Below are 45,258 nucleotides of genomic sequence, written 5' to 3' on the forward strand. Positions count from 1 at the left end.
TGGGGGGGTCGGGGGGGTTCGGGCCGGGGCCCCGGCGCGCGTCGGCGGTCTACGTGTGGGGGGTGTGGTCGTGGGGGGTGCCGCGGAAGACCGCCCCCGCCCCCCCACCACCGCCGTTCGGGGTCTCAGGAGTAGACCGGACCGGTGAACTTCTCGCCCGGCCCGGCACCCGGGGCGTCCGGGACGATCGAGGCCTCGCGGAAGGCCAGCTGCAGCGAGCGCAGGCCGTCGCGCAGCGGCGCGGCGTGGAAGTTGCTGACCTCCGGGGCGCCCGCGGTGACGAGTCCGGCCAGCGCGGTGATGAGCTTGCGGGCCTCGTCGAGGTCCTTGTCCTTCTCGCCGCCCTCGGCGAGGCCGCACTTCACGGCGGCCGCGCTCATCAGGTGCACCGCGACGGTGGTGATCACCTCGACGGCCGGGACCTCGGCGATGTCCCGGGTGAGGTCGTCGAAGCCGATCGCCTCGTCGTCCGCGGCGGGGTTCTGGGTGGTCTCGCTGCTCAAGGGGGGCTCGTTCCGTCGTGCCGGTGTCCGTACAGAGGGAGCGTACAAGCCGGGCCGCGCGGGGGCGGAATGGCGTTCGACCCCTCGGCGCTGTATGCTTCGAGACTGACCGGCCAGACGTCCTGACGGAGGTCCGGCCAGCAAGTGGAGGCTCCACCCAGGAGGCCCGAGAGGGCAACCGCGAAAGTCTCCCACCTGATCGGCCTCACGGTCGACGGGTCCGGTCCGCGACGGGCGCCCAGTGCGCCGACGGTCGCCGCAGCGCCCCTCACCGGGTGCCGCCCCCGGTTGTGTGGAGCCCCGCTTGTACCGAGCGGGGCTTTTTTCGTGTCGCGGTGTGAACGGCCGAACGGAGCCGGGCACAGCGCAGCACGAATGAAGCCCCGCCCAGTGGTCGAGTCCACTACGTGCGACCGCCGTCCGACGGCCGCATCGCAGAAGGTGCAACCGAGGAGGCCCCATCAGCACCGAGCCCCGCATCAACGACCGGATTCGCGTCCCCGAGGTGCGACTCGTCGGTCCCAGCGGCGAGCAGGTCGGCATCGTGCCGCTTGCCAAGGCGCTGGAGCTCGCACAGGAGTACGACCTCGACCTGGTCGAGGTCGCGGCGACCGCCCGGCCGCCGGTGTGCAAGCTCATGGACTACGGCAAGTTCAAGTACGAGTCGGCCATGAAGGCCCGTGAGGCGCGCAAGAACCAGGCGCACACGGTCATCAAGGAGATGAAGCTCCGGCCGAAGATCGACCCGCACGACTATGACACCAAGAAGGGTCACGTCGTCCGGTTCCTCAAGCAGGGCGACAAGGTCAAGATCACGATCATGTTCCGCGGTCGTGAGCAGTCCCGCCCCGAGCTGGGCTTCCGTCTGCTCCAGCGGCTCGCCGACGACGTCCAGGACCTGGGCTTCGTCGAGTCCTCGCCGAAGCAGGACGGCCGTAACATGATCATGGTTCTCGGCCCGCACAAGAAGAAGACCGAGGCGATGGCCGAGGCCCGTGCGGCCGCGGACGCCCGCAAGGCCGAGCGCCAGGGCCGCACCGCCGGCGCGGACGCCGACGCCGACGCCGACGTCGATGTCGACATCACCGAGACCGACCAGCCTGCCGAGGCCCAGGACGCCGCCGCCGAGGCCCAGGACGCCGCTGCCGAGGTGGAGGCCCCCGAGGCCGCCGCTCCGGTCGAGCAGCCGGCCGAGGCCTCCCAGGGCGCCTGACCTCCCCAGGTCAGGCCCGGGAGACCGGCCACAGGGTGACGGGGCGCCCCGCCCGGTCACCGCAGATCCATCCTTCACGCCCGCGCGGCGCACACCGCGCGGGCGTGGACGGACCGACGAGGAGATACGGCGAAATGCCGAAGCAGAAGACGCACAGTGGCGCCAGCAAGCGCTTCAAGATCAGTGGCTCTGGCAAGGTGCTGCGCGAGCGCGCCGGCCGCCGCCACCTCCTGGAGCACAAGCCCTCGACGCTGACCCGCAAGCTGGCCGGGACGGTCGAGCTGGCCCCCGCCGACGCCAAGAAGATCAAGAAGCTTCTCGGCAAGTGATCGCCCTCCCGCCCGGCGCGAGCCGCGTGCGGGGCAGCTGATCCTTCCCGACCCATTCGAATGACGGACCACGTGAAGTAGTCCGTGGTCCAACCCAAGGAGTAATCAAGTGGCACGCGTCAAGCGGGCAGTCAACGCCCACAAGAAGCGCCGGGTCATCCTGGAGCGCGCCAGCGGCTACCGCGGCCAGCGCTCGCGCCTGTACCGCAAGGCCAAGGAGCAGGTCACCCACTCGCTGGTCTACAACTTCAACGACCGCAAGAAGCGCAAGGGCGACTTCCGTCAGCTGTGGATCCAGCGCATCAACGCTGCGGCCCGTGCCAACGGCATCACCTACAACCGCTTCGTGCAGGGCCTGAAGGCCGCCAGCGTCGAGATCGACCGCAAGATGCTGGCCGACCTGGCCGTCAACGACCCGGGTGCGTTCGCCGCCCTGGTCGAGGTCGCCCAGAAGGCGCTGCCGGCCGACGTGAACGCCCCGAAGGCCGCCGCCGACGCCGCCTGATCCCCGGATCAGTCGAGTTGAGCTGACCGGACCCGCAGGCTCGATCCTGCGGGTCCGGTTTTGCGTTACCCCGGTCACCCCGGCCGGCCAGGACAGAGACGAGATCATGCCGAGCACCGACACCCCCCTGCTCACCTCCCTGCGCTCGCCCCGCGTGGTCGCGGCCCGGCGGCTCGCCAAGCGGAGCCAGCGCGGCAAGGAGCGCCGCTTCCTCGCCGAGGGCCCGCAGGCCGTGCGCGAGGCCATCGCGTTCGGGCGGCTGCCGGGCTCGGGGGAGCACGCCGTCGTCGAGGTGTACGCCACCGCCGAGGCCGCCGAGCGGCACGCCGCGATCGTCGAGGCCGCCCGCGCCGAGGGGCTGCCGGTGCTCACCGCCACCGACGAGGTCATCGCCGACATCTGCGACACGGTGACCCCGCAGGGCATCGTCGCGCTCTGCCGCTTCATCGACACGCCCTTCGCCGACGTCCTCGCCGCCCGCCCGCAGCTGGTCGCGGTGCTCGCGCACGTCCGCGACCCCGGCAACGCCGGGACCGTGCTGCGCACCGCCGACGCGGCCGGCGCGGACGCCGTGGTGCTCACCGACGCCTCCGTCGACCTGTACAACCCGAAGGCCGTCCGGGCCTCGGTCGGCAGCCTCTTCCACCTCCCGGTCGCCGTCGGCGTGCCGGTCGAGGAGGCGATCGGGCGGCTGCGCGAGGCCGGGGTGCGGGTGCTCGCCGCCGACGGCGCGGGGGAGCGCGACCTCGACCGGGAGCTCGACGAGGGCACCCTGGGCGCGCCCGGCGCATGGGTGTTCGGCAACGAGGCGTGGGGGCTCCCCGAGGAGACCCGCGCACTGACCGACGAGGTCGTGCGCGTGCCGATCCACGGGCACGCCGAGAGCCTCAACCTGGCCACCGCCGCCGCCGTCTGCCTCTACGCCTCGGCCCGCGCGCAGCGCTCGCCCGGCGGGTGCCGCGCCGAGCGGTGACCCGCGCGCCGACCCCGGCTCCGATCCGACGCGAATCGTCGGCCATGCCCTATTACGCGGGGCTGTGAGGCGCTAGGGTCTGCCTCGGTGGGGGGAAAGACACGGTGGGTAATCGGGGAGGACACCCATGGTCGGCAGCGGGCCAGAGCTCGACCCGGACGAGCTGCCGGACGGCCTGGTGGTCGCCGACGCCCTGGGCCGGGTGGTCTGCTTCAACCGCGCCGCCGTCCGGCTGACCGGCGTCGCCCCGCAGGCCGCGCTCGGCAGCGCGCTGGAGGACGTCCTGCCGCTGGAGGACCTGGACGGCCGCCGCTGGTGGCAGCTGACCGACCCCTACGGCGGCCTGGCCGTCCGCACCGGGCAGCCGGAGCGCAACCTGCTGCTGCCCGGCGGCCGCGAGGTGCTGGTCTCCGCCCGCTACGTGCGTGAGCGTCCCGGCGGCCCGCTGGAGCGGCTGGTGATCGCCCTGCGCGGCACCGAGGCGCGCCGCCGCACCGAGCGCAGCCACGCCGAGCTGATCGCCACCGTCGCGCACGAGCTGCGCTCGCCGCTCACCAGCGTCAAGGGGTTCACCGCGACCCTGCTCGCCAAGTGGGAGCGGTTCACCGACGGGCAGAAGCGGCTGATGCTGGAGACCGTGGACGCCGACGCCGACCGGGTCACCCGGCTGATCGCCGAGCTGCTCGACATCTCCCGGATCGACGCCGGCCGGCTGGAGCTGCGCAAGCAGGTCGTCGACCTGGCCGCCGCCGTGCGCCGGCACGTCGAGCGCAAGGTCGCCACTGGCATCCCCGAGGAGCGCTTCGACATCAGGGTCAGCGAGCCGCTCACCGTGCTGTGGGCCGACCCCGACAAGGTCGACCAGGTGCTCGCCAACCTGCTGGAAAATGCCGTGCGACACGGCGAGGGGACTGTCACCATCGAGGTGGCACCGGCCAAGGAGGTCGTCGAGGCCCCCGTCTGGGAGCGCCCCGGCACCCCGCCCCGCATCGTGGAAGGCACAGCGGTCACCGTGAGCGACGAAGGCAGCGGCATCCCCGAGGAGGCGGTGCCGCGCGTCTTCACCCGCTTCTGGCGCGGCTCCAAGCGCGGCGGCACCGGGCTCGGCCTCTACATCGTCAAGGGCATCGTGGAGGCCCACGGCGGCTCGATCCGCGTCGACCGCGCGCCCGGCGGCGGCGCCCGGTTCCGATTTATCCTGCCCTCCGGGGTGCCCGACTTCATGCTCTGAAGGAGCATGAACGGCAGGAGCGGCACGCTGTGGCCGGTTCCCCGGACGGGCTTGACGGCAGCCGCGCTACGCGCTGCGACTACACTCGACCTTTGGCGTTGTGGAACGCCCCGCGCGGCCGCGCCGCGGACACCCCGCCTCCCCGGTTCGGAGAACGGCTGCCCGTGCCCCGGCCACGCCGGGCGTGACGCGAAGGCACGAGCCCCTTACCTGAGCACGGACGAGCAGGAGCACGGGAAGATAGAGATGTCGGCACCCAACAAGTCGTACGACCCGGTCGAGGTCGAGGCCCTCAAGCCCGAGGTGGTGGAGGCGGCCCGGGACGAGGCCGTCGCCGCGTTCGCCGCCGCCACCAGCCTCGACGAGCTGAAGCAGGCCAAGGTCGCCCACACCGGCGACCGCTCCGCCCTGTCCCTCGCCAACCGCGAGATCGGCGCCCTCCCCCCGCACGCCAAGGCCGCGGCCGGCAAGCTGATCGGCCAGGCCCGGGGCGCCGTCAACCAGGCGCTCGCCAAGCGGCAGGCCGAACTGGAGGCCGAGCGCGACGCGCGCGTGCTGGTCGAGGAGGCGGTGGACGTCACGCTGCCCTACGACCGCACCCCGCGCGGCGCCCGCCACCCGCTGACCACGCTGGCCGAGCGCATCGAGGACACCTTCGTCGCGATGGGCTACCAGGTCGCCGAGGGCCCCGAGGTCGAGGCCGAGTGGCTCAACTTCGACGCCCTCAACCTGGGCCCGGACCACCCGGCCCGCTCCATGCAGGACACCTTCTTCGTACAGGCCCCGGACGGCTCCGCCGACTCCGGCGTGGTGCTGCGCACCCAGACCTCCCCGGTCCAGGCCCGCACCCTGCTCGACCGCGAGCCCCCCGTCTACGTGGTCTGCCCCGGCCGGGTCTACCGCACCGACGAGCTGGACGCCACCCACACCCCGGTCTTCCGCCAGGTCGAGGGCCTGGCGGTGGACGAGGGCATCACCTTCGCCGACCTCAAGGGCACCATCGAGCAGCTCGTCTCGACCCTGATCGGCGACGGCCTGGAGCTGCGCTGGCGGCCGTCCTACTTCCCGTTCACCGAGCCGAGCGCCGAGATCGACCTGCAGTGCTTCGTGTGCCGCGGCGCGTCGGTCGGCAACCCGGACCGCCCCTGCCGCACCTGCGGCTCCGAGGGCTGGATCGAGCTCGGCGGCTGCGGCGTGGTCAACCCGCGGGTGCTCGTCGCCTGCGGCGTGGACCCCAACCGCTACAGCGGCTTCGCCTTCGGCCTGGGCCTGGAGCGAATCCTGATGAACCGTCACAACGTCGCCGACATGCGCGACATGGTCGAGGGTGACGTGCGCTTCACCCTCCCGTTCGGGATGGAGATCTGATGCGCGTCCCGCTTTCCTGGCTGCGCGAGTACGTCGACCTGCCGGCCGGTGAGACCGGTCGCGACGTGGCCGAGCGGCTGGTCCGCGCCGGCCTGGAGGTCGAGACCGTCGAGCAGCTCGGCGGCGACCTCAAGGGCCCGCTGGTGGTCGGCGAGGTGCTCTCCATCGAGGAGCTGACCGGCTTCAAGAAGCCGATCCGGCACTGCTTCGTCAACGTCGGCAACGCCAACGGCACCGGCGAGCCGCAGGAGATCGTCTGCGGCGCCACCAACTTCGCCGTCGGCGACAAGGTCGTCGTGGTGCTCCCCGGCGCCGTGCTCCCCGGCCCGTTCCCGATCGCCGCCCGCAAGACCTACGGCCACACCTCGGCCGGCATGATCTGCTCGGCCCGCGAGCTCGGCATGGGCGACGACCACCACGGCATCATCGTGCTCCCGCCCGAGTTCGAGCCCGGCACCGACGCCATCGAGCTGCTCCAGCTCGTCGACGAGGTGCTCGACATCGCCGTCACCCCGGACCGCGGCTACTGCCTGTCGATGCGCGGCGTCGCCCGCGAGGCCGCCGCCGCCTACGGGCTGCCGCTGGCCGACCCGGCGCTGCTCGACGTGCCGCCGGCCAACTCCTTCGGCTACCTGGTGAAGGTCAACGACCCGGTCGGCTGCGACCGCTTCGTGGCCCGCACCGTCGTCGGCCTCGACCCGGCCGCCAAGTCCCCGATCTGGCTCCAGCGCCGACTGCAGAAGGCGGGCATCCGCCCGATCTCGCTCGCCGTCGACATCACCAACTACGTGATGCTGGAGGTCGGCCAGCCGCTGCACGCCTACGACAAGCAGCGCGTCGACGGCCCGATCACGGTCCGCCGGGCGGAGGAGGGCGAGAGCCTCACCACCCTCGACGGCGTCCGGCGCACGCTGTCCGCCGAGGACCTGCTGATCTGCGACAACAGCGGCCCGATCGGCCTGGCCGGGGTCATGGGCGGCGCCTCCACCGAGATCCTCGACCCGGCCGCCGGCCCGGGCACCACCGAGGTGATCATCGAGGCGGCGCACTTCGACGCGGTCGCCATCGCCCGCGGCGCCAAGCGGCACAAGCTGCCCTCCGAGGCGTCCAAGCGCTTCGAGCGCGGCGTCGACCCCGAGGCCGCCCGCGCCGCCGCGCAGCGCGCCGTCGACCTGCTGGTGCTGATCGCCGGCGGCACCGCCGAGGCCGGGGTCACCGACATCGCCGCCCCGCACCCGGTGCGCACCATCACCATCGCCGCCGACCTGCCCGACCGGGTCGCCGGCACCGCGTACGGCCGCGAGACCGTCACCCGGCGCCTGCAGGAGATCGGCTGCTCGGTCTCCGGCGCCGACGTCCTGGAGGTCACCCCGCCGACCTGGCGCCCCGACCTCACCGACCCGTACGACCTCGCCGAGGAGGTCATCCGGCTGGAGGGCTACGACAACGTCCCCGCCCGGATGCCCACCGTCCCGCCGGGCAAGGGCCTGACCGAGGCGCAGCGGATGCACCGCCGGGTCGGCGTCGCGCTGGCCGGCGCGGGCTACGTCGAGGTCAACAACTACCCGTTCGTCGGCGAGGCCTCCTTCGAGGCGCTCGGCCTGGAGCCGGAGGACCGGCGGCGGCGCACCGTCACCCTGGTCAACCCGCTCAACGACGAGGAGCCGGGGCTGCGCACCACGCTGCTGCCGGGCCTGCTCGGGGCGCTGCGCCGCAACGTCGGCCGCGGCAACACCGATCTGGCGATCTTCGAGACGGGCACGGTGTTCCTGCCGAAGGACGAGCTGTCGGTCGCCCCGCGTCCGGCCGTCGACCGCCGGCCCAGCGCCGAGGAGCTGGCGGCGCTGGACGCCGCGCTGCCGCACCAGCCGCGCCGGGTGGTCGTCGCGCTGGCCGGCGAGCGGCTGCCGTCCGGCTGGTGGGGCAAGGGCGCTCCGGCGACCTGGGCCGACGCGATCGAGGCCGCCCGTACGGTGGCCCGCGCCGCCGGCGTGGAGCTGGCCGTGCGCCCGGGCCGGCTGATGCCGTGGCACCCGGGCCGCTGCGCCGAGCTGGTGGTGGCCGGCACCGACCGCGTGGTCGGCCACGCCGGTGAGCTGCACCCGCGCGTCGTCAAGGCGATGGGCCTGCCCGAGCGCACCGGCGCGATGGAGCTCGACCTGGACCTGCTGGCCGCCGACGGCGCCGTGCGGGTCGACGGCCCGGCGGTCTCCGGCTTCCCGGTGGCCACCCAGGACGTCGCGCTGATCGTCGACGCCGGGGTGCACGCCGCCGACGTGGAGGCCGCGCTGTGCTCCGGGGCCGGCGAACTGCTGGAGGCGATCCGGCTGTTCGACGTCTTCACCGGCGAGCAGGTCGGCGCGGGCAAGAAGTCGCTGGCGTACGCGCTGCGGTTCCGCGCCGCGGACCGGACGCTGACCGCCGACGAGGCGAGCGCCGCCCGCGAGGCGGCCGTCGCCGAGGCCGTCGCCCGCACCGGCGCGGTGCTGCGCGGCGCCTGACGCCCGTCCCGAAGGGGCCCCGGCCGGACCACCGGCCGGGGCCCCTTCGCGTGCCCTTGCGGGCAACCCCCTTGCGCCGCGCCCGTCGTGAACGCTTCAATCAAGTTAGGAAACTTTCCTAACTCTCTCAGGAGTCCGGCCACCCCCATGTCCGGATCAGGGAAACGGAGCGTCAGATGCGTACTCACCACCGCACCGCCCGCCTCGCCCTCGCCGCCCTGCTCGTGGCCGCCCCGGCCACCGTCGCGGCCGCCGGCGCCGCGCACGCCGCGCCCGCCGCCGGCACCGTCCGGCTCGCCGCCGCGGGCCTGGACGACCCGCACAAGAAGGACATCGCCATGCAGCTGGTGTCCAGCGCCGAGAACTCCTCCCTCGACTGGAAGGCCCAGTACAAGTACATCGAGGACATCAAGGACGGCCGCGGCTACACCGCCGGCATCATCGGCTTCTGTTCCGGCACCGGTGACATGCTCGACCTGGTCGAGTACTACACCACCCTCAAGCCGGGCAACGTCCTCGCCAAGTACCTCCCGGCGCTGCGCAAGGTCAACGGCACCGACTCGCACTCCGGCCTCGGCTCCGCCTTCGAGCGGGACTGGGCGACCGCCGCCAAGGACACGGTCTTCCAGCAGGCCCAGAACGACGAGCGCGACCGCGTCTACTTCAACCCCTCGGTCAAGCAGGCCAAGGCCGACGGCCTGCGCGCGCTCGGCCAGTTCGTCTACTACGACGCCATCGTCATGCACGGCCCCGGCTCCGGCTCCGACAGCTTCGGCGGGATCCGCGCCGCCGCCCTGAAGAAGGCCAAGAGCCCCGCCCAGGGCGGCGACGAGGCCACCTACCTCAAGGCCTTCCTGGAGGCCCGCAAGGTCGTCATGAAGAAGGAGGAGGCGCACGCCGACACCAGCCGGGTCGACACCGAGCAGCTGGTCTTCCTCAACGCGAAGAACTTCGACCTCAACCCGCCGCTGAAGTGGAAGGTCTACGGCGACAGCTACGCCATCAACAGCTGACGCGCCGCCGTGCGGCGGCGGGAGGCGTCCGGCGCCCGGCCGGGCCTCCCGCCGCCGGCCTCCTTTAATCGCATGACGTCCGAACACCCGCGCTGGTAGCGTCCCCGACGTGGCAAAGCTGAACCAGATCATCGCCGTCGAAAAGGGCGTCAAGTCGAAGTCCTTCCAGGAGCTGACGCAGTCCCACCAGGACCTGCAGAAGCCCGCGTTGCTGGCCGGCATCTCCCGGACGTACCAGCCCAAGGACGAGGAGGGCGAGCAGCTTCCCCCCGAGTCCACCCGGGTCCAGGTCAAGGCCGAGGACGTGCTGCGGGCCACGGCCACCACCCTGACCCGGCTGTTCGACGTCACCGCGACCAAGGACTGGGCCAACACCGAGGCCCGCGCCGACGTCGTCGTCGACGGCCGCACGCTGGTCGCCGCGGTGCCGGTCACCTACCTGCTCTTCCTGGAGAAGCAGCTCACCGACCTGCGGACCTTCGTCCGCAAGCTGCCCGTCCTGGACGCCGCCGAGGCCTGGAGCCACGACCCGTCCACGGACTCCTGGAAGACCGAGGCGGTGCGCACCATCCGGACCAGGAAGGTGCCGCGCAACCACGTCAAGGCCGAGGCCACCGAGAAGCACCCGGCGCAGGTCGAGGTGTACTACGAGGACGTCGCGATCGGCTACTGGACGACCGTGAAGTTCTCCGGCGCCCTGCCCGCCCGGCGGGTCAACGAGCTCCTGGAGCGGGTCGAGAAGCTCCAGCAGGCCGTCCAGTTCGCCCGCGAGGAGGCCAACGGCGCCGAGATCGACGACCGGAGGGTCGGCGACGCGGTGTTCGGCTACCTGTTCGGGTAGCCCCACGAGCCCCCCGGGTGAGACCGGGGGTGGCGCGAAAAGCGCAAGCTGATACTGAAGTTGAAGCTGATACCGGGGAAACGGTGGGGGTTCGAGTCCCTCCTCCGGCACCACGTGCCGGAGTAGCCCAAGCGGCAGAGGCGCCCCGTCAGACTCAGACTCTCGCTCAAGTCTCAGCATTCGCCGCCGAGCGCCGGATCGACCGGGTGTGCGCAACAGTGTAGGTTGCGGGTTCGACTCCCGTCTGCGCCTCTCCGTGGCGCGGTAGCTTTAATGGCAGAGCGACACTGTAGAGACTGACCCACACCCTTAAACGTGCCGGTGCGCAGCAATTGGGTGGCACACCAGGGGCCCGGGAGCTGGATACCGCTCCCGGGCCCCGCCACGTCCGCGACGCCTCCGCGCCGCCCCGGTGTCAGGCGGTCGCGGTGTAGTCGTAGAAGCCGCGACCGGACTTGCGGCCCAGCAGGCCCGCGTCGACCATCCGGGACAGCAGCGGGGGAGCGGCGTACAGCGGCTCCTTGTACTCGTCGTACATCGACTCGGCGATCGAGACGATGGTGTCCAGGCCGATCAGGTCGCACAGCCGCAGCGGGCCCATCGGGTGGGCGCAGCCGGCCTCCATGCCCTTGTCGATGTCGGAGGCGGTCGCCACGCCCGACTCGAACATCCGCACCGCCGACAGCAGGTACGGCACCAGCAGCGCGTTGACCACGAAGCCGGCCCGGTCGCGGGCGCGGATCGGGGACTTCTCCAGCACCTCGGTGGCGAACGCCTCCACCCGGTCGGTGGTGGTGGCCGAGGTGGTCAGGGTCGGGATCACCTCGACCAGCTTCTGCACCGGCGCCGGGTTGAAGAAGTGCAGGCCGATCACCTGCTCCGGGCGGGAGGTGGCGGCGGCCAGCTTCACGATCGGGATCGAGGAGGTGTTCGAGGCGAGGATCGCGTCCCGCCGCTCGACCACCCGGTCCAGCGTCTCGAAGATCTTCACCTTGACGTCCGCGCGCTCGGCGACCGCCTCGACCACCAGGTCGCGGTCGGCGAAGTCCGCCAGGTCGACGGTGAACGCCAGCCGGGACAGCGCCTCGTCCCGCTGCTCCTGCGTCAGCTTGCCCCGCTTCACAGCGGTGTCCAGCGAGTTGGTCAGCCGGGCGCGCCCGAACTCCAGCGCCTCCCCACTGGCCTCGGCGACCAGGACGTCCAGCCCCGCCCGGGCGAAGACCTCCGCGATGCCCGACCCCATGAGTCCGCAGCCGATCACTCCGACGCGCGCGATGTCACTCACTCAGTTGCCCTTCGGTGGTGCTGGGGGTCTCCCAGCGACATGTGGCCCAGCAGCTGCTGTCCGGCGGTCCGGGATCACCGGTATGTGCGGACCGGCGTACCGCCCCGACGACGTTACTACTCCCTACCGGCCAGTAGGTCATCCCCTCCCCGGGGGACCCTCCGGCCGGCGCCTTCCCCCGAACGGGTGGGTCCGCCCGCGTCGCGGGTGCGCTCGCGGGCCGCCCCGGCCCGCCGGACGACAGAATGCGGGCCCGGACCGCGGGTGGTCACGGACGGACGGAGGGAGCACGGGCATGCCGACGGGATCGCTCACGGGACAGGTCGGCCTGGTCACCGGCGCCGGCCGCGGCATCGGCCGGGAGATCGCCGTCGGCCTCGCCGCCGAGGGCATGGCCGTCGGCCTCGTCGGCCGCACCCAGGAGACGCTCACCGACACCCTCAAGGAGTGCGTGCGGCACGGCTCGCGCGGCGTCGCCGTCGCCGCCGACGTCACCCGCCCCGGCTCGGTCCGCGAAGCCGTCCGCCTCGTCGAACGCGACCTCGGGCCCGTCGACCTGCTGGTCAACAACGCCGGCTCGATCGACCGCGCCGAGGTCCCGCTCTGGGAGACCGACGTCACCCAGTGGTGGCAGGTCGTCGAGGTCAACCTGCGCGGCCCCTACAACCTGCTGCGCTGCGTCCTGCCCGGCATGGTCCGCCGCCGCCGCGGCCGCGTCGTCAACCTCAACTCCGGCTTCGCGCTGCGCCCCGACGGCCACTACACCGCGTACGCCACCTCCAAGGCCGCGCTGCTGAAGCTCTCCGACAACCTCGCCGACTCGCTCGCCGAGCACCAGGTGGTGATCCTCGACATCAGCCCCGGCGCGGTCGCCACCGACATGACCGCCGGCATGCCGATGTTCCACGACACCACGGACTGGGGCTCCATCCCGTACATGGTCGCCGTCACCGTGGACGCCGCCCGCGGGCGCTTCGACGCGCTGCACGGGCGCTTCCTGCACGCCGGCCGGGACGACCTGGAGGAACTCGTCCGCCGGGCCGAGGAGATCCGCGCGGCGGACGCCCGCACGCTGCGGCTGCGCCCGTACGGGCCCGACGACCCGATGGGCTGAGCGTTCACAGCGCGCGGAGCGCCGCCAGCTCCGCCGCGGTGAGCGAGCCCGGGGCGCGGCCGGTGCGGGCGAACTCCCCGGCCAGCCGCTGCAGCGCCTCGTTGAGCGGCGCCGCCACCCCGTGCAGCCGGGCCAGCAGCACGATCTCGCCGTTCAGGTGGTCGGCCTCGATCGAGCCGGTGCCGCGCGCCAGGCTCTGCCAGGACGACGAGCCGGCCCACTCCTCGCCGTCCACCGGCGCCAGCCGCAGCACCGCGCCCACCTCGCGGGCCTGCTCGGCCCGGTCGGGGTGGGCGATGCCGGCCGCCGCCAGCACGGCCGCGCCCTCCGCGGCGGCCCGCTCGTGGAGCGCCCGCACCGCGTCGTCCCCGGTCCGGCCGGCCACCGCGTCCAGCGCGTTGCCGAGGTTGCCGAGCAGCTTGGTGTACTTCCAGCTCATCACGTCCGCCGCCACCGGGGCGCTGAAGCCGGAGGCGGCGAGGTCGGCGGCGATCGCGGCGGCCCGGGCGCCACCGGTGCCGGACGGGTAGCCGCCCAGCCGCAGCACCCCGCTCACCGGCGTGCCGCCGGCGTTGACCCGGCCCGGTGCCAGATGGGTGGACGGCATCCACACGCACATCGCCAGCACCTCGTGGAACAGCCGCAGCGCGAGCCGCTCGTTCTCCACCCCGTTCTGCGCGCACACCAGCGGCAGCCGCTCGGCGGCGGTGCCGCCCCCGGCCACCGGCCGCGGCGCCCACGCGGCCAGCGCGGCGGCGGTGTCCTGCGTCTTCACGGCGAGCACCAGCACGTCGTCGGCCCGCAGCTCCACCTCCCGGGGATCGCCGGCCGCCGGGATCCGCAGCGTCCGCACGCCCTCCGGGGTACCGAACCGCAGGCCCTGCGCCCGCAGCGCCTCCAGGTGCGCTCCGCGCGCGACCAGGAGCACCTCGTGCCCGCCCTCGTGCAGCCGGGCACCGATCGTGCCACCCACCGCACCCGCCCCGATGATGATGTACCGCATGTCCGCAGCATCCCACCGGGCCGGCGGCGGGCCCGCGGCGGGGTGGTCACGCGCAGAGGCGGCTCGCGGTCACCGGGGTGAGGCCGGCCCTGCCGAGGCCGTCGAGGATGCCGGGCAGCGCGTCGACCGTGCAGCGGTGGCCCAGGTGCAGGGCGACCACCGAGCCGCCGCGCACCGAGCCGAGCACCCGGCGCTGCAGTTCGGCGGCGTTGGGGTCGGCGTAGTCGCGCGGGTCCACGTCGAAGGAGAGCACGTGCTCGTACCCGACCGCCTTCGCCTGCTCCCGCACCATCGGCGTCGCGTACTGGGCGGCCGAGGGGCGGAACCAGCGGCCGATCGAGCCGGTGAGCCGCTGCAGCCGCTCCGCGCACTGGGCGATCTCGGCGCGCGCCCGGTCCGGCGCCATGGTGGAGATGTTCTGGTGGTTCTGGGTGTGGTTGCCCAGCTCGTGGCCGCCGTCCAGGATCCGCCGGGCCATCTGCGGCTGCTGGTCGAGCCAGCTGCCGACGACCATCACGGTGAGCCCGACCCCGCGCCGCTCGGCGATCTCCAGCAGGGCGGTGGCGAGCGCGGGGTCGCCGCTGCCGTGGAAGGTCAGGGCGACGTTGCGGCCGGTGCGCGGCCCGTACGCGACCTCGACGGGGGTGCCGGCTGCCAGCGGCGGCAGCACCGGCGGGGCGGGCGGCGGGGTGGTGGCGGCGGCGGGCGGGGGCGTCGCGGCCGCCGCGGCGGTTCCGGTCGCGGTCGCGGTCGCGGCGGGCTCGGGGGAGGCGGGCCCCTCGCCGCCGGCCCAGGCCGGATCCACGGTGCCCGACGGGTCCATGGTGCCCGGGCGCACCGCGAACGCGCCCGGGTCGGTCCGGCGGCGGCCGGTGTCGCCGCAGGCGGCGAGCAGGCCGCCGGCCGCGGTGAGGGCGGCCAGTTTGACGGTGGTGCGCAGGACGGTGCGCCGGTCGGCAGTCATCGGCAGCCAGCATAGAGACGGCACCACCCGGCGGCGACCGCCGGCCGCGGTCGCTCCGGGGATCCCCCGGGACCGGCTTTGACGTGCACACACACCATGGTTCGGATGCTGCGGAAACCTGAACTACCGCTGTTTCGGAGGCGTTTCGTCGGTTACGATCACGGCGCACCGTGCGGTGGGGGCCGCCATCGGCCGCCTGCCGGTCGCGGGGCACGGGGACGGGATCCGTCCGGCAGCGGAGACTCCGGACACGACGAGACCAGGGGGCGGCAGATGAGCGAGGACCGGACGGTGGAGCACGGCGTCACCGGCACCGACTGGGAGTGGGCGCGCGCCGAGGACTGGCAGCCGCCGACCGAGCTCGACACCGGGGTCCCGCACACCGCCCGGATGTACGACTACTACCTCGGCGGCAAGGACAACTTCGAGGCCGACCGCAAGGCGGCCGAGGCCGCCATCGCCGCCTACCCGGCGCTGCCGCTGCTGGCCCGCACCAACCGCGAGTTCCTCGGCCGCGCCGTCGAGTTCGCCGCCGGCCGGGGCATCCGGCAGTTCCTCGACATCGGCACCGGCATCCCCGCCGTCGGCTCCACCAGCGAGGTCGCCCGCCGGGCCGCCCCGGACGCCCGGGTGGTCTACGTCGACAACGACCCGATCGTGGCCACCCACGCGCGCGCCCTGCTGGCCGGCCACCCGGCCGGGCACACCTCGGTCATCGAGGCGGACCTGCGCGAGCCCGAGGCGATCCTCGGGCACCCCGCCCTGCGCGCCGCCGTCGACCTCGCCGAACCGGTCGCCCTGATGCTGGTCGCCGTCCTGCACTTCATCCGCGACGAGGACGGCGCGGAGCGGATCGTGCGCACCCTGCGCGACGCCCTCGCGCCCGGCAGCGCGCTGATCCTCTCGCACGGCAGCCCCGACTTCGCCTCCCGGGAGAGCGCCGCCGAGGGCACCCGGGTCTACCGCAGCGCCAGCGCGCCGCTGGTGCTGCGCCCCCGTGCGGCCGTCGAACCCTTCTTCGGCGACTTCGAGTTCGCCGGCCCCGGCCTGGTCCAGCTCCCGCTCTGGCGCCCCGAGGCCGGCCACATCCGCACCGCCGACCTCCCCGAGGGCTGGCAGGACGTCTCGGCCTACGCGGGCGTCGCGTTCAAGCGCGGATGACCGCCGGCGCCCCGCCGCTGCCCGCGGCGGCGGTCGCCCTGCTGGCGGCCGTCGACGCCCCGCCGCGGCTCACCGCCCACCTCGGGCTGGTCCACGAGGTCGCCGTGACGATCCTCGACGGGTGCGCCGGCTACGGGGTGCCGGTGGACCGGGAGGCGGTGCTGTTCGGCGCGGCCACCCACGACATCGGCAAGGCCGTCCACCGCGAGGAGCTCTCCGTCCCCGGCTCGCTGCACGAGCGGGCCGGGTACGAGCTGCTGCCGGCCCACGGCGTGCCGGAGCGCCTGGCCCGCTTCGCCGGCACCCACGGCAGCTGGGGCGCGCCCGGCGCCACCGTGGAGGACCTGCTGGTCAGCCTGGCCGACAAGGCGTGGAAGGACAGCCGGGTCCGCGACCTGGAGGACCGGGTGGTGGCCCGGTTGGCGCAGGCGTCCGGGCGCGAGCCCTGGGAGGTGTTCCTCGCCCTCGACGACCTGCTCGCCGGGATCGGCGCCGACGCCCCGCGGCGGCTCGCCGTCCAGGCCGCCCACCCGGTGGCCTGACCGGGCCCGACCAGGTCCGTCCGGGTCCGACCGGGCCGTCCGGCTCGGGTGCGGCGCGCGGAAAATCGGGCGACGCGCACGGCCGGGCGGTGTTAGCTTCCCAGGCATGCGAGCGCTGACCGATCCCGAGATCCGTGCGTCCTTCGTCAACTGCTCCAAGGGCGAGGCGCGGCGACTCAACCTGCCCCGAGGGCTGGCCGAACTCCCCTGGGAGGACCTCGACTTCCTCGGCTGGCGGGACCAGGGCGCGCCCGACCGCGGCTACCTGGTCGCCGAGCACCGCGGTGAGCTGGTCGGCGTCACCCTGCGGGTGCCCTCGTTCCGGCGGAGCCTGACCAAGACCAACGTCTGCTCGCTGTGCGTCACCGCCCACGCGGGCTCCGGCGTCGCGCTGCTCACCGCCCGCCGGGCCGGTGCGGCGGGACGGGAGGGCAACACCGTCGGCACCTACATCTGCGCCGACCTCGCCTGCTCGCTCTACGTGCGCGGGCGCAAGAACTCCGCGGCGGTCACCCGCCCCAACGAGTCGCTCCCGCTGGAGGAGCAGGTCGCCCGGACGGTGGCCCACCTGGGCGCCTTCCTGGACCAGGTCCGCACCGACACCCTGGCCGCCTGAGCCCGATCCCGGGTCCGAGCCCGGGCCGCGGCCGCGGCCGCCGGACGGGCCCGGCGACGGGAGACGTCGCCGGGCCCGTCCGCCGTGCGATCAGACCCAGATGGTCAGACGGGCCGTGTACGGCGGGAAGTCGAGGACGTCGCAGAAGTAGTTGAACGCCTCGCCCCGGGCCACGAGGGCCTTGCCCGCGGCGTGGCAGGCTTCACCGCTCGAGTAGATGCCGACGTAGACGACAGCGGTCGTCTTGGCGGTGGTCGCCTGGGCGGCCGGGGCGGCCATCAGCCCGCCCGCCGCGAGGATTCCAGCCAGCGCCATGGTGGAAACAGCCTTGCGCAGTGCCATGCCGGTGCCTTCCTTCTTCGGACACGAGCGCCGGACTGCCCGCCCGGCGCTTCGGAGTGAGCCTCCTCCGCTTCCCGGACCCGGGGCAATGGTCGAGACCAATTCGGCAGGAACCTGCCGTGGCCTTGCGCGACGCCCCTCCGGACGGTTCACCGACCGCGCAGGTCGTCCATCTCGCGGCGGTCGCGCTTGGTCGGCCGCCCGGCGCCCCGGTCCCGCACGCCGGGCGCGGCGACGAACTCGCGCGCCGGGCGCGGCGGGCTGTTGTCCACCAGGCACTCCGCGGCGACGCCCGCGCCGACCCGCTTGCGGATCAGCTTCGTCACCACGACGACCCGCTCCCACCCCTCCACGCGCACCCGGACCTCGTCGCCCGGCTTCAGCGCCTGCGCCGGCTTCGCCCGCTCGCCGTTGACCCGCACGTGCCCGGCCTTGCAGGCGGCCGCCGCGGCCGACCGCGTCTTGGCCAGCCGCACCGACCAGATCCAGCTGTCCACCCGGACGCTTCCCTCGTCTTCGACCATCCTCCGAGCCTAAGCCCTGGTCACCGCCGCTCAGCGTCGGCCGGGCGCCTCCTGGACGGCCCACCCGTTGCCGTCCGGATCGCTGAAGAAGACGAACGAGTTCCACAGCTCCCCCCGCCCGTCCACCCGGTCCCCGTCCTCGAAGTGCTGCACCGGGCTCACCTCCACGCCCCGCGCCACCAGCTCCGCGTGCGCCCGGTCGATGTCCGGCACCACCAGCTGCAGCCCCTTCAGCGAGCCCGCCGGCGCGTCCGTCAGCCCCGTGCCCACCACGATCGAGCAACTGGAGCCGGGCGGCGTCAGCTGCACCACCCGCACCCCGTCCCGGATCCGGCTGTCGTGGTCGACGGCGAAACCGGCCTGCTCCTCGTAGAAGACCTTCGCCCGGTCGACGTCCGTCACCGGGACCACCACCACTTCGAGCTTCCAGTCCATGGCTGCGCCCCTTCCGTCGGGCCCTCCCAGTATCGGCCGCCGCCCGGGCCGGCGCGCGGGCGCCGGTCGGCTAGCCTGGGCGGCGATGAACCACCTCGCCAGCACCACCACCGCCGCCGCGACCCCCTTCCCGACCCCGTGGGGCGCCCTCGGCCTCACCCGCTACCCCGAGGACCCGCGCGAGCGGCTGCGCGCCTGGGACGCCGCCGACGAGTACCTGCTGCGGCACCTGGCCGGCGAGGCCGACTCCGCCGAGGGCCGGGCCGCGGCCCTGGCCGGCCGCGCCGTCACCGTCCTCGGCGACCGCTGGGGCGCGCTGACCACCGCCCTCGCCACCGCGCCCGCCGAGCACGCGCCCGCCCGGATCACCCAGATCAGCGACTCGCACCTCGCCCAGCGCGCCACCGCCGCCAACCTCGCCCGGGCCGGCGCCGACCCCGCCGCCGCCCGCCTGCTCACCACCCGCGACACCCCGCCCGAGCGGACCGACGTCCTGCTGGTGCGCGTCCCCAAGAGCCTCGCCCTGCTGGAGGACCAGCTGCACCGGCTCGCCCCGGCGCTCCACCCGGACACCGTCGTCCTCGGCACCGGCATGACCACCGAGATCCACACCTCCACCCTCCAGCTCTTCGAGCGGATCCTCGGCCCCACCCGCACCTCGCTCGCCGTCCGCAAGGCCCGGCTGATCCTCTGCACCCCCGACCGGTCGCTCGACCCCGGCCCCAACCCCTGGCCGCACCGCTACGCCCTGCCCGGCGACATCGGCCCCGTCTCGGGCCGCACCGTGGTCAACCACGCCGGCACCTTCTGCGCCGACCGCCTCGACATCGGCACCCGCTTCCTCCTCGCCCACCTGCCCGTCGCCGCCCCCGGCGCCCGGATCGTCGACCTCGGCTGCGGCAACGGCGTGGTCGGCACCGCCGCCGCCCTGGCCGCCCCCGGCGCCGAGCTGGTCTTCGTCGACGAGTCCCACCAGGCGGTCGCCTCCGCGGAGGCGACCTTCCGCGCCAACCTCGGCCCGGACGCCCCCGCCGAGTTCCTCACCGCCGACGCGCTCGCCGACGCGGGCGTGCCGTCCGGCTCGGTGGACCTCGTCCTCAACAACCCGCCGTTCCACTCCCACCAGGCCACCACCGACGCCACCGCCTGGCGGATGTTCACCGGCGCCCGCCGCGCGCTGCGCCCCGGCGGTGAGCTGTGGGTGGTCGGCAACCGCCACCTCGGCTACCACGTCAAGCTCCGCCGGCTGTTCGGCAACTGCCGGACCGTCGCGGGCAATCCGAAGTTCGTGGTGCTCAAGGCCGTCAAGCGCTGAGCGCCCCGGCCGGGCCGCCCCCGGCGGGCGGCCCTTCGCATACTCCTTGCATGAATGTTCCGTGCTGCGTATATTCATGCCACGACGAAGGAGGAACGCCATGGCATTGCGAGTCGCCGTCGCCGGCGCGAGCGGATACGCGGGCGGTGAGGTGCTGCGCCTGCTGCTCGGCCACCCGGAGGTGGAGATCGGGGCGCTGACCGGCGGCTCGAACGCGGGCACCCGGTTGGGGCTGCTGCAGCCGCACCTGCTGCCGCTGGCCGACCGGGTCCTGGAGCCGACCACCCCGGAGGTGCTGGCCGACCACGACGTGGTGTTCCTGGCCCTGCCGCACGGCCAGTCCGCCGCCGTCGCCGAGGCGCTCGGCGAGAACGTGCTGGTCGTCGACTGCGGCGCCGACTTCCGGCTCAAGGCCGCCGCCGACTGGGAGCAGTTCTACGGCTCCGCGCACGCCGGCACCTGGCCCTACGGCCTGCCCGAGCTGCCCGGCCACCGCGCCGCGCTCAAGGGCGGCAACCGGATCGCCGTCCCCGGCTGCTACCCGACGGCCGTCTCGCTCGCGCTGTTCCCCGCCTACGCGGCTGGCCTGGCCGAGCCCGAGGCGGTGGTCGTGGCCGCCTCGGGCACCTCCGGCGCCGGCAAGGCCGCCAGGACCCACCTGCTCGGCAGCGAGGTGATGGGCAGCGTCAGCGCCTACGGCGTCGGCGGCGTCCACCGGCACACCCCGGAGATGTCCCAGAACCTCACCCCGCTCGCGGGCGAGCCGGTCACCGTCTCCTTCACCCCCACCCTGGTCCCGATGCCGCGCGGCATCCTCGCCACCTGCTCCGCCAAGGCGAAGCCCGGGGTGAGCGCCGAGGAGCTGCGGGCCGCCTACGCCGAGGCGTTCGCCGACGAGCCGTTCGTGCACCTGCTGCCCGAGGGCCAGTGGCCGCAGACCAGCAGCGTCTACGGCTCCAACGCCGCCCTGGTGCAGGTCGCCCTGGACGCGGCCGCCGGGCGGATCGTGGCGATCAGCGCGATCGACAACCTGGTCAAGGGCACCGCCGGTGGCGCGGTGCAGAGCATGAACATCGCCCTCGGCCTGCCCGAGGAGCTGGGCCTTCCCGTGAACGGAGTCGCACCGTGACCGACCACCAGAACGTCGGCGTCACCGCTGCCCAGGGCTTCCGGGCCGCCGGCGTGACCGCCGGCATCAAGGCGTCCGGGACCCCCGACCTCGCGCTCGTCGTCAACGACGGGCCCTCGCTGGCCGCCGCCGGCGTCTTCACCGCCAACCGGGTCAAGGCCGCGCCCGTGCTCTGGTCCGAGCAGGTCCTCAAGGGCGGCGCGGTCTCCGCCGTCGTCCTCAACTCCGGCGGGGCCAACGCCTGCACCGGCCCGCTCGGCTTCCAGGACACCCACGCCACCGCCGAGAAGGTCGCCGAGGAGCTGAAGCTCAACGCCGGCGAGGTCGCCGTCGCCTCCACCGGCCTGATCGGCGTGCGGCTGCCGATGGACATCCTGCTGCCCGGCGTGACCACCGCCGCCGCCGCGCTCAGCGCCACCGGCGGCGAGCAGGCCGCGATCGCCATCAAGACGACCGACACCGTGCACAAGACCGCGCAGGTCACCAGCCCGGCCGGCTGGACGGTCGGCGGCATGGCCAAGGGCGCCGGCATGCTCGCCCCGAGCCTGGCCACCATGCTGGTCGTGCTCACCACCGACGCCGACGCGGACGCCGCCGCCCTGGACGCCGCGCTGCGCGGCGCCACCCGCACCACCTTCGACCGGATCGACTCCGACGGCTGCATGTCCACCAACGACACCGTGCTGCTGCTCGCCTCCGGGGCCTCCGGCACCGTCCCGGACCGGGCCGAGTTCGACGAGGCCGTGCGCACCGTCTGCGCCGACCTGGCCCGCCGGCTGATCGGCGACGCCGAGGGCGCGAGCAAGGACATCCGGATCGACGTCACCGGCGCCGCCACCGAGGAGGAGGCCGTCGGCGTCGCCCGGGTGATCGGCCGCAACAACCTGCTGAAGTGCGCCATCCACGGCGAGGACCCGAACTGGGGCCGGGTGCTGGCCGCGATCGGCACCACCGACGCCGCCTTCGACCCCGACCGCCTGGACGTCGCCATCAACGGTGTCTGGGTCTGCCGGGACGGCAGTGTGGGGGAGGACCGCGACCTGGTCGACATGACCGGCCGCGAGGTCGTGATCACCGCGCGGCTCAACGCCGGCGAGGCCGCCGCCAGCCTGTGGACCAACGACCTCACCGCCGACTACGTGCACGAGAACAGCGCCTACTCCACCTGACAGCCGCCATCGAGCCGGGAAGCAGAACAGTGCAGATCGCACCCAAGGGCGAACAGGCCCGCAACAACACCGCGTTGCCCAAGGCCATGACGCTCATCGAGGCCCTGCCGTGGCTGGAGCGCTTCCACGGCAAGACCATCGTGATCAAGTTCGGCGGCAACGCCATGGTCGACGAGGAGCTGAAGGCGGCCTTCGCCAAGGACGTCGTCTTCCTGCGCTTCGCCGGCCTGCACCCCGTCGTGGTGCACGGCGGCGGCCCGCAGATCAGCGCCCAGCTCGACAAGCTCGGCCTGGAGTCCTCGTTCACCAACGGCCTGCGGGTCACCACCCCCGAGACCATGGACGTGGTCCGGATGGTGCTCGCCGGCCAGGTGCAGCGCGAACTCGTCGGCCTGCTCAACGAGCACGGCCCGTTCGCGGTCGGCCTGACCGGCGAGGACGCCCACACCATGACCGCCGTCAAGCGGTACGCGGTGGTCGACGGCGAGCAGGTCGACATCGGCCTGGTCGGCGACATCGTCAACATCGAGGCCGGCGCCGTGAAGGCGCTCATCTCCGACGGCCGCATCCCGGTGGTCTCCTCGATCGCCCGCGGCACCGACGGCCACGTCTACAACATCAACGCCGACACCGCCGCCTCCGCCCTCGCGGTCGCGCTCGGCGCCGAGATGCTCGTCGTCCTCACCGACGTCGAGGGCCTCTACAAGGACTGGCCGCACTCCGACGACGTGATCAGCCAGCTCAACGCCTCCGAGCTGGACGAGCTGCTGCCCACCCTGGCCAGCGGGATGCTGCCCAAGATGGAGGGCTGCCTGCGCGCCGTGCGCTCCGGCGTCGGCACCGCCCGCGTGCTGGACGGCCGGGTGCCGCACAGCCTGCTGCTGGAGATCTTCACCGACGAGGGCATCGGCACGATGGTCGTGCCGGACGACGAACCGACCGTGACCGGGGGACTCGCATGACTTCCAACGCCCAGCTCACCGAGCGGTGGCAGCACTCCTTCACCGACAACTACGGCACCCCCCGGATCCCGCTGGTCCGCGGCGAGGGCAGCACGCTCTGGGACGCCGACGGCAAGGCGTACACCGACCTGCTCGGCGGCATCGCCGTCAACGCCCTCGGCACCGCCCACCCGGCGGTCGTCGAGGCCGTCAGCCGGCAGATCGCCACCCTCGGCCACGTCTCCAACCTGTTCATCGCCGAGCCCACCGTCACCCTCGCCGAGCGGCTGCTGCGGCTGGACGGCCGCGAGGGCCGGGTGTTCTTCTGCAACTCCGGCGCCGAGGCCAACGAGGCCGCCTTCAAGATCAGCCGCCGCACCGGCCGCACCCACCTGGTCGCCCTGGAGGGCGGCTTCCACGGCCGCACCATGGGCGCCCTCGCGCTCACCGGCCAGCCCGCCAAGCAGGAGCCGTTCCGCCCGCTGCCCGGCGACGTCACGCACGTCCCGTTCGGCGACGTCGAGGCGCTGCGCGCGGCCGTCACCACCGAGACCGCCGCCGTCTTCCTGGAGCCGATCCAGGGCGAGAACGGCGCGATCCCGCTGCCCGACGGCTATCTGGCCGCCGCCCGCGAGATCACCCGGGCCACCGGCACCCTGCTCGTCCTGGACGAGATCCAGACCGGCGTCGGCCGCACCGGCCACTGGTTCGCCCACCAGGCGTTCGAGGGCATCGAGCCGGACGTCGTCACACTCGCCAAGGCGCTCGGCGGCGGCCTGCCGATGGGCGCGGTGCTGGCCTTCGGCCCGGCCGCCGAACTGCTCACCCCGGGCCAGCACGGCACCACCTTCGGCGGCAACCCGGTGGCCGCGGCGGCCGGCCTCGCGGTGCTCGACACCATCGAGTCGCAGGGCCTGCTGGAGCACGCCCGCAAGATCGGCGAGCGGCTGCGGCACGGCGTCGAGGCGCTGGAGGACCCGCTGGTCTCGCACGTGCGCGGGGCCGGGATGCTGCTCGGCATCGTGCTCACCGCGCCGGTGTCGGCGAAGATCCAGGCGGGCCTGCAGGAGGCCGGCTTCCTGGTGAACGCCGCAGTGCCGGACGCGGTGCGCCTCGCGCCGCCGCTGGTGCTCACCGAGCAGGAGGCCGACGCGTTCCTGGCGGCGCTGCCGGCCGTGCTGCGGGCCGTCCGCGAGGACGCCCCGGACGATGCGAACCGCGCGTAGTCCGGGAGAATCATCACATGACCGTACCCAACTCCGGGCAGCCCGCCGCCGGCCCGACGCCGCAGGTCCCGCAGACCCGCACCGCGCGCCACCGGCGGATCGTGGACCTGCTCACCCGCCAGCCCGTGCGCTCGCAGAGCCAGCTCGCCAAGCTGCTCGCCGACGACGGACTCGTGGTCACCCAGGCGACCCTCTCCCGGGACCTGGACGAGCTGGGCGCGGTGAAGATCCGCAACCGGGACGGCGCGCTCATCTACGCCGTCCCGGCCGAGGGCGGCGACCGCACCCCGCGCGCGCCGATGGGGGAGTCCGCCACCGAGGGCCGGATGGCCCGGCTGGCCGGCGAGCTCATGGTCTCCGCCACCGCCTCCGGCAACCTGGTCGTGCTGCGCACGCCGCCGGGCGCGGCGCAGTTCCTGGCCTCGGCGATCGACCAGGCGGAGGTGTTCGAGATCATCGGCACCATCGCCGGCGACGACACCGTCCTGCTGATCAGCCGCGATCCCTCCGGCGGCCAGGCCCTCGCCGACCACCTGATGCAGCTCGCCCAGGCGAAGGCTCAGTAGCCCTCCCGCTCCGCCCCGTGGGCCCGGTTCCGACCGGGCCCACAGGCGTATCCGGAACCCGCCCGGCCGGCGCGTTTTGAGTTTCATACGGAGTAGTGCATACTTATGCCTATCGCCGTAAGCCTGTTCGCACAGTTGTGAAGGAGAAAGCCGTGACCGAGCGCGTCGTACTCGCCTACTCGGGCGGTCTGGACACGTCCGTCTGCATCGGCTGGATCGCCGAGGAGACGGGCGCCGAGGTCATCGCCGTCGCCGTCGACGTCGGCCAGGGCGGCGAGGACCTGGATGTCATCCGCCAGCGGGCGCTGGACTGCGGTGCCGTCGAGGCCGAGGTCGCCGACGCCCGGGACGAGTTCGCCGACGAGTACTGCCTGCCGGCCCTCAAGGCCAACGCCCTCTACCAGGGCGAGTACCCGCTGGTGTCCGCCCTCTCGCGGCCCGTCATCGTCAAGCACCTGGTCGCCGCCGCGCAGAAGCACGGCGCCACCACCGTCGCCCACGGCTGCACCGGCAAGGGCAACGACCAGGTCCGCTTCGAGGTCGGCATCAACTCCCTCGCCCCGGGCCTCAAGTGCATCGCCCCGGTCCGCGACTACGCGATGACCCGCGACAAGGCCATCGCCTTCGCCGAGGCCAAGGGCCTGCCGATCGCCACCACCAAGAAGTCCCCGTACTCGATCGACCAGAACGTCTTCGGACGGGCCGTCGAGACCGGCTTCCTGGAGGACATCTGGAACGCCCCGATCGAGGACGTCTACGAGTACACCCAGAACCCGGCCACCCCGCGCGAGGCCGACGAGGTGGTCATCACCTTCGACGCCGGCGTCCCGGTCGCCATCGACGGCCGCAAGGTCACCGTGCTGCAGGCCATCGAGGAGCTCAACCAGCGGGCCGGCGCCCACGGCATCGGCCGCCTCGACATGGTCGAGGACCGGCTGGTCGGCATCAAGTCCCGGGAGATCTACGAGGCCCCCGGCGCGATCGCCCTGATCACCGCCCACCAGGCGCTGGAGAACGTCACCGTCGAGCGCGAGCTCGCCCGCTACAAGCGGCAGGTCGAGCAGCGCTGGGCCGAGCTGGTCTACGACGGCCTGTGGTTCTCCCCGCTCAAGCGCGCCCTCGACGGCTTCGTCAACGAGGCCAACCAGCACGTCTCCGGCGACATCCGGATGGTCCTCCAGGGCGGCCGGGCCGTCGTCAACGGCCGCAAGTCCGACCAGTCGCTGTACGACTTCAACCTCGCCACCTACGACACCGGCGACACCTTCGACCAGTCGATGTCCAAGGGCTTCATCGAGATCTTCGGCCTCTCCTCGAAGATCGCCGCCCGGCGCGACCTGGGCTGATCGGCCCCCGGCCCCGGCCGCACCCCCTCCCGCGGGGCCCGGCCGGGGCCACCCCCTCCCTCTTCCCGCACCTCAGCAAGGAGCCAGCGATGTCCGCCGACCAGACCGCCTCCGGTGGCGACGTCCGCCTCTGGGGCGCCCGCTTCGCCGACGGCCCGTCCGAGGCCCTCGCCAGGCTCTCCGCCTCGGTGCACTTCGACTGGCGCCTCGCCCCCTACGACATCGCCGGCTCCAAGGCCCACGCCCGCGTCCTGCACAAGGCCGGCCTGCTCACCGACGACGAGCTCGCCGCCATGCACGACGGACTCGACCGGCTGCTCGCCGACGTCGAGGCCGGCACCTTCACCGGCACCATCGCCGACGAGGACGTCCACACCGCCCTGGAGCGCGGCCTGCTGGAGCGCCTCGGCCCCGACCTCGGCGGCAAGCTGCGGGCCGGCCGCTCCCGCAACGACCAGATCGCCACCCTCTTCCGGATGTACCTGCGGGACCACGCGAAGACCATCGGCACCCTGCTGCTCGACCTCCAGCACGCCCTGGTCGGCCTCGCCGAGGCCCACCCGGACACCGCCATGCCGGGCCGCACCCACCTCCAGCACGCCCAGCCGGTGCTCTTCGCCCACCACGTCCTCGCGCACGTGCAGGCCCTCGGCCGCGACGCCGAGCGGCTGCGCCAGTGGGACGCCCGCACCGCCGTCTCCCCCTACGGCTCCGGGGCCCTGGCCGGCTCCTCGCTCGGCCTCGACCCGCAGGCCGTCGCCGCCGACCTCGGCTTCGAGGGCGGCTCCGTCGGCAACTCCATCGACGGCACCGCCTCGCGCGACTTCGTCGCCGAATTCGCCTTCGTCACCGCGATGATCGGAATCAACCTCTCCCGCATCGCGGAGGAGGTGATCATCTGGAACACCAAGGAGTTCGGCTTCATCACGCTGCACGACGCCTTCTCCACCGGCTCGTCGATCATGCCGCAGAAGAAGAACCCCGACATCGCCGAACTCGCCCGCGGCAAGTCCGGCCGGCTCATCGGCAACCTCACCGGCCTGCTCGCCACCCTCAAGGCCCTCCCGCTCGCGTACAACCGCGACCTCCAGGAGGACAAGGAGCCGGTCTTCGACTCCTGCGACACCCTTGAGGTCCTGCTGCCCGCCTTCACCGGCATGATGGCCACCCTCACCGTCCACCGCGAGCGCCTTGAGGAGCTCGCCCCGGCCGGCTTCTCCCTCGCCACCGACATCGCCGAATGGCTCGTCAAGCAGGGCGTGCCGTTCCGCGTCGCCCACGAGGTCGCGGGCGCCTGCGTCAAGGAGTGCGAGGCCCGGGGCATCGAACTCGCCGACCTGACGGACGCCCAGTTCGCCGCCATCTCCGAGCACCTCACCCCCGAGGTCCGCACCGTGCTCAGCGTCCACGGCGCCATCGCCGCCCGCAACGGCCGCGGCGGTACCGCCCCCAGCGCCGTCGCCGTCCAGCTCGCCGAGGTCAAGGCCGACCTCGCCGCCCAGCAGGAGTGGGCGGCCGGCTGACCGGACCCACCACCCGGGGGGAGGGGCGCGGCGGGGAAACCGCCGCGCCCCTCCCGCGCGCACGCCACCGCACGGCCGTAACCGGCACCGCCCCCGCCCGGTCAAGCACGGTATGCGCACCGACCTCCGGCCCCTGCCGTCCCTGCCGCCCCACCCGTCCGCCGAGGACGAGGTCCTCGCCGGCCTGCGCCGCCGCCTCCTGCGCGAGGCCGTCGCCGCCCTGCCCGGACGCTGCCCGCAGCTGGTCGCCGCCCTCGCCGAGGACCCGCCGCCGACCTACCGCGAGCTCTCCCACCGCCTCGGCATGCCGCGCGGCTCGATCGGCCCCACCCGCGCCCGCTGCCTGGCCTGCCTGCGGGCCCTGCTGCGCACCGAGCGCTACGCCTGAGCCGCACCGCTGAGCCGCACCGCCGGGACGCTCCCCGCCCGCGCCCCGCCACCGCGCCCCTCACCCACTCGGACGTGACGCTCGCCACGTCCGCCCCTCCCGCCGCCCCGGCCGCCGCGCGTGACCCTCGCCACGTCCGGCGGCCGCGAGGTTGAGAGCAGCTGACGCGCGGGTAAGGCGCTGGCGAACGCCGCTCTTGACGGTGACGCGCCCGCCCCGATACTGACCGTGAGCGCGCCGCCGCCGGTACGGCCCCACAGGGCCGTGCGGGCCGGTACGTTCGTGCGCCACCCCGGTCTGGGCGGATCCCCGGCCGGGACAGACACCTCCGGCAGGGAATCCGGTGCGACACCCTCACGTTCGCGCGCCGGCACAAGGATGGGGAGGCCCCCGCACATGGGCATGAGCGTCATCATTTCGACCGCCGACACGAACGACACGGAGCAGATCCTCAAGCTCCAGTACCTCGGCTACCAGAGCGAGGCCGAGCTCTACGGGGACTGGGCCATCGAGCCGCTGACCCAGACCCTGCAGAGCCTGCGCACCGAGCTCACCGAGCAGCGCGTCCTGGTCGCCCGCCTCGGCGACGAGATCGTCGGCACCGTCCGCGGCCAGGTAGGCCCCGACGGCGTCGGCCGGATAGGGCGACTGGTCGTCCACCCCCGGATGCAGCGCCACGGCCTCGGCGGCCGCCTGCTGGAAGCCCTCGAACAGCGCCTCGCCGAGGACGGCGCGGTGACCTCCTACCAGCTCTTCACCGGCCACCGCAGCCTCGGCAACCTGCGCCTCTACGCCCGCCTGGGCTACCGGCAGACCACCGTCGAGCAGGTCAGCGGCCGGATCACCCTGGTGCACCTGGAGAAGCCCGCCGCCGCCCCGCTCGCCGCCACCGCCTGAAGGCCGAGGGAGCGCCCGCGAGGACGCCCGACCGAACGCCCCGACCGTCCCGGTCCTTGTCGGCGCCGCCACCATCCGGACGACGGTGGCGGCGCCGAGCCGCATCACCGCAGGTGAACGAAGCCGATGTCCGCATTCCGGACAGCCTCGCGAAATAATTGGGGTTCGCCCGGCGCATCTGTTTTACTGGCTCACATGACTGCGACGACGAAATGGACCCCCACCGGCACCCTGCCGGCAGGTGAGCGTGCCATGTGCCGTCGAATGTGTCACCGCTGAGGGCCACCGCCCCCGGCACCCGCTGAGAGTGCCTCCCCCTCGCGCCCCGAAGCGAGGAACCCGCCGCCGCTCCCGTCCGTGTGAGCGCGCCCACTCTGCCGTACCCCTCCTCCGGCCCGTCCGCCCGCCCGCGGACCCGGTGACCCGTCAGGGCCGTGCCTTCGCGCGGCCCGGCCGCCCCGCGGCGACGACCGAGGGACGACAGCGACGGAATCCCCAGGCGTGAACCCGCCCACGTCGCCGGCCGCACCGCGGTCCGGCGGCCGCACGCCGCCCGCCCCCGACGTACGGAAGCAGTTGTGATCACCACCACGGACCTCACCAAGGTCTACCGATCCCGCGGCCGCGAGGTGACCGCCCTCACGGGCGTCGACCTCCACGTCCGCCCCGGCGAGGTCTACGGAGTCGTCGGCACCAGCGGCGCCGGCAAGTCCACCCTCATCCGGTGCGTGAACATGCTGGAGCGGCCCACCTCCGGCACCGTCACCGTGGACGGCCTCGAACTCACCGCCCTCGCCGGCGGCGAGAACCGGGCCGGCAAGGAGCTGCGCGAGGCCCGCCGCCGGATCGGCATGGTCTTCCAGCACTTCAACCTGCTCTCCTCGCGGACCGTCCAGGAGAACGTCGAACTCCCGCTGGAGATCATCGGCCTGGACCGCACCGAGCGCCGCCGCAAGGCCGCCGAACTCCTGGACCTCGTCGGCCTCGCCGACAAGGCCCGCAGCTACCCCGGCCAGCTCTCCGGCGGCCAGAAGCAGCGCGTCGGCATCGCCCGCGCCCTCGCCGGCGACCCCAAGGTGCTGCTCTCCGACGAGGCCACCTCCGCGCTCGACCCCGAGACCACCCGCTCCATCCTCAAGCTGCTGCGCGAGCTCAACCAGCAGCTCGGCCTCACCGTCCTGCTCATCACCCACGAGATGGACGTCATCAAGTCGGTCTGCGACTCCGCCGCCCTGATGCGCGGCGGCCGGGTCGTCGAGTCCGGCGCCCTCACCGACCTGCTCGCCGAACCCGGCTCCGAGCTGGCCCGCGAGCTCTTCCCGCTCGGCGAGTTCGGCACCGGCCGGCCCGGCGCCACCGTGCTGGAGATCACCTTCCAGGGCGACGCCCCCGCCCAGCCCTTCGTCTCCCAGCTCGCCCGCACCTACCAGATCGACATCAACATCCTCGGTGCCGCCGTCGAGACCATCGCCGGCCGCATGGTCGGCCGGATGCGGGTCGAACTGCCCGGCAGCCACCAGGACAACGTGGTGCCCATCGGCTACCTGCGCGAGCAGGGCCTCCAGGTCGACGTCCTCGACACGGCCCGCACCGCGAAGACGAACGGAGCGGCCGCATGACCTGGGACCAGATGCAGGAACTGATGGGGCCCGCCACCTGGGAGACCCTCCAGATGGTCGGCGCCGCCACCGTCGGCACCGTCCTGCTCGGACTGCCGCTCGGCGTGCTGCTGGTGCTCACCGACAAGGGCGGCCTGCTGCAGAACCGGCCCGTCAACAAGGTGCTCGGCGCGGTCGTCAACATCGCCCGCTCGGTGCCGTTCATCATCCTGATGATCGCGCTGATCTCCTTCACCCGCTGGCTGGTCGGCACCTCCATCGGCTGGCAGGCCGCGACCGTGCCGCTCACCATCGGCGCGATCCCGTTCTTCGCCCGCCTCGTCGAGACCTCCGTGCGCGAGGTCGACCGCGGCCTGGTCGAGGCCGTCCAGGCCATGGGCGGCTCCACCTGGACCATCGTCCGCAAGACGCTGATCCCCGAGGCCCTGCCCGGCCTGGTCGCCTCCGTCACCACCACGATCATCACGCTGATCAGCTACTCCGCCATGGCCGGCGCGGTCGGCGGCGGCGGCCTCGGCACCCTCGCCATCAACTACGGCTACTTCCGCTTCGAGACCGCCTTCATGTGGACCATCGTCGCGGAACTGGTGATCATCGTCACCCTCGTGCAGCTGCTCGGCGACTGGGCCGTCCGCTCGCTCGCCCACCGCGGCCGCGGCGGCGGCCGGACCCGACTGCTCCGCCCGCGCGGCAGCGTCCCCGCCGCCCGCACCGCCGCCGACGAGAACGAGCTCGTCGCCCCCTAGACCTCCCGGCGTCCGAACCCGGACCCGGCTCCCCGGTACCACGCAGAAAGGCACTTTTCGTGCGCAACGCCCTGAAGTTCACCAGCGTCCTCGCCACCGCCGGCATCGCCCTCTCCCTCGCGGCCTGCGGCAGCAACGGCGACTCGAAGTCCGCCTCGGACCCGAACGCGCCGCTCACCGTCGTCGCCAGCCCCACCCCGCACGGCCAGATCCTCAAGTACGTCAAGGACAACCTCGCGGACAAGGCCGGCCTCAAGCTCACCATCAAGGAGGTCACCGACTACGTGACCCCCAACACCGCGGTGCAGGACGGCTCGGCCGACGCCAACTACTTCCAGCACGTGCCGTACCTGGAGGACTTCAACAAGAAGCACAACACCCAGATCGTCTCCGTCGGGACGGTCCACCTGGAGCCCCTCGGCCTCTACTCCAAGAAGGCCAAGGCCGTCGGCGAGATCAAGGACGGCGCCACCATCGGCCTGCCCAACGACGCCACCAACGAGGGCCGCGCGCTCAAGCTCCTCGCCGACAACAACCTCATCACCCTCAAGGACGGCGTCGGCACCGCCGCCACCCCCGCCGACGTCACCGGCAACCCGAAGAACCTCAAGTGGAAGGAGCTGGAGGCCGCCCAGCTGCCCCGCTCCGTCGAGGACCTCGACGCCGCCGTCATCAACGGCAACTACGCCATCGACGCCGGCCTCAAGCCCACCAGCGACTCCCTCATCCTGGAGAAGGCCGACGGCAACCCGTACGCCAACATCCTCGCGGTCAAGCAGGGCAAGGAGAACGACCCCCGGGTCAAGAAGCTCGCCGAGCTGCTCCACTCGCCCGAGGTGAAGAAGTACATCGACGACACCTTCAAGGGCGCCGTCATCCCGGCGTTCTGATCCGCGCCACCCGCGCCACCGACCCGTCCCGCCGGACACCACCGGGCCCCCGCCGCAACCAGGCGGGGGCCCGGTCGGGCAATATGCACCAGTGACGGTCCGACAGACCCATATCTGACGTACTGTCGTCCGGTCCGTGCACCGCGTGACCACCCGGCACCGGCGAGGCGTACGGTGTGTCCACGACCCGGCGAGGAGAGACGGCATGGCAGCGAGCTTCCCCGAGACCGCGATCAGCACCGAACGGCTGCTGCTGCGCCCGCTTGCGGAGGACGACGCCCCCGGCCTGGCCGCCATGATGGCCGACGAACTCGTCCTGGCCTGGACCGACCGGCCCCACCCCTTCACCGAGGCCCACGGCACCGAACTGGCCCGCACCCTCGCCCCCGCCCACCGCGCCGCCGGCCACGGCATCGTCCTCGCCGTCACCGAACACCTCACCCAGCGCCTCGTCGGCCTCGTTGAACTCCGCAACACCGACTGGCGGCTGCGCTCCACCGAGATCTCCTTCATCACCGCCGCCTGGGCCCGCGGCGAGGGCTACGCCCCCGAAGCCGTCCTCGGCGTCGCCCAGTGGCTCTTCGAGGACCGCGGCTTCCAGCGCCTGGAACTGCGCACCGCCGCCGGCAACACCGCCGCCCAGCAGGTCGCCCAGAAGATCGGCGGCATCAGCGAGGGCGTGCTGCGCAGCGCCTGGATAGTGCGCGGCGAGACCGGCGAGACCGGCGAGACCGGCGAGACCGGCGAGGTCGTCGTGGGGGCACCTCCCGGCCGCCGGGCCGGGGGAGAGAGCCGCAGCGACCTCATCCTGTGGAGCCTGCTGCCCGAGGACCTGGAAGCCCCCGAGGCCCCCGCCCCCGCCTGGGCCGGCGGCCACCGCTACGTCCTGCGCGACTGAACCCGGCACCCGCCGCCCCACCGGGCACAGGTGTACGAGATGTCCGCGCCGAGGGGATCACACCCGGTAACCTCGGACCGGCGCCGAACAGCGGCGCCGCCTGTCGGCGCACGGATGGCGAGGGAGACAGCCGCAGATGGCTGACCGGATCACGGTCATCGGGTGGGACGGCACACCGCTGACCGAGGCCGCCGCCGCGGCGCTCGCCGCGGCCACGCTGGTGGCCGGCGCCCCCTATCAGCTCAAGGCCCTCCCGGTGCCGCCCGCCGCCGAACGCATCGCGCTCGGCAGCATCCAGCTCGCCGCCCGCCGGATCGCCGAGCACCGCGGCGCCGCCGTCGTCATCGCCGAGGGCGACCCCGGCTTCTTCGGCGTCGTCCGGACCCTGCGCCGCCCCGAGTACGGCCTCGAACTCGAAGTCCTGCCCGCCGTCTCCTCCGTCGCCGCCGCCTTCGCCCGCGCCGGCATGCCCTGGGAGGACGCCCAGATCGTCAGCGCCCACGGCGGCCGGCTGCGGCGCGCCGCCAACGTCTGCCGCGCCCACCCCAAGGTCGCCGTCCTCACCGCCCCCGGCGCCGGACCCAGCGAACTCGCCCTGATGCTCCGCGGCGTCCACCGCACCTTCGTCGTCTGCGAGGCCCTCGGCACCCCCGACGAGGACGTCACCGTCCTCACCTCCGACCGGGTCGCCGACCACATCTGGCGCGACCCCAACGTCGTCCTGGTGATCGGCGGCAGCAGCGCCGGCGGCCCCGGCGGCGGACCGCAGAGCGGCACCGCCGGTGAGGCGGCCGGCTGGCTCGCCGGACGCCCCGTCGGCTACCCCGGCCCCGACCGCGGCTGGGCCCTGCCCACCGACACCTACACCGGCACCGGGCGCGCGCCCGGCGCGGCCGACGCGCTCCCGGCGCACGTCCGCGCCCTCGTGCTCGCCCGCCTCGGCGCACGCCCCGGCGACCTCGTCTGGTCCGTCGGCGCCGGCAGCGGCGCGCTCGCCGTCGAGGCCGCCCGCTTCGGCGCCGCCGTCGTCGCCGTCGAGGCCGACCGCGCCGCCTGCGCCCGCCTCGCCGTCAACGCCCGCCGCTACGGCGTCGAGGTCGAGACCGTCCACGGCCACGGCCCCGACGTCCTCGGCGAACTCCCCGAACCCGACGCCGCCGTGGTCGAGACCGGCGGCCCCGAGGTGGTGCGCGCCGTGCTCTCCCGCCGCCCCGAACGGATCGTCGCCGTCGCCCGCACCCTCGCCGAGGCCGAGGAGGTCCGCCGCGCCATCGCCGACGCCGGCTACCGCGCCGACGGCGCACTGCTCCAGTGCGCGCCGCTGCTCGCGCCCGCCGCCGCCCCAGGTGCCCCGGCCGGCGGCGACCAGGGCGCCCACGGACTGCGCCTCGGCGTCGGCGACCCCGGCACCTTCCTGCTCTGGGGTGAGCAGAAAGCGTGAAGGCCCGGTGCCGATTCCGGCCGAACGGCCGTCGGCGGCAGGCACCGGACCTCCCGGACGGCCCGTCCGGGAGGGTCCGCGCACCGGGACTTGCCGCCGCGTCGCACGGTGATCCAGGTCGCATCCGGACACCGATTCGAGAGGCGGCCCCGCCGGGCCGGTAATGTGGCGTCCGGGACGGCTGCGGCCTCCGCCGGGCCCGCCCGATCCGGTCGGTTCGGCACCGTTCCGACGCGGTACGGACCGGTACGGCTCGAAGTGTGGGCAATTCGACGGGCCGCCCGCCGGACCTGGAGAATGCCGTAGGGTCCGGTGCGGTCGTGCCGGTTGCCCCGGCTTGTCGTTGTTTCAGATGACGCGCCACCCCGCACGGGTGGTGCGCGGGCCGGGGTGCCGCAGCGCGCCGGAAGGACTTCGGCCGCAGCGCTTCGGCGCGGCGGCCGTGTGTGGTTGAGGGGCGGGCCGGTGCAGGCCCGGCCCGTGCGGATGGGCGCTGCGGTCGGTGATCGCGTCGCCGAGGGCGCGGCAGCGGCCTGGAAGGAGCTTTGACATGACCGATGGCGGCCACGTCCCGAACGAGGGACTGCCGGAGCACCTGCTCGCCGGGCCCGACCCGCTCGGCGGCCCCGAGGGCGCCGCGGCCGTCGCACCCGGGCAGGGCGTCCCCGCCCAGGGTGTCCCGCACGGCGCGCCCGGATACGCCGTGCCCGCCCCCGGCATGCCCGGCGCCGGCGACGGCTGGAACGTCGACCAGGGCGCCCACCGCCCCGCCTTCCACTTCGTCGACCAGCCCGACGGCCTCGACGAGGAGGACGACGTCCTGCTGATGCCCGGTCCGCAGGGCTCCTGGGGCGAACCGGCCGGCGAGCAGCAGACCCCGCCCGGCACCCCCGTCGAGCCGTCCTGGCCGCCGCTGGACCCGCCCGTGCTGGGTGCCGCCCACGGCGCCGCCCAGGCCCCGCAGACCCCGCCGCACGCCCAGCCGGTGCCCGGCGCCCAGACCGTCCCGGTCCAGGGCCAGGGCCCCGAGGCGATGACGGCCGCTCAGCAGCCGCGCCGCCCGCTGCACGCCGGCCCGCCGATCCCGGACCCGTCGCTGATGACCGGCCAGGTCCCGGTGCGCTCGCTCGCCGACCGCGGTCCGTCCACCGGCAGCACGCCCGCCCACGGCATCCCGGTCGTGACGGCCGCCGTCCAGCCGGAGCCGCAGGCCGCCCCGGTCGCCGCCCCCGTCGCGACCGCCGCGCCCGTCGTCCAGCCGGTGCCGGTCGCCCAGCCGGTCGAGGCCGCCGCCGCGCAGGCGGCCGCGCCCGCCGAGGCCCCGGCGCCCGTGGAGGCCGTCGCGCCCGCCGTGCCTGCCGAGGTCGTCGACGCCGCCGCCGCGCCCGTGGAGCCGGCCGTCGCCGGCCCCGAGGCCGTCGCGCCCGTCGAGGTGGTCGTCGCGCAGCCGGCCGCCCCCGTCGCACCGGCCGAGGCCGTCGAGCCGGCCGTCGTCCCCGCCGCCGAGGTTCCGGCCGAGGTCGCGGTGGAGGCGCCGGTGGAGGCCGCCGTCGCCACCGAGGTTGAGCAGCCGGTGGCCGAGGCGGCCGTCGCGTCGGTCGAGCCGGCGGCCCAGGCCGCCGCCGACCAGGCCGCGCCCGCCGCCCAGGCAGGCCCGCCGCGCCGTATCTCCGCCTTCCTCGCCGCGCCGACCCCGCACGGTCTGCCGCAGGTCGAGGCCGTCGGCCGGACCGCGCCCGCCGCCGTCGAGACGGAGGCGGAGCAGCCCGCCCCCATAGCGCCCGCCGCCGACCAGACCGCGTCGGCCGAGGCCGTCGAGCCGGCCGCCGTCCCCGCCGCCGAGGTTCCGGCCGAGGTCGCGGTGGAGGCGCCGATGGAGGCCGCCGTCGCCACCGAGGTTGAGCAGCCGGTGGCCGAGGCGGCCGTCGCGCCGGTCGAGCCGGCGGCCCAGGCCGCCGAGCAGGCCGTCGTCGAGCAGCCCGCCGTGGAGGCCCCGGTCGTCGAGCCGCAGCCCTCCGCCGAGGCCGTCGCCGAGACCGCCGCCGGCACCGGTGAGATGCCCTCGGGCCAGCCCGTCGCCGCCCCGGCCGCCGAGGAGGCCGCCGCGCCCGCGGACGCCCCCGTCGCCGAGGCCCCGGCCGTCGTCGAGCAGCCCGTCGTCGAGCAGCCCGCTGTGGAGCAGGCCGTCGTCGAGCAGCCCGCCGTGGAGGCCCCGGCCGCCGAGCAGCAGCCCGCCGCCGAGGCCGCCGCCGAGACCGCGCCCGAGTCCCCCGCCCCGGCCGAGGCCGCCGAGGCCGAAGCCGTCGCGGAGGCCACCGAGCCCGCCGACACCGCCGCCCCGGTCGAGACCGCTGAAGCCGAGGCCGAGGCCGAAGCCGTCCCCGAGCCCGCCGAACCGCGCGGCCCGGCCGCCCCCGGCTACGACGACGCCGGCCGCGAGGCCGTCCACCAGGTCATCCGCGAGCGCCGCGACGTCCGCAACGGCTTCCGCCCCGACCCGATCCCGCACGAGGTGCTGATCCGCGTCCTGGAGGCGGCCCACACCGCCCCCAGCGTCGGCTACTCGCAGCCCTGGGACTTCGTGGTCATCCGCTCCGCCAAGACCCGCCGCAAGATGCACGAACTGGCCGAGCGCCAGCGCGAGGCGTACGCGGACTCGCTCCCCAAGGGCCGCGCGAAGCAGTTCAAGGAAATCAAGATCGAGGCGATCCTTGAGACGCCCGTCAACATCGTGGTCACCGCCGACCGCACCCGCGGCGGCCGCCACACCCTGGGCCGCCACACCCAGCCGCAGATGGCCCCGTACTCGGCCGCCCTCGCCGTCGAGAACCTCTGGCTGGCCGCCCGCGCCGAGGGTCTCGGCGTCGGCTGGGTGAGCTTCTTCGACGAGGAGGAGCTGGTCCGCGAGCTCGGCCTGCCCGAGCACCTGGAGGTCGTCGCCTACCTGTGCGTCGGCTTCGTCGACGCCTTCCCGGACGAGCCCGAGCTGCAGCAGCAGGGCTGGGCGAAGAAGCGCCCGCTGTCCTGGGTCGTCCACGAGGAGCAGTACGGCAACCGCGCCCTGCCGGGCGAGGACCCGCACAATGTGCTCTCCGAGACCCTGCGCGGCATCCGCCCGCTGGACGCCAAGGCGCTCGGCGAGGCCTGGGACCGTCAGAAGCGGATGACCAAGCCGGCCGGCTCGCTCGGCATGCTGGAGATCATCTCCGCCCAGCTGTGCGGGCTGTCCCGCAAGTGCCCGCCGCCGATCCCGGAGCCCGCCTGCGTCGCGGTCTTCGCGGGCGACCACGGCGTGCACGCCCAGGGCGTCACCCCCTGGCCGCAGGAGGTCACCGCCCAGATGGTCGGCAACTTCCTGGCCGGGGGAGCGGTGGTCAACGCCTTCGCCAAGCAGATCGGCACCGAGGTCTGCGTGGTGGACGTCGGCGTGGCCGCCGAACTGCCGGACGCGATCCAGCAGGGCCGCACCACCGGTCTGCTGCCGCGCAAGGTCAAGCCCGGCACCGACGACATGACCCAGGGCCCGGCGATGACCCGCGAGGAGGCCCTCAAGGCCCTTGAGGTCGGCATCGAGACCGCCCGCGACCTCGTCGCGGCCGGGAACAAGGCACTGGTCACCGGCGACATGGGCATCGCCAACACCACCGCCTCCGCCGCCCTGATCTCGGTGTTCACCGGCCTGGACCCGGCCGAGGTCACCGGTCGCGGCACCGGCATCGACGACGAGACGCACGCCCGCAAGGTCGAGGTCGTCCGCGCCGCCCTGGCCCTGCACCAGCCCGACCCGGGCGACCCGATCGGCGTCCTCGCCGCCGTCGGCGGCCTGGAGCACGCGGCCCTCGCCGGCTTCCTGCTCGGCGCGGCCAGCCTGCGCACCCCGGTCATCCTGGACGGCGTGATCGCCGGCTCGGCCGCGCTCGTCGCCAAGGCGATCGCCCCCGAGGTGCTGGCCGCCTGCATCGCCGGCCACCGCTCGGCCGAGCCCGGCCACCAGGCCGCGCTCACCAAGCTCGGCCTGCGTCCGCTGATCGACCTCGACCTGCGGCTCGGCGAGGGCACCGGCGCCCTGCTGGCCCTGCCGCTGGTGCAGAGCGCGGCCCGCGCGATGCACGATGTAGCCACCTTCGACTCCGCCGGGGTCACCGAGAAGGCCTGAGGCTCGTCCGAACCGCTCCGCGCACCGGCCCGAGGGCGCGCCGGTGCGCGGAGCGGCGCCGCGCCGCACCCCACACCCTCACCGATCCAGGAGCACCACCGATGACCGCGCCCACCCCGCACCCCAGCACCGAGGGCCGTACCCCCTACCCCGTCGGCCTGCTGCTGGCCGGCCGCCGCGTCGTGGTGGTCGGCGGCGGGCACGTCGCCCAGCGACGGCTGCCCGCCCTGCTCGCCACCGGTGCCGAGGTGCACCTGATAGCGCCGGCCACCACCCCGGCCGTCCAGGCGATGGCCGACGCCGGGGAGCTGACCTGGCACCGGCGGCCCTATCAGGAGGGCGACCTCGCCGACACCTGGTACGCGCTGGTGGCCACCGACGACGCGGCGGTGAACGCCGCGGTCAGCGCGGAGGCCGAGCGCGAGCGGGTGTTCTGCGCCCGCAGCGACGACGCCTCCGCCGCCACCGCGTGGACGCCGGCCAGCGGGCGCGACGCCGGGGCGACGGTCGCCGTCCTCACCGGCGACCCGCGGCACTCGGCCGCGCTGCGCGACTCGATCGTCGAGGGGCTGCGGGACGGCTCGCTCGCCGCCCGGCAGTACCGCGCGCGCGGCGCGGGGGTGGCGCTGGTCGGCGGCGGCCCGGGCGACCCGGACCTGATCACGGTGCGCGGCCGGCGGCTGCTGGCGGACGCGGACGTGGTGGTGGCCGACCGCCTGGCGCCGCGCGAGCTGCTGGCGGAGCTGCCGGAGCACGTCGAGGTGATCGACGCGTCGAAGATCCCGTACGGGCGCTTCATGGCGCAGGAGGCGATCAACCGGACGCTGGTCGAGCACGCCAAGGCCGGCAAGTTCGTGGTGCGGCTGAAGGGCGGCGACCCGTACGTGTTCGGGCGCGGCGGCGAGGAGCTGCTGGCCTGCGCCGAGGCCGGGCTGCCGGTCACGGTGGTGCCGGGCATCTCCAGCTCGATCAGCGTGCCGGCGGCGGTCGGTGTGCCGGTCACCCACCGGGGGATGACCCACGAGTTCACGGTGGTCTCGGGCCACGTGGGACCGGACGACGAGCGGTCGCTGACCGACTGGGGGGCGCTCGCCCGGATGACGGGCACGGTGGTGCTGCTGATGGCCGTCGACAAGATCGGCGCGATCGCGGCCCGGCTGATCGCGGAGGGGCGCGCCGCCGACACCCCGGTGGCCGTCGTCCAGGAGGGCACCACCGCCGCCCAGCGCCGCGTCGACGCCACCCTGGCCACCGTCGCCGCCACCGTCGAGGCCGAGGGCATCAGGCCCCCGGCGGTCATCGTCATCGGCGACGTCGTCAACGTCCTGGCCCCCGCCACGGCCCCCGGCGCCTGACCCCCGAGTTCCTTCCCGTCAGCACTCCGCGAACAGCGGTGTTCGCAGAGTGCTGACACACAACCGCGGCTCAGCGCCTCGGCGCCACCGTTCCGCGCCCTTCGCACCGTGTGCGCTGCGCGAAGGGCGCGCCCCGGCGCCCGGCTACTCCAGCGGCTGCTCCGTCCAGATCACCTTCCCGGTGGCCGTGTACCGCGTCCCCCACCGGTCCGCGAACTGAGCGACCAGGAACAGCCCGCGCCCGCCCTCGTCCGTGGTGGCCGCGTACCGCAGGTGCGGCGAGGTGCTGCTGCCGTCCGACACCTCGCAGATCAGCGACCGGTCGAGCAGCAGCCGCACCTTGATCGGCCCCGTTCCGTACCGGATCGCATTGGTCACCAGCTCGCTCAGGATCAGCTCGGTGACGAACGCCGCCTCCGTCAGCCCCCACTCCTCCAGCCGCTCCGCGACCGCCGCCCGCACCCCCGCGACCGCCGCCGGATCGGACGGCACCTCCCACTGCGCCACCTGCTCCGCCGGCAGCCCCCGGGTCCGCGCCACCAGCAGCGCGATGTCGTCCTGCGGCCGCGCCGGCAGCAGCGCCCCCAGCACGTCCGCACACGTCTGCTCCGGCGTCCGCGGCGGCCCCGTCAGCGCCGTCCGCAACAGCTCCAGCCCCTCGTCGATGTCCCGCTCGCGGTCCTCCACCAGCCCGTCCGTGTAGAGCACCAGCCGACTGCCCTCCGCCACCTCCAGCTCCACCGTCTCGAACGGCAGCACCGCCAGCCCCAGCGGCGGCCCCGTCGGCAGCTCCGGGAACACCACCGACCCGTCCGGCCGCACCAGCGCCGGCGGCGGATGCCCCGCACTCGCCGCCGTGCACCGCCGCGCCACCGGGTCGTAGATCAGGTACAGACAGGTCGCGCCCGTCACCGCCGCCGAACCGCCGGTCGCCGACTCCTCCAGGTCGATCCGGTTCACCAGCTCGTCCAGGTGCCCCAGCAGCTCGTCCGGCGGCAGGTCCAGCGTCGAGAAGTTGTGGATCGCCGTCCGCAGCCGCCCCATCGTCGCCGCCGCGTGCAGCCCGTGCCCGACCACGTCCCCCACCACCAGCGCCACCCGGGCCCCCGGCAGCGGGATCAGGTCGAACCAGTCCCCGCCCACCCCCGCCTGCGCCGGCAGGTACCGGTGCGCCACCTCCAGCGCGTTCTGCTCCGGCAGGCTGCGCGGCAGCAGACTGTGCTGCAAGGTCACGGCCATCGCGTGCTCCCGGGTGTACCGGCGCGCGTTGTCGATGCACACGGCCGCGTGCGCGACCAGCTCCTCGGCCAGCGCCAGATCCTCCTCCTCGAACGGCTCCGCTCCCTCCGCGCGCCAGAACCGGGCGATCCCCAGCAGCGCCCCGCGCGCCTTGAGCGGCACCCGCACCAGCGAGTGCACCCCGTACTCCAGCACCCGCGCCGCGGCCTCCGGATCCTGCTCCCGCCACCCGGGCGCCTCCGCCAGCCGCGGCTCCAACCCCGGCAGCCCGCTGCTCAGCGCCCCCGCCAGCGGCGTCGACGGCGCCACCTCCTGCACGGTGCCCACCGGGTAGAACGGCGCGTCGTCCCGCACCGCCGCCAGGGCCGCCCGCCGCATCCGCAGCAGCCCCGCGCCGGACGGCGGCTCGTCGCCCTCCAGCACCTGGTCCGCGAGGTCCACCGTGACGATGTCGGCGAACCGGCCCACCGTCACCTGCGCCAGCTCCTCCGCCGTCCGCGTCACGTCCAGCGTGCTGCCCACCGTCACCCCGGCGTCGTAGAGCAGCCGCAGCCGCCGCTGCGCCACCTCGGCCCGCCCGGACAGCGCCAGCAGCTCCGTGGAGTCACGCAGCGTCGCCACCGACCCGGGCGGGCCGCCGTCCCGGTCCGTGGGCCGCACGTTCACCGCCAGCAGCCGCTCGCCGGCCAGCACCACCTCGTCGGTCACCGGCCGCCCGTCGGCCAGCAGCTCCAGCGGCGCCGGCTCCAGGCCCAGCTCGGTCAGCGGACGGCCCTCGGCGTCCGGCGGCAGGTCCAGCAGCCGGCGCGCCTCGTCGTTGCAGAGCAGCAGCCGCCCGTCGCCGCCGACGATCAGCACGCCCTCGCGCACCGCGTGCAGCACCGCCGCGTGGTGCTCGTACATGCGGGTCATCTCGGCCGGCCCCAGCCCCCGGGTCTGCCGCTTCAGCCGCCGGCTGATCAGCGCCGTCCCACCGGTCGCCAGCGCGAGCCCGACGGCCGCCGCGCCGAGCACCACCGGCAGCTGCCGCTCGCTGGCGCTGCTCACGTTGGCGACCGTGATGCCCGCCGACACCGCTCCGACCACCTGCCCGTCCGGCGCGCGCACCGGCACGACCGCCTGCACCAGCGCCCCGATCGTGCCGGTGACGTGCTCGGTCACCACCTGTCCGGCCAGCGCCGGCCGGTAGGTGCCGATGAACATCTGGCCGATCCGGGCCGGGTTGGGGTGGGTGAGGCGGATGCCGTCGGTGTTGATCACGACGATGAAGTCCACGCCCGCGTTGATCCGCGCCGACTGCGCGGCAGGCTGCAGGATCGCGGTCGGGTTCGGCGAGCGCAGTGCCGCGGCGGTGCCCGGCGCGTTGGCGAAGGTCTGGGCGACCGCCACCGAGCGGTTGGTGGCCTCCTGCCGGGCGTCGTTGCGGGACTGCACCAGCAGCGCGACCACGGCCGCCACCACCAGCAACAGCACGACCACGACCTGCAGCGCGAAGACCTGTCCGGCCACCGACCGGACCCGGGCCGGTGGGGTCCGGGCCGTTCGTGATCGCTGGTGCCGACCGTGGGGGCGCCCACCGGGCGAGCCGGCGACGGTACCGGTGGATCGGGAGGCGGACGGGGAAGCGGCCGCACCGGGGTCCGACGGAGTCCAAGATCGGCCCGGAAAACGGGCCATACGTCATATTTGCACTCCGCGTGGCGGCGGGCCAAGGGCGGCCACCCCGACCATTGGGCCGGTTGGCCTTCCCCGGCCCGACTTGGCAAGATCGCAGGGTGTCCGAACCCAGCACCATCACCGACCCCGCCGACCCGCGCCTCGCCGACTACACCGGCCTGACCGACGTCGAACTCCGCCGCCGCCGCGAACCCGCCGAGGGCCTGTTCATCGCCGAGGGCGAGAAGGTCGTGCGCCGCGCCCTGGCGGCCGGCTACCGGATGCGGTCGATGCTGCTGACCCCCAAGTGGCTGGACGTGATGGCCGACGTCATCGCCGAGGCCGACGCCCCCGTCCACGTCGTCGAACCCGCCCTGGCCGAGGCCGTCACCGGCTACCACGTCCACCGCGGAGCCCTCGCCTCGATGGAACGGCAGCCCCTGCCGGACGCCGCCGAACTGCTGGCCGGCGCCCGCCGGGTGGCCGTTCTGGAGGGCCTCGTCGACCACACCAACCTGGGCGCGATCTTCCGCAGCGCCGCCGCCCTGGGCATGGACGCCGTCCTGCTCTCGCCCGACTGCGCCGACCCGCTCTACCGGCGCGCGGTGAAGGTCTCGATGGGGGCCGTCTTCGCCGTCCCGTACGCCCGGCTGGACCCCTGGCCGACCGCCCTGGACACGGTGCGCGCCGCCGGCTTCGGCCTGCTCGCCCTCACCCCGGCCGACACCGCCGTCGACCTGGCCGAGCTCGCCCCGCACCGCCTCCCCAAGGCGGCCCTGATGCTCGGCGCCGAGGGCGACGGCCTCACCCCGCGCGCCCTGGCCGCCGCCGACCATGCGGTCCGCATCCCGATGGCCCACGGCGTCGACTCCCTCAACGTCGGCGCCGCCGCAGCCGTCGCCTTCTACGCCGTCACCGCCACCGCCTGACCCCCGACCGCCCCCAGGAAGTCGGCCCCGCCGACTTCCTGCTCCGGTCGGCCCGGACGGTGGTGGGGTGCCTCGGCCCGCTCCGGTCCCCGTTGCCGAGGGCGGGTTGCCGTGCGTGGAAAGTCGGCCCCGCCGACTTCCTGCTCCCGGTGTCAGCCCGCCGGGGCGGTCGGGGGCGCGGGGGCGGCGGCGGGGGGCGGGGTGGTGACCGGGGGAGTCATGGTGGGGGAGCCGGGCCAGGACTCCTCCAGGGTGCCGTCCGCGCGCAGCGTGTAGCGGGTGGAGGTGGCGGCCCCGGTCTGGGCGACCCGCTCCTCCCGCACCAGCGCCCCGCCGTCCAGCCGCCACGCCGCCGTCGCCTGCGGATCCGCCGCCGAGGAACGCGAGGTCAGGGCGACCGGGGCGTCCCCGGTGAAGGAGAACAGCTGCACCAGGTCGACCGGCACCGACCCCTCCGAGCGCCGCAGCACGACCAGTGCCGCCGGCGCGCCCTTGTACCGGGCCGGGAGCACCGCGCTCAGCACGACCTGCGGGCCCGCGCCCGCCGAGCGGCCGTCCCGCAGGGAGATCGCCGGACCGCCGGCCGGGTCGGCGTAGGAGCGGTTCGGCCAGTCGACCGCCGGAGCCGCGCCCTGCGCCGGCAGCAGCGCGCTCTCCGCGCCGCCGCCCGCCGCGGCCCCGTGCGCCGCGGCCGCCAGCGGGGTGGTCGACGCGGCCAGGCCGTCCGCCGAGAGCCCCGCCCCGGTCGAGGCCTCCGGGGCCGTGGCGGACGCGGGCGGGGCCGACGCGGTCGCGGAGCTCGACGGCGCCCGCAGCCCTTGCTTGTCCCGGTTCTCGCACCCCTGTGCCGCCGCGATGGCCAGCGCGACCCCCACGGTCACCGTCACGAACACCACCAGCCGCTGCCGCAGCAGCCGCTGCCGCGCCGTCCCGGGGCGCCCGCCGGGTGCGGGCGTGTGCTGCCGGTCGCCCGCCCGGCCGCGCGGCGCGCCCGGCCGCTGACGGCGCTCGCGCGCGGGCGGCGGGGTCTGCTGGCGCTCGCGCATCGGCCGGGTGGCCTGGACGGCCTCGGGCCGGGGGAGCGGCGCGGTGGCCGCCTGCCCGTCGGCCGGCCCGGGGGCCCGGCGCGGTGCGCCGCCCGCCGTGCCCGCCCGGGCCCGCGCGGAGGCGGCGGCCTGCTCGGGTGCCCGCCCGGGTGCCGGGACGCCCCGCGGTGCGGTGGCCTGCGGAGCGGTCGGCGCCGTCCCGGCCGGACGCGTCGGATGCCCTGGCTGCGCCGGGCGTCCCGGGTGCCCCGGAGCCCCGGCCCGGTCCGCGCCGGGCCCCGCGGTGCCCCGGACGGCGCCCGCCCGGCCCGTGCCCGCGC

At 74.4% G+C, this 45,258-nt stretch carries 39 protein-coding genes and 1 pseudogene; 31 read left to right on the forward strand and 9 right to left on the reverse strand.

Going from position 1 to position 45,258, the window contains the following annotated elements; all coding sequences use genetic code 11:
* Positions 1 to 125: 125 nt before the first annotated feature.
* Positions 126 to 503, reverse strand: coding sequence for a DUF1844 domain-containing protein (locus tag ACFC0B_RS20455; protein ID WP_376087371.1), 378 nt, complete (start codon positions 501 to 503; stop codon positions 126 to 128).
* Positions 504 to 963: 460 nt separating this feature from the next.
* Between ACFC0B_RS20455 and infC the strand changes: the two genes are divergently transcribed.
* The 9 genes from infC (at position 964) to ACFC0B_RS20500 (ending at position 10,477) form a co-directional block, all read left to right on the forward strand.
* Positions 964 to 1,716: a translation initiation factor IF-3 gene (gene infC, locus ACFC0B_RS20460; protein WP_376087469.1), complete on the forward strand. Its 753-nt coding sequence runs from the start codon at positions 964 to 966 to the stop codon at positions 1,714 to 1,716.
* A 134-nt stretch (positions 1,717 to 1,850) separates the two neighbouring features.
* The gene (rpmI, locus tag ACFC0B_RS20465; protein ID WP_030055648.1) at positions 1,851 to 2,045 is read left to right on the forward strand and encodes a 50S ribosomal protein L35; all 195 of its coding nucleotides are present in this window, start codon (positions 1,851 to 1,853) and stop codon (positions 2,043 to 2,045) included.
* A 109-nt stretch (positions 2,046 to 2,154) separates the two neighbouring features.
* Complete coding sequence (rplT, locus tag ACFC0B_RS20470; RefSeq protein WP_030395970.1) at positions 2,155 to 2,550, forward strand: 50S ribosomal protein L20; 396 nt, start codon at positions 2,155 to 2,157, stop codon at positions 2,548 to 2,550.
* Positions 2,551 to 2,656: 106 nt separating this feature from the next.
* Positions 2,657 to 3,523, forward strand: coding sequence for a TrmH family RNA methyltransferase (locus tag ACFC0B_RS20475; protein ID WP_376087373.1), 867 nt, complete (start codon positions 2,657 to 2,659; stop codon positions 3,521 to 3,523).
* Positions 3,524 to 3,650: 127 nt separating this feature from the next.
* Complete coding sequence (locus ACFC0B_RS20480) at positions 3,651 to 4,754, forward strand: ATP-binding protein (RefSeq protein WP_376087375.1); 1,104 nt, start codon at positions 3,651 to 3,653, stop codon at positions 4,752 to 4,754.
* Between the two features lie 246 nt (positions 4,755 to 5,000).
* Complete coding sequence (pheS, locus tag ACFC0B_RS20485; RefSeq protein ID WP_376087377.1) at positions 5,001 to 6,122, forward strand: phenylalanine--tRNA ligase subunit alpha; 1,122 nt, start codon at positions 5,001 to 5,003, stop codon at positions 6,120 to 6,122.
* Complete coding sequence (gene pheT / locus ACFC0B_RS20490) at positions 6,122 to 8,623, forward strand: phenylalanine--tRNA ligase subunit beta (protein WP_376087379.1); 2,502 nt, start codon at positions 6,122 to 6,124, stop codon at positions 8,621 to 8,623. The genes pheS and pheT overlap by 1 nt, the downstream gene beginning before the upstream one ends.
* A 176-nt stretch (positions 8,624 to 8,799) precedes the next feature.
* A complete protein-coding gene (locus ACFC0B_RS20495; RefSeq protein ID WP_376087381.1) occupies positions 8,800 to 9,636 on the forward strand; it encodes a chitosanase in 837 nt (278 codons plus the stop codon).
* A 109-nt stretch (positions 9,637 to 9,745) separates the two neighbouring features.
* Positions 9,746 to 10,477 carry a hypothetical protein gene (locus tag ACFC0B_RS20500; RefSeq protein WP_376087383.1) on the forward strand — a complete coding sequence of 244 codons (732 nt, stop codon included), beginning with the start codon at positions 9,746 to 9,748 and terminating at the stop codon, positions 10,475 to 10,477.
* Positions 10,478 to 10,892: 415 nt separating this feature from the next.
* Here ACFC0B_RS20500 and ACFC0B_RS20505 read toward each other — a convergent pair whose 3' ends face one another.
* A complete protein-coding gene (locus tag ACFC0B_RS20505; protein WP_376087385.1) occupies positions 10,893 to 11,762 on the reverse strand; it encodes a 3-hydroxybutyryl-CoA dehydrogenase in 870 nt (289 codons plus the stop codon).
* A gap of 295 nt (positions 11,763 to 12,057) precedes the next feature.
* Here ACFC0B_RS20505 and ACFC0B_RS20510 point away from each other — a divergent pair, with 295 nt between their 5' ends.
* A complete protein-coding gene (locus ACFC0B_RS20510) occupies positions 12,058 to 12,876 on the forward strand; it encodes an SDR family NAD(P)-dependent oxidoreductase (protein WP_376087387.1) in 819 nt (272 codons plus the stop codon).
* 4 nt (positions 12,877 to 12,880) lie between these two features.
* Here ACFC0B_RS20510 and ACFC0B_RS20515 read toward each other — a convergent pair whose 3' ends face one another.
* Together ACFC0B_RS20515 and ACFC0B_RS20520 are read right to left on the reverse strand one after the other, a co-directional pair.
* Complete coding sequence (locus ACFC0B_RS20515) at positions 12,881 to 13,879, reverse strand: ketopantoate reductase family protein (RefSeq protein WP_376087389.1); 999 nt, start codon at positions 13,877 to 13,879, stop codon at positions 12,881 to 12,883.
* Between the two features lie 46 nt (positions 13,880 to 13,925).
* The gene (locus ACFC0B_RS20520; protein ID WP_376087391.1) at positions 13,926 to 14,843 is read right to left on the reverse strand and encodes a polysaccharide deacetylase family protein; all 918 of its coding nucleotides are present in this window, start codon (positions 14,841 to 14,843) and stop codon (positions 13,926 to 13,928) included.
* A 273-nt stretch (positions 14,844 to 15,116) separates the two neighbouring features.
* On the opposite strand from ACFC0B_RS20520, the gene ACFC0B_RS20525 reads away from it, so the two are divergent.
* The 3 genes from ACFC0B_RS20525 to ACFC0B_RS20535 all read left to right on the forward strand — a co-directional run bounded on the left by ACFC0B_RS20525 (position 15,117) and on the right by ACFC0B_RS20535 (position 17,162).
* Positions 15,117 to 16,004 carry an SAM-dependent methyltransferase gene (locus ACFC0B_RS20525; protein WP_376087393.1) on the forward strand — a complete coding sequence of 296 codons (888 nt, stop codon included), beginning with the start codon at positions 15,117 to 15,119 and terminating at the stop codon, positions 16,002 to 16,004.
* Complete coding sequence (locus ACFC0B_RS20530) at positions 16,001 to 16,546, forward strand: HD domain-containing protein (RefSeq protein WP_376087395.1); 546 nt, start codon at positions 16,001 to 16,003, stop codon at positions 16,544 to 16,546. The genes ACFC0B_RS20525 and ACFC0B_RS20530 overlap by 4 nt, the downstream gene beginning before the upstream one ends.
* Before the next feature lie 106 nt (positions 16,547 to 16,652).
* Positions 16,653 to 17,162, forward strand: coding sequence for an FBP domain-containing protein (locus ACFC0B_RS20535; protein ID WP_376087397.1), 510 nt, complete (start codon positions 16,653 to 16,655; stop codon positions 17,160 to 17,162).
* A 90-nt stretch (positions 17,163 to 17,252) separates the two neighbouring features.
* Here the strand turns inward: ACFC0B_RS20535 and ACFC0B_RS20540 are convergent, their stop codons facing one another.
* From ACFC0B_RS20540 to ACFC0B_RS20550, 3 genes are all read right to left on the reverse strand, one after another.
* Entirely contained in the window at positions 17,253 to 17,504 is a 252-nt protein-coding gene (locus ACFC0B_RS20540; RefSeq protein WP_376087398.1) for a hypothetical protein, read from the reverse strand.
* Positions 17,505 to 17,653: 149 nt separating this feature from the next.
* Positions 17,654 to 18,028 carry an RNA-binding S4 domain-containing protein gene (locus tag ACFC0B_RS20545; protein WP_376087400.1) on the reverse strand — a complete coding sequence of 125 codons (375 nt, stop codon included), beginning with the start codon at positions 18,026 to 18,028 and terminating at the stop codon, positions 17,654 to 17,656.
* Between the two features lie 30 nt (positions 18,029 to 18,058).
* Positions 18,059 to 18,463: a VOC family protein gene (locus ACFC0B_RS20550; RefSeq protein WP_376087402.1), complete on the reverse strand. Its 405-nt coding sequence runs from the start codon at positions 18,461 to 18,463 to the stop codon at positions 18,059 to 18,061.
* A gap of 85 nt (positions 18,464 to 18,548) precedes the next feature.
* Between ACFC0B_RS20550 and ACFC0B_RS20555 the strand changes: the two genes are divergently transcribed.
* The 17 genes from ACFC0B_RS20555 (at position 18,549) to cobA (ending at position 40,068) form a co-directional block, all read left to right on the forward strand.
* On the forward strand, positions 18,549 to 19,778 hold the full coding sequence (locus ACFC0B_RS20555; RefSeq protein ID WP_376087404.1) for a methyltransferase: 1,230 nt from the start codon (positions 18,549 to 18,551) through the stop codon (positions 19,776 to 19,778).
* Positions 19,779 to 19,878: 100 nt separating this feature from the next.
* The gene (gene argC, locus ACFC0B_RS20560) at positions 19,879 to 20,907 is read left to right on the forward strand and encodes an N-acetyl-gamma-glutamyl-phosphate reductase (RefSeq protein ID WP_376087406.1); all 1,029 of its coding nucleotides are present in this window, start codon (positions 19,879 to 19,881) and stop codon (positions 20,905 to 20,907) included.
* Positions 20,904 to 22,076 (forward strand): bifunctional glutamate N-acetyltransferase/amino-acid acetyltransferase ArgJ, encoded by a 1,173-nt coding sequence (argJ, locus tag ACFC0B_RS20565; protein ID WP_376087408.1) that lies wholly within the window; start codon positions 20,904 to 20,906, stop codon positions 22,074 to 22,076. Before argC ends, argJ begins: the two co-directional genes overlap by 4 nt.
* An 86-nt stretch (positions 22,077 to 22,162) precedes the next feature.
* Positions 22,163 to 23,038, forward strand: coding sequence for an acetylglutamate kinase (gene argB / locus ACFC0B_RS20570; protein WP_376087471.1), 876 nt, complete (start codon positions 22,163 to 22,165; stop codon positions 23,036 to 23,038).
* Positions 23,035 to 24,243 carry an acetylornithine transaminase gene (locus tag ACFC0B_RS20575; RefSeq protein ID WP_376087410.1) on the forward strand — a complete coding sequence of 403 codons (1,209 nt, stop codon included), beginning with the start codon at positions 23,035 to 23,037 and terminating at the stop codon, positions 24,241 to 24,243. The genes argB and ACFC0B_RS20575 overlap by 4 nt, the downstream gene beginning before the upstream one ends.
* A 17-nt stretch (positions 24,244 to 24,260) precedes the next feature.
* On the forward strand, positions 24,261 to 24,809 hold the full coding sequence (locus tag ACFC0B_RS20580; RefSeq protein WP_363558711.1) for an arginine repressor: 549 nt from the start codon (positions 24,261 to 24,263) through the stop codon (positions 24,807 to 24,809).
* A 152-nt stretch (positions 24,810 to 24,961) separates the two neighbouring features.
* Positions 24,962 to 26,155, forward strand: coding sequence for an argininosuccinate synthase (locus tag ACFC0B_RS20585; protein ID WP_376087412.1), 1,194 nt, complete (start codon positions 24,962 to 24,964; stop codon positions 26,153 to 26,155).
* An 89-nt stretch (positions 26,156 to 26,244) separates the two neighbouring features.
* Positions 26,245 to 27,678: an argininosuccinate lyase gene (argH, locus tag ACFC0B_RS20590; RefSeq protein WP_376087414.1), complete on the forward strand. Its 1,434-nt coding sequence runs from the start codon at positions 26,245 to 26,247 to the stop codon at positions 27,676 to 27,678.
* Positions 27,679 to 27,790: 112 nt separating this feature from the next.
* Positions 27,791 to 28,066, forward strand: coding sequence for a hypothetical protein (locus ACFC0B_RS20595; RefSeq protein ID WP_376087416.1), 276 nt, complete (start codon positions 27,791 to 27,793; stop codon positions 28,064 to 28,066).
* A 396-nt stretch (positions 28,067 to 28,462) separates the two neighbouring features.
* Positions 28,463 to 28,963: a GNAT family N-acetyltransferase gene (locus tag ACFC0B_RS20600; RefSeq protein ID WP_376087418.1), complete on the forward strand. Its 501-nt coding sequence runs from the start codon at positions 28,463 to 28,465 to the stop codon at positions 28,961 to 28,963.
* 578 nt (positions 28,964 to 29,541) lie between these two features.
* Complete coding sequence (locus ACFC0B_RS20605; RefSeq protein WP_376087420.1) at positions 29,542 to 30,582, forward strand: methionine ABC transporter ATP-binding protein; 1,041 nt, start codon at positions 29,542 to 29,544, stop codon at positions 30,580 to 30,582.
* Positions 30,579 to 31,328, forward strand: coding sequence for a methionine ABC transporter permease (locus tag ACFC0B_RS20610; protein WP_376087422.1), 750 nt, complete (start codon positions 30,579 to 30,581; stop codon positions 31,326 to 31,328). The genes ACFC0B_RS20605 and ACFC0B_RS20610 overlap by 4 nt, the downstream gene beginning before the upstream one ends.
* A 59-nt stretch (positions 31,329 to 31,387) precedes the next feature.
* The gene (locus tag ACFC0B_RS20615; protein ID WP_376087423.1) at positions 31,388 to 32,218 is read left to right on the forward strand and encodes a MetQ/NlpA family ABC transporter substrate-binding protein; all 831 of its coding nucleotides are present in this window, start codon (positions 31,388 to 31,390) and stop codon (positions 32,216 to 32,218) included.
* Positions 32,219 to 32,423: 205 nt separating this feature from the next.
* Complete coding sequence (locus ACFC0B_RS20620) at positions 32,424 to 33,116, forward strand: GNAT family N-acetyltransferase (RefSeq protein ID WP_376087424.1); 693 nt, start codon at positions 32,424 to 32,426, stop codon at positions 33,114 to 33,116.
* A 136-nt stretch (positions 33,117 to 33,252) separates the two neighbouring features.
* Positions 33,253 to 34,557: a precorrin-6y C5,15-methyltransferase (decarboxylating) subunit CbiE gene (gene cbiE, locus ACFC0B_RS20625; protein WP_376087425.1), complete on the forward strand. Its 1,305-nt coding sequence runs from the start codon at positions 33,253 to 33,255 to the stop codon at positions 34,555 to 34,557.
* Between the two features lie 550 nt (positions 34,558 to 35,107).
* A complete protein-coding gene (gene cobT, locus ACFC0B_RS20630) occupies positions 35,108 to 38,713 on the forward strand; it encodes a nicotinate-nucleotide--dimethylbenzimidazole phosphoribosyltransferase (RefSeq protein ID WP_376087427.1) in 3,606 nt (1,201 codons plus the stop codon).
* A 101-nt stretch (positions 38,714 to 38,814) separates the two neighbouring features.
* On the forward strand, positions 38,815 to 40,068 hold the full coding sequence (cobA, locus tag ACFC0B_RS20635) for a uroporphyrinogen-III C-methyltransferase (RefSeq protein WP_376087428.1): 1,254 nt from the start codon (positions 38,815 to 38,817) through the stop codon (positions 40,066 to 40,068).
* Positions 40,069 to 40,212: 144 nt separating this feature from the next.
* Here cobA and ACFC0B_RS20640 read toward each other — a convergent pair whose 3' ends face one another.
* Positions 40,213 to 42,984: a SpoIIE family protein phosphatase gene (locus ACFC0B_RS20640; protein WP_376087429.1), complete on the reverse strand. Its 2,772-nt coding sequence runs from the start codon at positions 42,982 to 42,984 to the stop codon at positions 40,213 to 40,215.
* Positions 42,985 to 43,082: 98 nt separating this feature from the next.
* Here ACFC0B_RS20640 and ACFC0B_RS20645 point away from each other — a divergent pair, with 98 nt between their 5' ends.
* Positions 43,083 to 43,892, forward strand: coding sequence for a TrmH family RNA methyltransferase (locus tag ACFC0B_RS20645; RefSeq protein ID WP_376087431.1), 810 nt, complete (start codon positions 43,083 to 43,085; stop codon positions 43,890 to 43,892).
* 152 nt (positions 43,893 to 44,044) lie between these two features.
* Here ACFC0B_RS20645 and ACFC0B_RS20650 read toward each other — a convergent pair.
* Positions 44,045 to 45,258: pseudogene (locus ACFC0B_RS20650) on the reverse strand (hypothetical protein); the annotation flags it as partial.

Origin of the sequence: Kitasatospora sp. NPDC056184 (genome assembly GCF_042268405.1) — a bacterium.
GTDB lineage: Bacteria > Actinomycetota > Actinomycetes > Streptomycetales > Streptomycetaceae > Kitasatospora.

Coding starts and splice junctions, on each gene's coding strand:
- rpmI (WP_030055648.1), top strand. CDS start 1,851: ATGCCGAAGCAGAAGACGCACAGTGGCGCCAGCAAGCGCTTCAAGATC.
- ACFC0B_RS20475 (WP_376087373.1), top strand. CDS start 2,657: ATGCCGAGCACCGACACCCCCCTGCTCACCTCCCTGCGCTCGCCCCGC.
- ACFC0B_RS20480 (WP_376087375.1), top strand. CDS start 3,651: ATGGTCGGCAGCGGGCCAGAGCTCGACCCGGACGAGCTGCCGGACGGC.
- pheS (WP_376087377.1), top strand. CDS start 5,001: ATGTCGGCACCCAACAAGTCGTACGACCCGGTCGAGGTCGAGGCCCTC.
- pheT (WP_376087379.1), top strand. CDS start 6,122: ATGCGCGTCCCGCTTTCCTGGCTGCGCGAGTACGTCGACCTGCCGGCC.
- ACFC0B_RS20495 (WP_376087381.1), top strand. CDS start 8,800: ATGCGTACTCACCACCGCACCGCCCGCCTCGCCCTCGCCGCCCTGCTC.
- ACFC0B_RS20510 (WP_376087387.1), top strand. CDS start 12,058: ATGCCGACGGGATCGCTCACGGGACAGGTCGGCCTGGTCACCGGCGCC.
- ACFC0B_RS20515 (WP_376087389.1), bottom strand. CDS start 13,879: ATGCGGTACATCATCATCGGGGCGGGTGCGGTGGGTGGCACGATCGGT.
- ACFC0B_RS20520 (WP_376087391.1), bottom strand. CDS start 14,843: ATGACTGCCGACCGGCGCACCGTCCTGCGCACCACCGTCAAACTGGCC.
- ACFC0B_RS20525 (WP_376087393.1), top strand. CDS start 15,117: ATGAGCGAGGACCGGACGGTGGAGCACGGCGTCACCGGCACCGACTGG.
- ACFC0B_RS20530 (WP_376087395.1), top strand. CDS start 16,001: ATGACCGCCGGCGCCCCGCCGCTGCCCGCGGCGGCGGTCGCCCTGCTG.
- ACFC0B_RS20535 (WP_376087397.1), top strand. CDS start 16,653: ATGCGAGCGCTGACCGATCCCGAGATCCGTGCGTCCTTCGTCAACTGC.
- ACFC0B_RS20540 (WP_376087398.1), bottom strand. CDS start 17,504: ATGGCACTGCGCAAGGCTGTTTCCACCATGGCGCTGGCTGGAATCCTC.
- ACFC0B_RS20545 (WP_376087400.1), bottom strand. CDS start 18,028: ATGGTCGAAGACGAGGGAAGCGTCCGGGTGGACAGCTGGATCTGGTCG.
- ACFC0B_RS20550 (WP_376087402.1), bottom strand. CDS start 18,463: ATGGACTGGAAGCTCGAAGTGGTGGTGGTCCCGGTGACGGACGTCGAC.
- ACFC0B_RS20555 (WP_376087404.1), top strand. CDS start 18,549: ATGAACCACCTCGCCAGCACCACCACCGCCGCCGCGACCCCCTTCCCG.
- argC (WP_376087406.1), top strand. CDS start 19,879: ATGGCATTGCGAGTCGCCGTCGCCGGCGCGAGCGGATACGCGGGCGGT.
- argB (WP_376087471.1), top strand. CDS start 22,163: ATGACGCTCATCGAGGCCCTGCCGTGGCTGGAGCGCTTCCACGGCAAG.
- ACFC0B_RS20575 (WP_376087410.1), top strand. CDS start 23,035: ATGACTTCCAACGCCCAGCTCACCGAGCGGTGGCAGCACTCCTTCACC.
- ACFC0B_RS20580 (WP_363558711.1), top strand. CDS start 24,261: ATGACCGTACCCAACTCCGGGCAGCCCGCCGCCGGCCCGACGCCGCAG.
- argH (WP_376087414.1), top strand. CDS start 26,245: ATGTCCGCCGACCAGACCGCCTCCGGTGGCGACGTCCGCCTCTGGGGC.
- ACFC0B_RS20595 (WP_376087416.1), top strand. CDS start 27,791: ATGCGCACCGACCTCCGGCCCCTGCCGTCCCTGCCGCCCCACCCGTCC.
- ACFC0B_RS20600 (WP_376087418.1), top strand. CDS start 28,463: ATGGGCATGAGCGTCATCATTTCGACCGCCGACACGAACGACACGGAG.
- ACFC0B_RS20610 (WP_376087422.1), top strand. CDS start 30,579: ATGACCTGGGACCAGATGCAGGAACTGATGGGGCCCGCCACCTGGGAG.
- ACFC0B_RS20620 (WP_376087424.1), top strand. CDS start 32,424: ATGGCAGCGAGCTTCCCCGAGACCGCGATCAGCACCGAACGGCTGCTG.
- cbiE (WP_376087425.1), top strand. CDS start 33,253: ATGGCTGACCGGATCACGGTCATCGGGTGGGACGGCACACCGCTGACC.
- cobT (WP_376087427.1), top strand. CDS start 35,108: ATGACCGATGGCGGCCACGTCCCGAACGAGGGACTGCCGGAGCACCTG.
- cobA (WP_376087428.1), top strand. CDS start 38,815: ATGACCGCGCCCACCCCGCACCCCAGCACCGAGGGCCGTACCCCCTAC.
- ACFC0B_RS20640 (WP_376087429.1), bottom strand. CDS start 42,984: ATGGCCCGTTTTCCGGGCCGATCTTGGACTCCGTCGGACCCCGGTGCG.